The 55279-nt window shown below is 62.7% G+C and carries 54 protein-coding genes and 2 pseudogenes (2 of these 56 cut by a window edge); 21 read left to right on the top strand and 35 right to left on the bottom strand.

Translation table 11 applies throughout. From position 1 onward, the window contains the following. The 4 genes in view from AAFG50_RS08025 to AAFG50_RS08010 are tightly spaced (at most 32 nt apart) and all read right to left on the bottom strand, a layout consistent with a single transcriptional unit that may run on beyond the window. A protein-coding gene (locus AAFG50_RS08025; RefSeq protein WP_028172972.1) for an amino acid ABC transporter ATP-binding protein crosses the window boundary here: on the bottom strand, positions 1–559 show its 5' portion. It extends 206 nt beyond the left edge of the window; only the first 559 of its 765 coding nucleotides appear in the window; its start codon is at positions 557–559; its stop codon lies beyond the left edge, outside the window. After that, a complete protein-coding gene (locus AAFG50_RS08020) occupies positions 556–1413 on the bottom strand; it encodes an amino acid ABC transporter permease (protein ID WP_028172971.1) in 858 nt (285 codons plus the stop codon). The genes AAFG50_RS08025 and AAFG50_RS08020 overlap by 4 nt, the downstream gene beginning before the upstream one ends. Then, on the bottom strand, positions 1410–2237 hold the full coding sequence (locus tag AAFG50_RS08015; RefSeq protein ID WP_028172970.1) for an ABC transporter substrate-binding protein: 828 nt from the start codon (positions 2235–2237) through the stop codon (positions 1410–1412). The genes AAFG50_RS08020 and AAFG50_RS08015 overlap by 4 nt, the downstream gene beginning before the upstream one ends. Before the next feature lie 32 nt (positions 2238–2269). After that, complete coding sequence (locus AAFG50_RS08010) at positions 2270–3193, bottom strand: N-carbamoyl-D-amino-acid hydrolase (protein ID WP_011089942.1); 924 nt, start codon at positions 3191–3193, stop codon at positions 2270–2272. A 184-nt stretch (positions 3194–3377) separates the two neighbouring features. Here AAFG50_RS08010 and AAFG50_RS08005 point away from each other — a divergent pair, with 184 nt between their 5' ends. Next, positions 3378–4304: a LysR family transcriptional regulator gene (locus AAFG50_RS08005; protein WP_028172969.1), complete on the top strand. Its 927-nt coding sequence runs from the start codon at positions 3378–3380 to the stop codon at positions 4302–4304. A gap of 44 nt (positions 4305–4348) precedes the next feature. Next, the gene (locus tag AAFG50_RS08000; RefSeq protein WP_028172968.1) at positions 4349–5053 is read left to right on the top strand and encodes a type 1 glutamine amidotransferase; all 705 of its coding nucleotides are present in this window, start codon (positions 4349–4351) and stop codon (positions 5051–5053) included. Between the two features lie 184 nt (positions 5054–5237). Here AAFG50_RS08000 and AAFG50_RS07995 read toward each other — a convergent pair whose 3' ends face one another. From AAFG50_RS07995 to AAFG50_RS07975, 5 genes are all read right to left on the bottom strand, one after another. Further along, positions 5238–5705 (bottom strand): nuclear transport factor 2 family protein, encoded by a 468-nt coding sequence (locus tag AAFG50_RS07995; protein ID WP_011089945.1) that lies wholly within the window; start codon positions 5703–5705, stop codon positions 5238–5240. Between the two features lie 79 nt (positions 5706–5784). Further along, entirely contained in the window at positions 5785–6189 is a 405-nt protein-coding gene (locus AAFG50_RS07990) for a YbgC/FadM family acyl-CoA thioesterase (RefSeq protein ID WP_028172967.1), read from the bottom strand. 53 nt (positions 6190–6242) lie between these two features. Further along, on the bottom strand, positions 6243–6686 hold the full coding sequence (gene ybgC, locus AAFG50_RS07985) for a tol-pal system-associated acyl-CoA thioesterase (protein ID WP_011089947.1): 444 nt from the start codon (positions 6684–6686) through the stop codon (positions 6243–6245). 222 nt (positions 6687–6908) lie between these two features. Continuing rightward, a complete protein-coding gene (locus tag AAFG50_RS07980) occupies positions 6909–7094 on the bottom strand; it encodes a hypothetical protein (RefSeq protein WP_018641664.1) in 186 nt (61 codons plus the stop codon). 672 nt (positions 7095–7766) lie between these two features. Further along, the gene (locus AAFG50_RS07975) at positions 7767–8213 is read right to left on the bottom strand and encodes a type II toxin-antitoxin system antitoxin SocA domain-containing protein (RefSeq protein WP_035665968.1); all 447 of its coding nucleotides are present in this window, start codon (positions 8211–8213) and stop codon (positions 7767–7769) included. 590 nt (positions 8214–8803) lie between these two features. On the opposite strand from AAFG50_RS07975, the pseudogene AAFG50_RS07970 reads away from it, so the two are divergent. Beyond that, positions 8804–10133, top strand: a pseudogene (locus tag AAFG50_RS07970) (IS5 family transposase). 576 nt (positions 10134–10709) lie between these two features. Here the strand turns inward: AAFG50_RS07970 and AAFG50_RS07965 are convergent. After that, positions 10710–11438: a hypothetical protein gene (locus tag AAFG50_RS07965; protein ID WP_131234201.1), complete on the bottom strand. Its 729-nt coding sequence runs from the start codon at positions 11436–11438 to the stop codon at positions 10710–10712. 16 nt (positions 11439–11454) lie between these two features. After that, a complete protein-coding gene (locus AAFG50_RS07960) occupies positions 11455–11967 on the bottom strand; it encodes a DUF488 domain-containing protein (RefSeq protein ID WP_018641667.1) in 513 nt (170 codons plus the stop codon). 564 nt (positions 11968–12531) lie between these two features. On the opposite strand from AAFG50_RS07960, the gene AAFG50_RS07955 reads away from it, so the two are divergent. Next, positions 12532–14112, top strand: coding sequence for an alpha/beta fold hydrolase (locus tag AAFG50_RS07955; RefSeq protein WP_049826435.1), 1581 nt, complete (start codon positions 12532–12534; stop codon positions 14110–14112). A 13-nt stretch (positions 14113–14125) separates the two neighbouring features. Beyond that, positions 14126–15319 carry a hypothetical protein gene (locus AAFG50_RS07950; RefSeq protein WP_028159538.1) on the top strand — a complete coding sequence of 398 codons (1194 nt, stop codon included), beginning with the start codon at positions 14126–14128 and terminating at the stop codon, positions 15317–15319. On the opposite strand, the gene AAFG50_RS07945 is transcribed toward AAFG50_RS07950, so the two are convergent. The 6 genes from AAFG50_RS07945 to AAFG50_RS07920 form a co-directional block, all read right to left on the bottom strand. Next, positions 15316–17124, bottom strand: coding sequence for a DUF2326 domain-containing protein (locus AAFG50_RS07945; RefSeq protein ID WP_018641670.1), 1809 nt, complete (start codon positions 17122–17124; stop codon positions 15316–15318). The two genes, AAFG50_RS07950 and AAFG50_RS07945, sit on opposite strands and share 4 nt — an antisense overlap. A 1-nt stretch (position 17125) precedes the next feature. Then, complete coding sequence (locus AAFG50_RS07940; protein ID WP_131234200.1) at positions 17126–17326, bottom strand: ABC-three component system middle component 8; 201 nt, start codon at positions 17324–17326, stop codon at positions 17126–17128. A 25-nt stretch (positions 17327–17351) separates the two neighbouring features. Next, positions 17352–18323: an ABC-three component system protein gene (locus AAFG50_RS07935; protein ID WP_018641672.1), complete on the bottom strand. Its 972-nt coding sequence runs from the start codon at positions 18321–18323 to the stop codon at positions 17352–17354. Positions 18324–18593: 270 nt separating this feature from the next. Then, positions 18594–18740 (bottom strand): hypothetical protein, encoded by a 147-nt coding sequence (locus AAFG50_RS07930; protein ID WP_018641673.1) that lies wholly within the window; start codon positions 18738–18740, stop codon positions 18594–18596. Positions 18741–18770: 30 nt separating this feature from the next. After that, the gene (locus AAFG50_RS07925) at positions 18771–19496 is read right to left on the bottom strand and encodes an integrase (protein ID WP_011089949.1); all 726 of its coding nucleotides are present in this window, start codon (positions 19494–19496) and stop codon (positions 18771–18773) included. Further along, a complete protein-coding gene (locus tag AAFG50_RS07920) occupies positions 19459–19830 on the bottom strand; it encodes a hypothetical protein (RefSeq protein WP_074077759.1) in 372 nt (123 codons plus the stop codon). The genes AAFG50_RS07925 and AAFG50_RS07920 overlap by 38 nt, the downstream gene beginning before the upstream one ends. A gap of 317 nt (positions 19831–20147) precedes the next feature. Here AAFG50_RS07920 and AAFG50_RS07915 point away from each other — a divergent pair, with 317 nt between their 5' ends. Continuing rightward, entirely contained in the window at positions 20148–20513 is a 366-nt protein-coding gene (locus tag AAFG50_RS07915; RefSeq protein WP_014492324.1) for a hypothetical protein, read from the top strand. Here the strand turns inward: AAFG50_RS07915 and AAFG50_RS07910 are convergent. The 5 genes from AAFG50_RS07910 to AAFG50_RS07890 form a co-directional block, all read right to left on the bottom strand. Continuing rightward, positions 20458–21789, bottom strand: a complete 1332-nt coding sequence (locus AAFG50_RS07910) for an integrase arm-type DNA-binding domain-containing protein (RefSeq protein WP_014492323.1) — start codon at positions 21787–21789, stop codon at positions 20458–20460. The two genes, AAFG50_RS07915 and AAFG50_RS07910, sit on opposite strands and share 56 nt — an antisense overlap. A gap of 630 nt (positions 21790–22419) precedes the next feature. Then, the gene (locus AAFG50_RS07905; RefSeq protein WP_028172966.1) at positions 22420–23097 is read right to left on the bottom strand and encodes a hypothetical protein; all 678 of its coding nucleotides are present in this window, start codon (positions 23095–23097) and stop codon (positions 22420–22422) included. 46 nt (positions 23098–23143) lie between these two features. After that, complete coding sequence (greA, locus tag AAFG50_RS07900; protein WP_028172965.1) at positions 23144–23632, bottom strand: transcription elongation factor GreA; 489 nt, start codon at positions 23630–23632, stop codon at positions 23144–23146. 97 nt (positions 23633–23729) lie between these two features. Beyond that, on the bottom strand, positions 23730–24215 hold the full coding sequence (locus AAFG50_RS07895) for a hypothetical protein (RefSeq protein ID WP_028172964.1): 486 nt from the start codon (positions 24213–24215) through the stop codon (positions 23730–23732). Between the two features lie 145 nt (positions 24216–24360). Further along, positions 24361–24699, bottom strand: a complete 339-nt coding sequence (locus AAFG50_RS07890; RefSeq protein WP_028172963.1) for a hypothetical protein — start codon at positions 24697–24699, stop codon at positions 24361–24363. Between the two features lie 268 nt (positions 24700–24967). On the opposite strand from AAFG50_RS07890, the gene AAFG50_RS07885 reads away from it, so the two are divergent. Beyond that, entirely contained in the window at positions 24968–25201 is a 234-nt protein-coding gene (locus tag AAFG50_RS07885; RefSeq protein ID WP_028172962.1) for a DUF3551 domain-containing protein, read from the top strand. Here the strand turns inward: AAFG50_RS07885 and AAFG50_RS07880 are convergent. Further along, positions 25195–25419, bottom strand: a complete 225-nt coding sequence (locus AAFG50_RS07880) for a hypothetical protein (RefSeq protein WP_131234199.1) — start codon at positions 25417–25419, stop codon at positions 25195–25197. The genes AAFG50_RS07885 and AAFG50_RS07880 overlap by 7 nt on opposite strands. A gap of 110 nt (positions 25420–25529) precedes the next feature. Between AAFG50_RS07880 and AAFG50_RS07875 the strand changes: the two genes are divergently transcribed. Next, positions 25530–27065 carry a heme peroxidase family protein gene (locus tag AAFG50_RS07875; RefSeq protein ID WP_028172961.1) on the top strand — a complete coding sequence of 512 codons (1536 nt, stop codon included), beginning with the start codon at positions 25530–25532 and terminating at the stop codon, positions 27063–27065. 384 nt (positions 27066–27449) lie between these two features. Then, complete coding sequence (locus AAFG50_RS07870) at positions 27450–27887, top strand: PaaI family thioesterase (RefSeq protein ID WP_028172960.1); 438 nt, start codon at positions 27450–27452, stop codon at positions 27885–27887. A 424-nt stretch (positions 27888–28311) separates the two neighbouring features. On the opposite strand, the gene AAFG50_RS07865 is transcribed toward AAFG50_RS07870, so the two are convergent. The 4 genes from AAFG50_RS07865 to AAFG50_RS07850 all read right to left on the bottom strand — a co-directional run bounded on the left by AAFG50_RS07865 (position 28312) and on the right by AAFG50_RS07850 (position 33554). Further along, on the bottom strand, positions 28312–30126 hold the full coding sequence (locus AAFG50_RS07865) for a caspase family protein (protein WP_028172959.1): 1815 nt from the start codon (positions 30124–30126) through the stop codon (positions 28312–28314). Positions 30127–30353: 227 nt separating this feature from the next. Further along, a complete protein-coding gene (locus AAFG50_RS07860; protein ID WP_028172958.1) occupies positions 30354–31220 on the bottom strand; it encodes a L,D-transpeptidase in 867 nt (288 codons plus the stop codon). A 230-nt stretch (positions 31221–31450) separates the two neighbouring features. Beyond that, positions 31451–31969 (bottom strand): hypothetical protein, encoded by a 519-nt coding sequence (locus AAFG50_RS07855; protein ID WP_028172957.1) that lies wholly within the window; start codon positions 31967–31969, stop codon positions 31451–31453. A gap of 37 nt (positions 31970–32006) precedes the next feature. Beyond that, a complete protein-coding gene (locus AAFG50_RS07850; protein ID WP_028172956.1) occupies positions 32007–33554 on the bottom strand; it encodes an acetolactate synthase large subunit in 1548 nt (515 codons plus the stop codon). A 284-nt stretch (positions 33555–33838) separates the two neighbouring features. On the opposite strand from AAFG50_RS07850, the gene AAFG50_RS07845 reads away from it, so the two are divergent. Together AAFG50_RS07845 and AAFG50_RS07840 are read left to right on the top strand one after the other, a co-directional pair. Then, on the top strand, positions 33839–34417 hold the full coding sequence (locus tag AAFG50_RS07845; protein ID WP_028172955.1) for a L,D-transpeptidase: 579 nt from the start codon (positions 33839–33841) through the stop codon (positions 34415–34417). A gap of 284 nt (positions 34418–34701) precedes the next feature. Beyond that, the gene (locus AAFG50_RS07840; RefSeq protein WP_028172954.1) at positions 34702–35517 is read left to right on the top strand and encodes a DUF2927 domain-containing protein; all 816 of its coding nucleotides are present in this window, start codon (positions 34702–34704) and stop codon (positions 35515–35517) included. A 22-nt stretch (positions 35518–35539) separates the two neighbouring features. Here the strand turns inward: AAFG50_RS07840 and AAFG50_RS07835 are convergent, their stop codons facing one another. From AAFG50_RS07835 to AAFG50_RS07825, 3 genes are all read right to left on the bottom strand, one after another. Next, positions 35540–36346, bottom strand: a complete 807-nt coding sequence (locus AAFG50_RS07835) for a class I SAM-dependent methyltransferase (RefSeq protein ID WP_028172953.1) — start codon at positions 36344–36346, stop codon at positions 35540–35542. A 110-nt stretch (positions 36347–36456) separates the two neighbouring features. Beyond that, positions 36457–37116 carry a PAS domain-containing protein gene (locus AAFG50_RS07830; RefSeq protein WP_011089970.1) on the bottom strand — a complete coding sequence of 220 codons (660 nt, stop codon included), beginning with the start codon at positions 37114–37116 and terminating at the stop codon, positions 36457–36459. A gap of 9 nt (positions 37117–37125) precedes the next feature. Further along, positions 37126–38253, bottom strand: a complete 1128-nt coding sequence (locus tag AAFG50_RS07825) for a threonine synthase (protein WP_028172952.1) — start codon at positions 38251–38253, stop codon at positions 37126–37128. A 374-nt stretch (positions 38254–38627) separates the two neighbouring features. On the opposite strand from AAFG50_RS07825, the gene AAFG50_RS07820 reads away from it, so the two are divergent. The 3 genes from AAFG50_RS07820 to upp all read left to right on the top strand — a co-directional run bounded on the left by AAFG50_RS07820 (position 38628) and on the right by upp (position 41961). Beyond that, positions 38628–39884: a GTP cyclohydrolase II gene (locus tag AAFG50_RS07820; protein WP_028172951.1), complete on the top strand. Its 1257-nt coding sequence runs from the start codon at positions 38628–38630 to the stop codon at positions 39882–39884. A 7-nt stretch (positions 39885–39891) separates the two neighbouring features. Beyond that, positions 39892–41130: a URC4/urg3 family protein gene (locus tag AAFG50_RS07815; protein WP_028172950.1), complete on the top strand. Its 1239-nt coding sequence runs from the start codon at positions 39892–39894 to the stop codon at positions 41128–41130. Between the two features lie 201 nt (positions 41131–41331). Further along, entirely contained in the window at positions 41332–41961 is a 630-nt protein-coding gene (upp, locus tag AAFG50_RS07810; protein WP_011089974.1) for a uracil phosphoribosyltransferase, read from the top strand. Positions 41962–41975: 14 nt separating this feature from the next. Here upp and AAFG50_RS07805 read toward each other — a convergent pair whose 3' ends face one another. Beyond that, positions 41976–43085: a M48 family metallopeptidase gene (locus AAFG50_RS07805; RefSeq protein ID WP_028172949.1), complete on the bottom strand. Its 1110-nt coding sequence runs from the start codon at positions 43083–43085 to the stop codon at positions 41976–41978. A gap of 3 nt (positions 43086–43088) precedes the next feature. Then, positions 43089–44234: a YjgN family protein gene (locus AAFG50_RS07800; RefSeq protein ID WP_028172948.1), complete on the bottom strand. Its 1146-nt coding sequence runs from the start codon at positions 44232–44234 to the stop codon at positions 43089–43091. Positions 44235–44545: 311 nt separating this feature from the next. On the opposite strand from AAFG50_RS07800, the gene AAFG50_RS07795 reads away from it, so the two are divergent. Together AAFG50_RS07795 and AAFG50_RS07790 are read left to right on the top strand one after the other, a co-directional pair. Then, complete coding sequence (locus AAFG50_RS07795; RefSeq protein WP_028172947.1) at positions 44546–45811, top strand: cytochrome P450; 1266 nt, start codon at positions 44546–44548, stop codon at positions 45809–45811. A gap of 241 nt (positions 45812–46052) precedes the next feature. Further along, on the top strand, positions 46053–47327 hold the full coding sequence (locus tag AAFG50_RS07790) for a cytochrome P450 (RefSeq protein WP_028172946.1): 1275 nt from the start codon (positions 46053–46055) through the stop codon (positions 47325–47327). A 235-nt stretch (positions 47328–47562) separates the two neighbouring features. Here the strand turns inward: AAFG50_RS07790 and AAFG50_RS07785 are convergent, their stop codons facing one another. Next, entirely contained in the window at positions 47563–48483 is a 921-nt protein-coding gene (locus tag AAFG50_RS07785; RefSeq protein ID WP_028172945.1) for a LysR substrate-binding domain-containing protein, read from the bottom strand. A 125-nt stretch (positions 48484–48608) separates the two neighbouring features. Between AAFG50_RS07785 and AAFG50_RS07780 the strand changes: the two genes are divergently transcribed. From AAFG50_RS07780 to mdlC, 4 genes are all read left to right on the top strand, one after another. Further along, entirely contained in the window at positions 48609–49778 is a 1170-nt protein-coding gene (locus tag AAFG50_RS07780; RefSeq protein WP_028172944.1) for an acyl-CoA dehydrogenase family protein, read from the top strand. A gap of 10 nt (positions 49779–49788) precedes the next feature. Beyond that, positions 49789–50889, top strand: coding sequence for a CaiB/BaiF CoA-transferase family protein (locus tag AAFG50_RS07775; protein WP_028172943.1), 1101 nt, complete (start codon positions 49789–49791; stop codon positions 50887–50889). Between the two features lie 15 nt (positions 50890–50904). Then, positions 50905–51756, top strand: coding sequence for a MaoC family dehydratase N-terminal domain-containing protein (locus AAFG50_RS07770; RefSeq protein ID WP_028172942.1), 852 nt, complete (start codon positions 50905–50907; stop codon positions 51754–51756). Between the two features lie 138 nt (positions 51757–51894). Continuing rightward, positions 51895–53517: a benzoylformate decarboxylase gene (gene mdlC, locus AAFG50_RS07765; protein ID WP_028172941.1), complete on the top strand. Its 1623-nt coding sequence runs from the start codon at positions 51895–51897 to the stop codon at positions 53515–53517. Between the two features lie 173 nt (positions 53518–53690). Here the strand turns inward: mdlC and AAFG50_RS07760 are convergent. After that, positions 53691–54466 (bottom strand): annotated as a pseudogene (locus tag AAFG50_RS07760) (glucose 1-dehydrogenase). A 75-nt stretch (positions 54467–54541) separates the two neighbouring features. Here AAFG50_RS07760 and AAFG50_RS07755 point away from each other — a divergent pair. Continuing rightward, entirely contained in the window at positions 54542–55003 is a 462-nt protein-coding gene (locus tag AAFG50_RS07755) for a MarR family winged helix-turn-helix transcriptional regulator (protein WP_162185893.1), read from the top strand. 186 nt (positions 55004–55189) lie between these two features. On the opposite strand, the gene AAFG50_RS07750 is transcribed toward AAFG50_RS07755, so the two are convergent. Then, on the bottom strand, positions 55190–55279 hold the 3' end of the coding sequence (locus AAFG50_RS07750; protein WP_011089986.1) for an SDR family oxidoreductase. It continues 705 nt past the right edge of the window; 90 of the gene's 795 nt are visible here — the last part of the coding sequence; the start codon falls outside the window, past its right edge; its stop codon occupies positions 55190–55192.

The following is a 55279-nucleotide window of genomic DNA, read 5'->3' as shown; positions in this document are numbered from 1 at the left end:
CGACGAGTTCGGGATCGAGCGCGCTGGTCGGCTCGTCGAACAGCATCAGCATCGGCTTCATGGCGAGCGCCCGCGCAATCGCCACGCGCTGCTGCTGGCCGCCGGAGAGCTGCGCGGGATAGGCGTCCGCCTTGGCCGCAAGTCCGACACGACGGAGCAGCTCGAGCGCCTCGGCGCGCACCTCATCTAGTTCGCGGCCCTGCACCTGGAGCGGACCTTCGGTGATGTTCTCGAGCGCGGTCTTGTGCGGAAACAGGTTGAAGCGCTGGAACACCATGCCGGTCTTCAGCCGCTGCCGCCCGATCTCCCGTTCGGTGAGCCGATGGAGCCGCCCGCCCTGCTCGCGCACACCCAAAAGCTCGCCGTCGAGCCAGATGCCGCCGGCATCGATCGCGGCCAGCTGGTTGATGCAGCGGAGCAGCGTGGTCTTGCCCGAGCCTGAGGCGCCGATCAAGCACATCACCTCGCCGGGCCAGACGTCGAGCGAGACGTTTCTGAGAGCCTGGAACTCTCCAAAGTTCTTGCTGACGGAGCGGATCGCGACGAGGGGTTTTGTCATCGCGCCAGCCGCAATGTGCCGCGTGCAAAACGGCGTTCGAGCAGCATCTGAAGCGGGGTCAGGATCGAGACCACGAGCAGGTACCAGAGCCCGGCGACGATCAAGAGCTCGATGACGCGGGAATTCGCGTAGTAGATGTTCTCGGCGTTATGCAGCAGCTCCGGATACTGGATGACGCTCGCGAGCGAGGTCGCCTTCACCATGCCGATGAACTCGTTGCCGAGCGGCGGGATCACCACGCGCATCGCCTGCGGCAGCACGATCCGCCGCAGCGCGCGCAGCCGTCCCATGCCGATCGCCTGCGCTGCCTCATATTGTCCGATGTCGACCGACAGCATGCCGGCGCGCATCACTTCGGAGGTGTAGGCGCCCTGGTTGATGCCGAGCCCGAGCAGCGCGGCGAGAAACGGCGTCATGACGTCGACGGCGCGCGCGCTCCACAAGCCGGGAATGCCGATGGTCGGAAACACCAGTGCGAGGTTGAACCAGAGCAGCAGTTGCAGGATCAGCGGCGTGCCGCGAAACAGCCAGGTGTAGCCGGCGGCCACCGTCTTCAGCACCGGGTTGGGCGACAGCCGCATGATCGCCACGACGATGCCGAGAAAGATGCCGAGCATCATCGCCAGCACCGCCATCACCATGGTGTTGACGATGCCTTCGAGGATAACCTTCACGGTCAGGAAGCGGCTGACATAGGACCATTCGATCTGACCGTTCGCAAACGCGCGCACGATCGCCGCCAGCACGAGGACGATCAGGGCCGCGCTGAGCCAGCGGAACCAGTGCGGCTCGCGCGCGATCCGCATCCCCGACAAATCAGGGAAACCCTCCGCGAGTGCCGGCGCCGGCTTCATTGCGGCGCCGCGTTCAGCATGGGCTGGGCGACTGCGTTCGCGCCAAGGCCCCATTTGTCGAGAACGGCCTTGTAGGCGCCGTCGGAGATCATCGCCGTGAGCTTCTCGGTCACCACCTCGCGCAGGGCCGCATCGTCCTTGCGGAACATGATGCCCTGGTAGCCCTTGGCGAAGGCCTCACCGACAACGCGGTATTTGCCGGGCTCCTGCGTCTGCGCATAAGGCAGCGTCTCGCTGCCCTGCACGGCGGCGTCGATGCGGCCCTGCTTGAGCTGGTTGCGGACGTCGATCGAGTTCTCGCCCGGCACGTACTGGATCGCCGGCTTGCCGGCCGCCTCGCAATTCTGCTTGCTCCACTTCTCGATCTCGACCGGGAAGCTGGTGCTGCGGGTGGTGCCGACCTTCTTGCCGCAGAGATCGGTCGCCGCCTTCGCCTCGCTGTCCGCCATCACGAAGAACTGCGGGCCGGTCTGGAGGTAATCGACGAAATCGGCGGTCTCGCGCCGCGAGGCGCGGTCCGAGATGCCGGAGATGATGAAATCGGCGCGCTTGGTCTGGAGCGATGGGATCAACTCGGCGAACGGCGTCTCGCTCCAGACGATCTTGAGGCCGCCGAGCCGCTTGGCGAGCTCGTTCGCAAGATCGATGTCGAGCCCGACCAGCTCGTTGGTCGCAGGGTCGCGATATTCCATCGGCGCGTAGGTGGAGTTGACCGTGAGCTTCAACGCGCCCGCCTGCTTGATCTCCGCCGGAAGCTCGGCCGCCTGCGCCGACGTCACGGCAGCCAAGGCTGCTAGGCTGAGAAAATGCGAGAGGCGTGTCATGTCAGCTCCTTTGCTAACGCCGTGCCATTTGGTCAGTCCGCATCGAGAACGGCCGGCTCGATGACGCCGGCGCGTTCGGTGATCACCCTGTATTGCTCCGGCCGCCGGTGGGCGGCGAAATTGAACATCTTGTCCTTGCCCTGGCGGCAGAGGTCGAGATCGATGTCGGCGACGACCACCTCGTCCGCCAGCGTCTGGGCCTGCGCGACGATGCGACCATTGGGATCGACGATGCAGGAGCCGCCGATCAGCCCGGAGCCGTCCTCCTCGCCCGCCTTCGCCACCGAGATCGCCCAGGTCGCGTTCATGTAGGCATTGGCCTGCGTCACCAGCGTCGAATGGAAGGTGCGCAAGGCACCGTCTTCGGTGGCGCCACCATTCGGATCGTAGGCAGCGGAATTGTAGCCGATGCAGACGAGCTCGACGCCCTGCAGGCCGAGCACGCGCCAGGATTCCGGCCAGCGGCGATCGTTGCAGATCATCATGCCCATGATGGCGTGGGCCCAGGCCGAACCGGCCCGGAAGGCGGGAAAACCGAGATCGCCATATTCGAAATAGCGCTTCTCCAGCTGCTGGTAGCGCGCACCCGGCCGCGGCTCGACCGAGCCCGGCAGATGCACCTTGCGATAGCGGCCGAGAATCTCGCCGTCACGATCGACCAGGATGGCGCAATTGTAGCGGCGGCCGTCCGGCGTCAGCTCGGCATAGCCGACATAAAAACCGACACGGAGCGCACGTGCGCGGTCGAACAGCTTGGCCACCGCCGGGTTGGGCATGCCGCGCTCGAAATATTGGTCGAGCGCCTCGCCCTCCAGCAGCCAGCGCGGAAAGAACGTGGTGAAGGCAAGCTCCGGGAACACCACGAGGCTGGCGCCGCGGCCGGCGGCCTCCTCCAGCAGCGCGAGCATGCGCGAGAGCGTATGCTCACGCGAGTCTGCTTTCTGCGTCGGGCCCATCTGGGCGGCGGCGGCGCGAAGGACACGAACCAAGATTGCCTCCAATCTGTGCGCAGTGCCGCCTCAATGGGCGAATGAACCCCTTGATGCGACGTGCAAATCCGCCGCCATTACGCGGAAGCGGGGCTGCAAAATCAATTCGTTCTGCTATGATGTTTTGGCCCTGAGTATAATCGGCAGTGATATGAACCTGCGTCAGCTCGAGATCCTGCGCGCCGTCATCCGCCACCGCACCACCGTGGCGGCGGCGGACGAGCTGGCTCTGTCGCAGCCCGCGGTCAGCAACGCGCTGAAGACCATGGAGGCGCAGGCGGGTTTCGCGCTGTTCGAGCGCGTCAACAACCGGCTGTTTCCGACCGCCGAAGCGATGGCGCTCTACAAGGAGAGCGAGGCGATCTTCGCGCTGCACGCAAAACTCGAGAACCGCGTGCGCGATCTGCGCGAGAACCGGTCCGGGCATCTCGCCATCGTGGCGACGCCGCCGCTTGCCTACAGCATCATCCCGTCCGCGCTGTCGGGCTTCCTGCGCCGCCGCCCGGAGACGCGCGTCTTCTTCGACGTGCGGCGCTACGAGGGCATCATCGAGGGCGTGCTCAGCCGTGTCGCCGAGCTCGGCTTCGCGCTCGGGCTGACGCATCATCCCGGCATCGCACACGAGGTGGTGCACACTGGCGAGATGGTCTGCGTGCTGCCGCCGCAGCATCCGCTCGCCGACAGGCCCGTGATCTCGGCCGCCGATCTGTCCGGCCTGCCCTTCATCGGGCTCGAACGCGGCACGCGCCTCGGCGAGGCCGTGCGCGACAGTTTTGCGCGGGCCGGCGCGCCATTCCGGCCGACCGTCGAGGTGCGCTACTGCAACACCGCCTGCGTGCTCGCCGCCGCCGGCGTCGGCGCCGCGGTGGTCGATCCGTTCTCGCCGCGGCAGAACGGCGGCAGTGGCCTCGTCGTCCGGCCGTTCACGCCGACCACCCATGCGGTCGCCTACATGCTCTGGTCGGAAGCCGAGCCGCTGTCACGCCTCGCCAAGGCCTTTCTGAGCGAGGTGCGGAAGCAGAGCGCGCTGCTGGAGGGCCCAGCGCCACACCAGCAACATGGGGCAGAAAGCGACTGAGTATCGCAACCTTTTGACCTTGTCCTTTTGACCTTGGGGGGCACATGGCACGCATCACCATCATCGAGACCGGGCAGGTCCCGCAAGAATATCGCGAGCAGCACGGCTCGTTTCCCGACATGTTCGCGCGCATGGTCCGCGCCGAGGATCCGACGGCCACGGTCGACGTGGTCAGCATCCCGAATGGCGATGCACTTCCCGATCCAGGCAAGCTCGAAGCCGTGCTGATCACCGGCGCGGCCGCCGGCGTCTATGACGGGCTCGACTGGATCGCGTCGCTGGAAGATTTCGTGCGTACGGCTTACGCCAACAAGACGCCGATGGTCGGCGTGTGCTTCGGCCATCAATTGATCGCGCAGGCCCTGGGCGGCACCGTGCGCAAGTCGGAGAAAGGCTGGGGCATCGGCCGGCACGTCTATCAGGTGCTGCCCGAGAACGGCGTCGTCGAAGGCGAAGCGGTCGCGATCGCCGCCTCACATCAGGACCAGGTGATCGAGCCGCCGGCCGACGCGCTGACGATCCTCTCGTCCGAGTTCACCCCGCATGCCGGCCTGCTCTACGCCAACGGCGCGACGCTGACCGTGCAGCCGCATCCGGAGTTCGACGTGGAGTTCGCGCAAGTGTGCTGCGAGCTGCGCGACGGCAAGGCGCCGGATGACGTCGTCGCCACGGCGCGCGCGTCGCTGGCGCAGCCGCTGGACAACGCGAAGCTCGGTGGGGCGATTACGCGGTTTCTGGCGAGGCGGTGAGACTTCACCTCGCCCCGCTTGCGGGGAGAGGTCGGATTGCATCGAAGATGCAATCCGGGTGAGGGGGACTCTCCGCGAGTCCGTCTGCCATCGAATTTGCTGAAGCAGCCCCTCACCCCGACCCTCTCAGCGCGAGCGAATCTCGTCGCGGCCCCGTAAGAACGGGGAGAGGAGAGGAAGCGCTTCAGAACGGATCCGTCCCCAACCCCGCCACATCCGCCGGCCGCGGCCCCGGCGCGGGCCAATGAAACCGGCGGTCCTTCTCTGCAATCATGATGTCGTTGATCGACGCCTCGCGCCGCTTCATCAGGCCGTGCTCGTCGAACTCCCATTGCTCGTTGCCGTAGGAGCGATACCACTGGCCGCTCGCGTCGTGCCATTCGTACTGGAAGCGCACCGCGATGCGGTTGCCGTCGAAGGCCCAGAGGTCCTTGATCAGGCGGTAGTCGTGCTCCTTCTCCCATTTGCGGGTGAGGAAGGCGACGATGGCCTCGCGGCCCTGGAACACCTCGGAGCGGTTACGCCAGCGGCTGTCCTCGGTATAGGCGAGCGAGACACGTACCGGATCGCGCGAATTCCAGGCGTCCTCGGCCATGCGGGCCTTTTGCGCAGCGGTCTCGCGGGTAAAGGGGGGAAGCGGCGGACGCGACATGGTGGCCTCATCGGTTGGTCGGGACCGCAAATCTATCGCCGCAGCCGGCGGAGTCGAGTGGCCATCACCAATCGGGCGATCACGAAATCAGATCAGCCTTCATCAGCGTGCGGATCGACTTCGGGATCGGCTGGGCACGGCCGCCGCTGATGAAGGCGACGCGCACTTCGGCCTTGACCAGCACGTCCTCGCCGCGCCGGACCTCCTGTGCGAGCATGATGGAGGCGCCTTTCACCGCGATCGGCCAGGTCACGACGTCGAGCACGTCGTCCATCCGCGCGGGCTTGAGGAAATCCAGGTGCATCGAGCGCACCACGAAGGCGAAGCCGGAATCCTCCGTTTCGGGCTGCTCGAACAGCGCCTGCTGCTCGGCGCCCATCAGCCGCAGATGATTGGTGCGCCCACGCTCCATGAAGCGCAGATAATTGGCGTGATAGACGATGCCGGAAAACTCTGACTTGACGATATCGCAACAAAAGGCCAACGCATTGATTTCATTGGGTCGCTGGAGCGTTAAAGCGTGAACGAAAGGCAGATTTATCTGTGCTCTTCCATAGCAAGCCTCAGAGCCTTTGGGATGCGCTGCGCTTTTCCGCCTGAGATAAACGCGACCCGTACACGCGCCGAGACCAAGAGATCACCCCCGCGCCTGCACTCCTGCAGCAAGGCAATCGACGCGCCTCTCACCTCTTGCGGGACCGTGACAATGTCAAGCAGGTCGTCCAAGACTGCCGGTTTTAGAAAATCGATTGTCATCGAACGGACAACGAAGGCGAAGCCCGGCGCATCGTTCCGCGTTTCCTCGAGCAGCGCTTGCTGATTGGTGCCGAGCAGGCGCAAGTAATTCGTTCTGCCACGTTCCATGAAACGCAAAAAATTCGCGTGATAAACAATCTGGCCGGAATCGGTATCTTCGAAATAGACGCGGACCTGCATGTAATGCCGTCCGTCTCGAATTTCGCCGTCAAGAGAGAGTGTCACAGCGCGGTTTCCTCTTATTGCGCGTACAGGGACCCATGGTCTTGCACAGAGGCGGTTTTCTGAGCAATCGTCTTGAGCTTGGCTCCTGCTGCCGGAAGCTGAGGCAACCGCCTGAATGCGGCAGGCGTCGCGCTGCTGCCATCGACTTCGGATGAATATGTCGGAGATCTATCGTCAACGCGTACCCGGCTTGAGGACGACGTTCATGAATGCGCCTCCGGCTCATGAACCTAGGCGAGCCAGTCCTTCGCCGCAATCGCTGAACGAAAAATCGCCGAGGCCGGCGAGGCCGTAAATGGCCTTGCCCTTGGCGATGGCCTCGTGCTCGCTGCTGGCGAGCACGAGGGTTTCGTATGTCATCCAGCTTTTGAAGCCGACGTCGTAGCCCCGCGTGGCGGCTGGGCTCATTGCCCCGCCTCCGCGTCGGCCTTGGGTTCGCGAACCACGAGGCGGCCGTTCAATGGCAGGCAGCTCAACTGGATGTTGAAGCCCTTGCCGTCCTGTTGCCAGGCCGCGCGCCGATCTTGGTCCAGAAGGGTCTACAAGGCGACAAAAGCAGAAGAGCGCCTCAACTCGTCTCAAGTTCATTTCGAGCTCTGGACCAGCGGCGGCTTCACAGATGCCGCAATCGCTGTTCTTGAAGCTGCTCGATCCACGACCAAGCGTTACAACATAGGCTGGAAATCCGGCAAGGAGGTCCGCGCCGAGCTCGCTCGCACAAGCTCAAGAGTACTTTGCCGCTACGGCGATCAAGGAGGCCGATCTCACGTTGAGCGAAGTAAAGCTCGGGCCGGCCAGCTACGGGATGGGAGACCTTATCCTGAGCGGGACTGTAGCGAACGACCAACGACGCCTTGGCCACCATCTTTTTCCAAGTAATCCTCACGGACTGTCGGGAAGCCACTTGTCGCGTTGTCGGTCAGAAGGACGCCTCGGCATCAGTTTCAGTCCCGCCCAAGCAGTTACGTTCCTTCAGCTCGTATGCGATACGCTTTGAAAATCTCCCCCCTGTCTCCGCGGCGAAGCGCTCCTGGACGTATCGGATCACTGGCCTGCGGGCCGGGTAACTCCGACTCTATGTCAGGCTATCGATCGTTGCTTCAAGGAGCTCACCCAAGTCGCTGATGACGCCGAGACTCCAGCACGGGCCTCGATCCACGGCTCTTCTCGGTGTGTCATTTCCTCGAGTTGGTCGCCGGAAAGCGGGGCGTAGACCTCGAGCACGGAGTTGATAAAGGCGCGGTCAGCCTCAGTCAGGCCCATCGGATCAAAACCTTGCCGGACATCAGGAAGCCCGACCGACGAATACATCGCCTTCGTCTGAACGAACCGGTCATAGACGGCGCGGCTTAGGGGCCCATGAACCCAGGCCTGAAAACTGTTTTGAGGAAACAGCGGACCACGACCAAAGGCCAGGCTCCAAGCCTGGCAGTAGTAAAGCAATTTGTGCAACTTCAGGACGTTCAGAAATCCGCCGTCCTCCGTAAGCCTCACAATGATGTAGTCGCAAGCATCCTGAATGTTCATCTTGGCCTCTATGACGAAGACCATATCATATCGCGACTCGGCGGTCACGGAATCTAAAGTCGTGCTTTGTCAAGACGTTCAATTGGAGCTGCGGCACGGCAACGCAAAGACTGATTCGCGGCCGCCTCAAGTCGGGGGGCCGGCGCCGGGGCGCGTTAACCTTTTGGTAGATGTTTCATTTTCTGGCCTATTTGAGCGAAACTAGCTCTGACGCCAATTCCGCGCGTAGGCTTCTCAGGCATTGCCGGGGAGAGGGCATCGCTAGAAATCCGACTGACCTCGCCGGCTGCTCACGATCCGCAGGAGGTGGCTGGCGATTATCAACATCTCGGCCGCCCTTTCGGATTCGACAAGTCAACGTTCCTATGGCTTCTTGGGTTCTTAAAGACGCTGACTGCGACCCCGCTGGCCGGATTAGTCGCCCGTGAAGAATTCGGAAGCGATTGATCTGTCGCAGTGATTTGACGCGAGCAAGTATTCGATTTTGCAAGAAAGCCGTGGGTAGGTCCTGGTTTTCTTGCGTTTTTGGATTCCGGATTGGGCGGCTTCGTGATTCCTTTGACGGCGAGATTCGCTGTTGGGGAGAACCCATGAGCCATCCGCGCGACGATCGTCAGGACGATCTGTTTCGTCCATCTCTGGAGAAGATCATCAACCTTCGCCATCCGTTGGTGCGTCTGGCGGCGGAGATCGATTGGGACTTCCTGGCGGGACGCTTCAGTTCGGTCTGTCGCCTCGGTCCGGGGCAGCCACCGTTGCCGACACGATTGGTAGCCGGACTATTCATCCTCAAGCACATGCACAATCTCTCTGACGAGGCGCTGTGCGGGGGTCGAGAACCCGTATTTTCAGTATTTCTGCGGCGAGGTGGTGTTCCGGCACGACTTGCCATTCGATCGCTCGTCGCTGCCCCGCTGGCGCCAGCGGCTGGGTGAGGAGCAGATCGCCGCGCTGTTGCAAGAAAGCCTCTCGGTGGCGCATCGAACTGGGGCAATCGAGACCAAAGATCTCGAGCGGCTCGTTGTGGATACCACCGTACAGGAGAAGTCGATCGCGCATCCGAGCGATGGGCGGCTCATGCACCGGGCGATCGAGAAGCTGGTCGGTTTGGCCAAACGCGAGAGCGTCGAACTGCGCCAAAGCTATCTGCGCGTGGCCAGGCGCGCCGCCATCATGGTGGGACGCTACACGCATGCCCACCAGTTCAAGCGTGCCCGGCGAGAGCTCAAATTCCTGCGCACCCGGCTTGGCCGCATCATCCGTGACATCAGACGCAAGATCGAGGGCGACCCTGCGCTTGAGGATCGCTTTGGTCCGCTGCTCGATCTCGCCCACCGGGTTCGCCATCAAGAGCAGCGTCAGCGCGGTCCCAAGGTCTACTCGTTGCACGCCCCCGAGGTGGAGTGCATCGGCAAAGGCAAGGCCCGGGCACCTTACGAATTTGGCTGCAAAGTCTCGATTGCCACGCCTGCCACCGCGCCCAAAGGCGGGCAGTTCGTACTGCATGCCAAGGCCCTGCACGGCAATCCCTATGACGGCCACACGCTCGGTCCCGTCATCGCCGACCTCGAAAAGCTCACTGGTGTTGCAGCGCGCCGCATCCACGGCGACAAGGGCTACCGCGGCCACAACTATCCTGACCGATTCAAGGTCTGGATCAGCGGCCAGGTTCGCCGTGTCACCAAAGCCATCCGCCGCGAGATGCGGCGTCGCGCCGCCGTCGAGCCTGTGATCGGCCATCTCAAGGACGACCACCGAATGCGCCGTAACCATCTCAAGGGTCGCGACGGCGACCGCACCAACGCCGTGCTCGCCGCCGCCGGCTACAACTTCAGCCTGCTCCGCCGCTGGCTCACCGAACTTTTATGCGGCCTGTTATGGATACTCTGTCGCCACCTATCGCAACCACACCTTGCGTAAAACGGTGCTCAGGGACGTTCTTCACGAACGACGGATTAGCTGTCAAAGTCACCGACGGCTTTTTCCTCGTCGGACTGTCAAACGTCGATGCCGACCGCTCCCGGAACTACAGCTGCTGAACGACCGCTCTTGGTTCGACATGCCGCTCCAATACAAGACGCAGCGCCGTGCCATTTTAGCGATCGAGAAGGGACCGTCAGGCGCGGACGTCTTTGCATCCGCCTTTTCGGCATGGGGTCAACCGGTAACCCCTGTCGAGAGCAAGCCGCCGGCCGCACCCCCGGTCAGCCCACAAACGTTCCGCTCACCGGTCGTCTTCCCAAAGGACGTTTCGCCCAGCTACTCGTCGGAGGAACCCGGACAAGCTCGAATGCTGACTTGTCGCGATCAGTATGTGGCCAACAAGGCTACCGGTTCGAATGGAGGCATGCTGTGGATCCAAGACAACGGTGGCTACTACGCGGAATGCAATAAACGCTAGAAGGGTTGCCCCCTCAGTAGCGTGGCGTGCGTGTGCCGAAGGTGCCATTGGCCATACAACCATGAGGTCAGGCCGATGTCGAATCCAAGAGTGAGTTAAAACATTGAACCTTGGTCAATATCGTCTTGGCGCACCACTCCGTTGATGAGCCATGTGTCTTGATGGAGTGAGTGGGTACCCATCGCCAAGAGCATTCCTTTCTCCGGATACTCTTTCCCGAACACTCGCTCCATGTCGGAAAGCGCTCGCTGATCACCATAGTCGCGCGACCAATTATGATACGTGGCCTCGATTTCCCAATCCTGACACGTACCTTCGCGAATACCGTCGTCAGTTCGGTAGCGATATTTGAAATTATACGGACAGGGATTGTAGTTGTTGGTCACTTGCTTCGCGAAAAGGTCATCTTGCGCGCGGATTGAATCGAATAGCTCTTTTTCCACTTTGACTTCTGCTGCATCCTTTTTTTCGATCTTGAATGCAATGATCTCGGGCCTGAGAAGCGCAAAGCTTCTGCCGGCCTCGCGTTCCCGCGCCAAGCTTGTCACGACGGCCTTTGCAAGAAACGCCGCTCGCTCCGATTTCTTCAGCTTGCCGACAATCTCGATTGACTGCTGATCCACTCGGCGGCTCTCGACCCGCCTATCATCGTTAGGCAGTCGCCAGTTGAACCTTATTCGATCCCAGCGGCCAAATTTTTTCGACTGCTCGAGCGTTCGAAAGGACACCGGATACAATCTGAGCCAATTGCCGTATAGATCGATCCCAGCACAGCAGACCGTTTCACCATGACGTCGGCCGACCTGCGGCGCCGCCTTCACCATCACTATTGCCTCGGTGCTACCCCATGTGGGCGGGTGTCCTGTCATCGGAGGAAATTCGGCCCCTCGGCACTTTGTGACCGGCTAACGGTGCTGCGCTCAAATGAACAAGCTTAAACTTACCGCGCCTCACCATCGAATCAGCGACGATGCAGCGGTGGCAATTGGTGTGATCCTGTTCAAAGCAAAGCAAACATGCAACGGATTTCGAGGCGGCCGAGAGAGCATCAGTTAAAGCTTGCTGCGCCGCAGTAGTCATCATGTGTGCCGCGAATATTCGGCGGAAATCAGAAAACCGGCCCTCCCGGGCGGCCGTCCGCCCGGGCTTCGGATCGCCAAGCCCCTTAAGGTGCAGATATTGGATACCGGCTTTATCCAATCCCTGCGCAAGGGCAGTTTTCGAGAAGCCCGGTTTGCGCGAAATCGGCACGTCTCGGACGTCGATCAGCAGCTTGACGCCATTTTTCTGAAGGCTCGCGAACAGGTCGGATGGCTTGCAACCTTCGTATCCAACGGTGAAAAGTGTCGTCATGTGCGTGCTCTCCTACAGTGCTTCCACCATGTTCGCCAAAGGTTGACAACCCGTGAGGATGATTGCCGCATGCCCATAGATGCCATGCTGGTCGACATCAATGCAGGGACGGCCCTTCGGCGGCTCGGCAGTGCTGCTCCTGCCATTCTTCGACAGTGAGAGGGTGGCGCCTCCCGCCATCGTAGAGCACCGCGTGCCCTCTAAATGCGACATGCGCGAGGCCGTCCCTCAACCAACCCTGGACGGTTTCCGCGGTCGGTGGCTGTTCGCTCCCTGGTATGGGGCAGGTGGCTACAATGACGTGGGGAGTACCGGGGCGGACGTGCTCACCCTCGAGCTGCTGGAGAGGAGCAACAGTATAGCGGCGCCGAAGGCGGGATGCGGGGCCGAGTGCCGTCCGCAAGGAACATCTCGCAATCGCAGAAAACGCTTGGGAGAGATATAGCCAGGAAAAAGATTGTTTATAGAGAGATATACAACCGGTCTCCCATAGAGCAAAATTGGCCTCACTCGCATTGATCGTCCGGGAATTCCGGGTCTCTCAAAAATCGCTTCGAGGCCATCATGATCAAGTGCCGTATTCCGGTTTTAGCCGTATTGAGTTTTTTTTACCTCGTGTGTTCACCGGCATGGCCGCAGGCGCCCGCGCCTCTGGCCCTTGCGACCCAAGGAAGTCAAAGTCCCGACTTGGGTGCAGCAGATCCTGTGCAGGTTGCAACGGATATCTTCTTGGCCTTTGGATCCAATGACTTAACTGCTTTCAGGCCGGTTCTTGAGTCAAAGATATTCGAGCATCTGTCGGTGAATGGCGACAAGCTTTCCGAACAAGTCCAAGACTTGTCCTTGCCCCGAAAAGCCTCAGTCATTGCCAGCGGGTACGTGAAACCAAGGTACTTTTTTGAAGTAGAGCTGACTCATGACCTGCTGCGCGGTGATCCGGGCGCAGTTGTCGCCGCTGGAGGCCAACGGAGCTATTATCTCATCGGCTACAATACGGAGGTCGGCCTGATAGACGCCTTCGCTTTCCGAATCGACTTTCGAATCTTCGAAAGTAACCGACCAAATCTCGCATTTGGGAGTAATCTGCGGGAAGAGCCAATGGTTAGTGCAGGTGCCGCGTTAGCGACAGGCCCAGATCCTGATCCGCGCACGATCGACTTTTTGTTTGCGACGACGAGAGCACGTGAGCAGAAGTCGTTTAGCGAAAAGCGAGGCACAACCATCACATTCGGCGGTCTTCGTGTTAGGATTCCGGACGACCACAAGATGGGGAACGTACGGGTCCCGAAAATCCGCGAGGCACTCATCGGAACTTATGAAGAGAAACTCGATCCTGGAAAGCACTTTGTAATTTCTAGGCAAGGCGTTATCGGAAAGCCTACGTGGTCTGATACGGCTAAGGCGGCGCGCACTACCGAAGCGCTCGTGTTTGTACACGGCTTCAACAACACTTTTGACGATGCCGTATATAGAGCCGCTCAGGTCTTCTGGGATCTCCAGTACAAGGGCTTGCCTGTTTTGTACTCGTGGCCTTCTTGGGGTAACGCGAGAAACCCGCTCGATTTGGCGCGGTCTTATCTCTACGATCGAGATAGCGCCCTGACTGACAGCGATAGCTTTCTAGAGCTTCTCCGATTGCTTCGTGATGAGCTTGGGATAAGGCGGGTAAATATTGTGGCCCACAGTATGGGCAACTATCTTGTGCTGAATGCGCTTCGAGGCCAAGCGTCCTCTCAGGACAGTAAGAAGTTCGGTGAATGGATTCTGGCCGCGCCGGACGTCGATAAGGACCAGTTTATGCGGTTCGTTCCAGGCGTTCAGGGGCTGCTCACTGGTGTGACGTTGTATGCATCGGCTTCAGACAAGACACTTCTGGCATCTATGAAGGCGGCAAGAAACGTGCCGCGAGCGGGATATGTGTATGGTAAGCCGCTAACGTTGCCGGGAATTGATTCAATCGACGTCACCAGAATGGGCGACGAGTTGTTTGGACTGAACCATGACACGTTCGCCACCAACAGGTCATTGATCGATGACATGGGATTGCTGCTCGATGGTGTACGGCCACCAAACAAGCGGCTTCGGCAGATCATACCGGTACCGGCCAACCCGCCGCCGCCCAAATACTGGGAGTTCGCTCCGTAGTGGGAAAGCGGCCATGCGCATATTCTCGTGGAATCTGCTTCGTGGCTTCGTTGTTGGTAGTCTGCTGATCACGTCCGCGGTGGTCAGAGCCGCGACAATAGACGTCACATTTCCGGATCGAGCGCCCGACGCAGTGGGCGCGATCACCATCTCTTTGACCGGCTTTATCGAGACGGAAGATGGAGACATCTTCCTGAAAAAACTGGCAGCGGCAAAAAAAGCCCTGTTCGAGAAAGACAATCCGGATCTTATTTACGAGATATCAGGTCCCAGCTATTTGCAGATTCGGCTCGAATTGGACAGCAAGAACGGAGGCGAACTCTCTGCGGCCTTAAAGATCGCCGCGGCTGTTAGAGAGGATGGGATAGCGACGGTGGTCAAGAAGGGAAGCTCCTGTGTGTCCGCATGCGCGTTTATCTTCCTGGCAGGCGAGAGCCGCGTTCCATATTCGGACGTGACCAACCACCGAATTCTGCAGCCTGGAGGATTTGTCTTTTTTCATTCTCCGCATCCCCAACGGCGGCGACCGGGAACGTTTGCCGAAGGCAGAAAAGCAGTTCGAGAAATGCTGCGTGTTCTTGGTCCTCGGCTTCCGCCTCACCTTGCCGTTGAGATCCTCCTGAAAGAGCCCCATGAGTTCCTATCAATCGATACCGTTGCGGACGCAATCAAATGGAACGTCGATCTCGAAAAGATTCGCGTTCCCTGGCCGCGGCGATCCGGCTTTCTTCAAGCCTGCAGAAATTATCTTGTGTTCAAGAAAGGCAGACCGATCGACGATCTGACTGTCGGGGTCAAGGAGCCAGAGAAGCCGTCAACACCAGACTTCGGCCTTCAAGATGACAGGCCGCTTCGCGCTGATGACAGAGATCCCCTGACGAAGCTGGAAGCCTCCTTGTTACCAGAGGAGAGTCCTGAGCTTCAGCAGGCCAGGATTGAATTCCGGGCTCCAATGTTGATGCGCATGGTTTATATCGGAGAAGGAGAAATGGCTTCGCAGTTTGTCTTCGACGCGGGAGATATAAGGGGCGCCATTCCATGCACCATATGGAGCGGAAACTATGATCTCCATGTGAGTGAAAGACTTGTTCCGCTAACTAAAGAAAGTCTTGAACAAGAGATGGGGGATGGTCGATCAGCTCCCATACCCTACTGGTACCAATATCCACCGGACACGGAGCTTAGCTCTATAGCGGGAGATTACTAGAACTCGGCCATCTTGAACAAGCGCCCATCGGCCCCATCGTCGTGTAAGCGGAGCACGACCTCGTCCTCTGCGAACGTCGGTGGGGATTTCTCATCAATACGCGGGAGGTCCGAAGCGATCAGCGTCATTATATACTGGATCTTCATCGTACTAGTTTGCTCGCGTACGACCTCCAACAGTGCGAGTTTTTTTCGATCATCAAGAGCTTCAAAGATACCGTCATGGTACACGAAGTGGAAGAAACCAACGTCCTCATAAACCTTTAGCAGCGCCAAGTCGAAAAGTGCGCAAACCAGCTTTTTGTAGCTGGTCCCCTCTCCCTGGCTGGACGTCTTCCCGGTTTGCCCTGGGGTCCCGAGACCGATGGTGTAATCGAAATTACCGTTTGAGTTTACATGGAAGTAGAAAATGCCCTCGTGACTAAGCACTCGCTGACAGTAAGCGTTGAAGACGCGGCTGAAGTTTTCATAGATCGGCGTCGGCCTAGCAACCATCGCCTTGATTTCATCGACTACTCTGCCCCGCTCCCGCTCGCTCTCACGCACCTGCAGCGCGGTGGCCGCCACCACTTCAAGCTTCTTGCGTTGCTCATCGAGATAGACAAGTTGCGCTTTCTGCTCGGAGAGTTCGCGCTGCAAGGTTTTGAACTTATCAAACGTGTCTGTGCTGCGCAGAACTCGAAGTTGCTGCTCGCGCCGTTGATCCAAGCTGGTCTTGCGAGACTCTAGCTCCACCCGCTCCTTGTCGAGCGTTGTCCTGCGGGTTCTCAAGGCGGCGTTTCGTTCGCGAGTGACCTTCTTATTGAAGTCCACCAGGTCTTCGTATTGCTTCTTCACCTGACCGGCGAACAAAATATTGGATTCGGAGAATATGGTTGCGACCTCGTCCAGATCGAACCGGTCCTTATGCTCCATCGCCACATCAATCTGCCTAACATCGTAGTTGATGTTGTAGAGGCGCTCGTTGATATCTGAGATTTCACCCTCAACCTCATCGACGAGGTTTTTCATGATACGGCGCTCTTCAGCGTCGAACTCAAAGGCGTCAAGCTGAGCCTCAAGTTCTTCCACCTGCTGCCGCAAGACAGAGATTTGCGCCTGGAGCTTTGGAAGGTCCTCTTCCCGGTACTGGACTTCTGCCGCCTGTTCAGCCTGGCGCTGCTTCAGCGCGCCGATGGAGTCGTCAAGCTCGTACTTGCGCTGCACCGGCGATTCACTAAAGCCGAAGAGGTGAGCAACGAACGGCTTCCAGTGTGCGTCCTTACCCATTTGGAACTTCTGTAACTGAAGCTCATCGCTGAAATCACCTTGGGCCCTCAAGAAATACGTGATGGCCATTCGGTAGTCGTATGGCTTTAGGACCTTCAAGTCGAGCCAGCCGTCCAGCAGCTTGACGGCCTCCTCGCGACTCAGCTCGGCGTGATCCCATTGGTCGTCAGGCAGGTCAACCAACCGCCTGCCGCTCTCGGCGTGCTTTGTCAGAGCAACTTTGTTGGGGTTGTCCGCACCCCGTCGAATGGTAGCAAACTCACCTGAGTTTAGGGCTACCTCGATAAAAAACTGATAGCCAGCAAAGCGGTCTTGATGCTTGACCAGAAACTGCTCCGGAGCGGTGCCCTTGAGCATTAGAAATTCGATAAGATGAAGAAGGGTGGTCTTGCCGAGGTTGTGGGAGTCGCGCTTCTTGTCCTTAGGCTTCTTAACATCGCCAAAAATGACATTGAGACGATCAGCATGCTTGCCGAAATTGAAATCTATCGGATGAAAGAGGTCATCCTTATTGGAGTAAATGCGACTGATCTGCATGTCAGTTCGCCCTGTACTCTATGACGTCGTTTTTTGCGTGATATTCAATCTTGCCCATCAGGTATAGGAAGCTTAGTGCAGGCAAAAATGTGATTTCTCCATCCCCGCCGACGCGCCTGATGACAATGCCCCGCAGACGCTCGAACTCCATCACGCCGCGCTTCTTAAGCTCACGGAGCATGATGGCCGCGATTCGCAGCACGGAGACATCCAAGTTGAGGTGTTTTCTAGGCGTGAGCATTGTCGGTCATCGGTGTTGTTGGAAGTTTTTTCGATCCGATGTCGCAGTTGGCATACATGTAGTGAAGCATCACGCTGATCATACGCCGCTTGCCCTTCAAAGCGACACGTTTCTTTTGAATCTCCTCAATTAGAAAAGCAAAGACGCTATCAAAGGTTTCAAACTGCGGGCGCGCGGCCAAAATCTTTTGCTTCAGCTCGTCAGCGCTATCGTGATAGAGAGCGGCAATCTCCGTATTCCGTGGATTGCTCAAGAAATGGTCTATCCGCGAAAAGTGCGGGAATGAGTTATTCACGATGACCTGGTTATAGTAGTCATCTGAAAGTCCGTTGATCTTGTTTTTCTCTTCTCGCAGCTTGAGCTTCTCAAAGTCGCGCGCGCTGTTGAAGGCGCTCATCACCGAGCCATCAGCATAGTCGTGAACGGCACCGATAACCTCAATGAGGTCGTCAGGCTCAAACCGGAATGGGATTGTGTCCTTCCTGTTCGGCAGCCACTCTCGGAGTTGCTGCATATCATCCAGCGCAGTATTCAAGCGTTCGATCCCGATGATATGAGCACTCTTCACGCCAAGCGCCATAAGACCAGCTATCAGCTTCTCGTCGGCGCCGCCGGTATAGCGGCGGTTGGTGAAGACCATGTAGTGGTCACACAATCCTTTCTTCCCCAGCCGTTTGATTTTGGCATGCTCCTTTTTCAGGAGCCGCTCAAAGTCCTTATCCGAGCACGACTTGTCGAATACGGCGACGTGCTTCGCCTGGAGTACGACATCCCCCTCCAAAGGCTGCGTGGTACTGGGAAAGCACTCAGCCTTGCCATTGAATTTTCCGTCACGACCTCCGTCGCGGCCTGGCGCGAACGGTGTGACGCCTTCCCCGAGCCACTTCACGCAGATCTTGACGACAAGCTCTTCAAATTCGCTCTCGCTAAGTTCGTAAAGGCGGTAATCGCGGCGCATATATAACCTTGTTCCAAATAGAATTGAGTGACCAGCAACGTGACGCGAATTTGGGCTCCAGTGCTGCCCACGCGTACCAGTAGGGAATCAATGTGGATAACGCAGTGGTTGCAATACTGACGTAATATCGCCTTCAAGATCAAGGGGAGAGCGCCTGCGCGCCAAAGGCGAACCGCTAAACGGGTTCGTAAGAAAGATCGGGCCCTTCGGCCCAGTAAGAATTTAGAGCCTCCACCAGCGGTTTCGGCGCTTCTTTATGTTGATTTAGGTTCAGACAAAATCCTGCGCCTCAGGATCAACCGGCGCTTGGTAGACCTCACTCAACTGCCTGCGAGGAGCGGGCTTGGCCTGACGCACATTGATGGCGGAAGCATCGAGCCTGTTCTTGATGTGCGCCGCATAGAACTTCTCGATCATCTCCACTGAGGTTCGGCAGTTCTTCGCTATCTAGTAGCTGTCCGCCCCTTCCATCAGGCGCATGCAGATGTAGGTATGCCGCAGGCTGTATGCGGTCCGCCGATTGCCATCCCGATCCAGCTTCAACTCGCTCCTATCAAGCAGGGCATTGAACATCTTGATGTGATTGCCCGGAAACACGTGGTCGGTCGGCTTGGGCAACTGCGGCGGCTCGTTAGAGGGCGGCAGCTTCGCCCGCACCCGCGCTCTGCCCTGCTTCACGTATTTCGCGCGGCCTAGCAGCCGCTCATAGGGTCGCACCGCGCTCGGCATGCTCTTGCAGTAGCCGACGCCCCGCTTGCCGCGCACCTCGATTTCCAGGATGCGCTCGCCGCTACGTTCGTCCTCAACAATGGTCACGTCGCGATGCTGGAGGTTCTTGGCCTCATCCGGCCGCAAGCCGGTGTTGGCCAAGAACAGGACGTAATCATGCAATTGCTCGGCACTCCAACGGTGGTGGATCTGGCTGGCCTTCGCGTGCGCCCGCGTGGTTTCGTAGAGCTGCTTGTATTCCTCGGGGCTGAACCACGGCCGATGCACCACCTTCCCCGAAGTCTTATAAGGAGGAGAGAAGTCCGGCAGGTGCGCGAGCCATTCATGGCGAATGGCAGTCTTCAACACCTGCCGCAACGTCACGACCTCGTCGTGGATAGTGCTGCGCGCGGGCGCCTTGCCGGTCTTAGACGTTGCGATCCGGTGCAGGCGATATTCCTGCACCTTGCCTGAAGAACGGCAACAGGTGCAGGCGAAGCCTGATCTCGTAACCCTGGACCCAGCGCTCGCTGCGCTGGCCCTCGGTGATCACCTCATACTCTTTCAGGAATTGGTCAGCGGCTTGGCGAAAGGTCTTCTCATTCACCAACAGCCCCGCCCGCGCCTTCCCACGAAGACCGATAAACGAGTCCTCCGCAAACTGCTTGGCGAGGGAGAGATCTTCCTCTCCGGTCGTGCTGCGGTGTTGGCGGCCGTCGATGGAGGCCGAACAGTGCCAATACCGGCCGTTTCGCCGGTATACCTGAATCAGACCACCTAGAAGCTCGTGCCTGGCCATCATGCACCTCCACGTGCATTTTAGCGCAGGCAACCAAAAAGTCGAATTTTGTGCTAGGCGCGTGCTAGGCCATTTACGAAAAATTAAAGGGTTAGGCTTTCGCCAACCCGTTGTATTACATCAGAAATTTGGTTGCGGGGATAGATTTGAACCTATGACCTTCAGGTTATGAGGCCGAAGGTCTGCCGGGCTGGAACCGGTTCGTCCTATTTGTACGCCACAGCTACCCAGCAACCATACCTGCGCACTTGGTTTCTTTCTTGCCGGAGCAGCCTACGATCTTATTGCCCAGACCGATCATGGTTCGGGGCGGAGGCATGCGCGGCAAAGACGAAAAGATTGGGATCGAGGCATTTGGGTCGGCAGGTTCCAGCAAAATACCGCGGGCGAATCGCCGTCGCAAGAACCGTGGCATGCCGCCGCCCGCGACGTTCGATATCGATACGCTGCCGGGCAGCTCTAATTTGACGGCATTTGAGGCGGCCGCGGTCATCCGGCGTACGCCCGGCGCGTTGGAGCAGTGGCGGCGCAATCCGAGCCACCCGCTGAAATGGCGCTACGTCGATGGCCGCCCCCTCTATCGTGTCGATGCGGTACGCGACTATCTGGCCAAGTGCGATAAGACCACTAAGATGCCTCAGCCGCATAATGCTCACGGAGACGGCCGAGGAGCTCGGCCTTGATCGGGTCAAGCGGATTCGTCCGCTGCAGGCGCACGATTTTGCCGACCCGTTTCGCGCCGACCAACTCCGCAATGTAGTCGTGAGCCGCTTCGAACGCCATTTTGCGGATGATCCACTGTTCGTCGTGATTGTAGACCTGATCGATTCCGCTTGGCCTTTGCCCGACACACAGCCGCTGGATTTCGTTGTCGTAGCCGCAGCGAGACATGACGGTTCGTAAGCTGCGCCTTAGGTCATGCATGGTAAACTTGGCAACACCCGCTTCCTTGACCAGGCGGTTGACCATCTTGGTGAACCCGGACATCTGGCCGCCGGTCTTTGGTGACGGGAAGACATAGTCGGACGTTGCGCGCTGGAAGTGTTTGGCGGCCGCGAGCACCTCGTTTGCGAGGTGGGTGCGCGGCACGTCGTGGTGCAGGCCCATCTTGGTCCACGCCGCATCGAAGGTGATACGGTCATCCATGATGTGCTTTCGCCACTCGATCATGGTAGGCTCGCTGCGGCGCGGGCCACCGAGCAGGCACATGCGAGCCAGGAGACCAAAAGCCCCGAGCTTGCCGGATGCATCCCAGACTTTGATGATTTCCTCATCGGTCAGCGCGCGGCCCTTCGTTCGGCGTCCGACCCTTTGCGCGCGGGTTTCCTTGGGCGCGCGATAGCCGGCGAGCACGTTGTGCTCGACATAGCCCTCACCGACGCACCATTCGAGCAAAGTATGCACGTGCTTGCGCAAGTCCTTGGCTGCACCACGCTTGCCGGTCTTGGCAATCTTATCGACCGCAGCCATGATCTGCCGTCGCGTCAGGTCCCCCACGCCGCTCTCGGCGTGATCCTTGAGCCCGCGCCGCAGCGCCGACATTGCTGGCTTCCAGTTGACGACTTGACGTTCGGTCATAGACGTCTGGTAAGGACCATCTTCAACAATGAGGGTCGCGAGCGTGGTGCGCTGCTTCTCGGCTGCCTGTTGCCGCCTCGCCTCGCGCTTCGCGTCGTTCGGGTCCAAGCCCTTGACGACTTCGCCTGCGGCGATGGTGGCGGCCTTGCGGGCGGCCTTCTCATTATATTTGGGCCACGCGCCGAGGGTCTTGCGCTGGGTCCCCCTCACCCCCGGCTTGGTGAAGAGGTAGACCCAGGTCCGGCCGCCGGTGGCGCGCATGCGCAAGGCGAGGCCGGGCAGCTTGTCGTCGTGGAGATAATGCTGCGCCTTACCCGGCGGCAGCGTTGCGTTGCGGATCACCGCATCGGTGAGTGTCAGCTGGTTGGCCGGCTCCGTCATGATTCCTTCCCTCTCTCTGTGCCCCAGTGTGCCCCGCAAGAAGGGCGGTGAGCCTCGAACAGAACCGGGTCTCAGACCTCCCCCGTTTGTGTGCCCCAAGGGAATATCCGCGGCGGGCACAACGGGGGCATACAAAATGTAGTAAGGTCAGGTATGGGCTCTTATAGCCGCAGTAGGCCATAACTCTCATTAATTTAAGGAGTTTTTACACCTCAACTATGGCCGGATTTGGTTAGCTCGGGTCTACGGATTGTGGTTCACACGGGAGAGGTCCAAGGTTCGATCCCTTGTGCGCCCACCATCCATCCTCCTGAACCCTGCCGTTGCTGACGATCCTCGACGCTTGGCGGCTATCGTCCCCCGCCCAAATCAAAAATGTCGAAAACAACCCCATGCACAGTAGCCGACCTCAGTCGGATCAATGGTTTACGCGTTTTCCGAATTCGATTGCTCCGTCGGGCAAGACAGGGGCATGATGGCAGCATTCGAGGAGAGAGTTCCTGAGCCCGTCATTGCGAGCGCAGCGAAGCAATCCAATATCCCTCCGCGGAAAGACTCTGGATTGCGTCGCTGCGCTCGCAATGACGGAGCAAGCGATGAGACCGCGCCGGGTTCACGCGCACGCAAGCTTCAGGCGGCCCGAGCCGGCCGCAAGGCCGCGTAGAGGCCGACGAGGGTCCCGATGGCGACCAGCGCTGCCGCCAGCAGCAGCTGCAATTCGCCATCATCGGTGGCGCCTACCGACGATACAAGTCTGGTCACGACGACGAACAGAACGCCCACGGAGGCCGCTGCACCCACGCAAAGATGGACGATCTCTCGCGTCAGGTTACGGCCGAGCAGTCCGAGTGCCGTGAAATACATCGCGCACGCGTTGGGGTGAACGAACAAGGCAACGCGCGCGTAGGGACCGTAGGCGTCGAGCAGGGACTCACACCGGCGCAGTGCCGCTTTTGAGGCAACCCGCTGCAACAGCGGTCTGAAAAAACGAGCCTGTCCGTAACTCAGGACGGCACCCACGATGATGGCCAGCCACGCCACGATAAAGACGGAGACATCCGCAGGCTTCGGATTGAGCGCCACGGACATCAGGATGAGGGCGGTCCCGGGAAAATAGCCAAAATACGGGAAGACCGACTCCAGCAGCACGCAGACGAACATGAAGACCGGAAACCACGGTGACCCGGTCGCATCCTGGACAATGGCGTTCAAGTCGAAGAGATCAGTCTTGTACAGGACGAGGTACATGCACATGGCTAGTCCAGCCAGCGCGTAGAACGGCAACGCTCCCGACAGAAACCGTCTCATCCAACCATCGGGCTTTGTTGCGCGGGCACAGCACAGACCATCGATATCAGCACGATCCGATCGACAGAATCTCGATCTCCTGCGTGCCCGCTCCCACGACGTCTCCCACCGCCTTCCCGATCAGCGACCTCGCGACCGGCGAGACGAACGAGATCGAGCCGGCCTTCGGATCGGCTTCGTCCTCGCCGACGATGCGATAGGTCTGTACGCGGCCATCAGGGCGGCTGAAGGTGACCGTGCTGCCGAAGGCGACGGTGTCGGTCGAGGCCGGGGTGGGAATGACCTGCGCGGTGCGCAGCCGTTCCGTCAGATAGCGCGCGTCGCGCAGGGGGACCGCGGACTGCCGGCGCTTCTCGTTGACGTCGTCGATGGCTTGCGCGGCCTCATAGGCCTCGCGCGCCTCTTGAAGCTGCGTCTGCAAGGCCTGCAAGCCCGCTTCGGTCACGAAGTTCGGATGAGGCGAGATCGGCCGATCCGGCAACAGCGTCTCGGACGCGGTTTCGGCGCTTTCTTCCTTGGTAAAGGCGACGCTCAATTCGTAAATCCTGTCGTACTGCTTTGGCTAACGGCGGTGCGTTCGCGCCGCAATCCCCGGGGATCGCGCGTCCGCACCTCACGGGCGATTGCCCGGACTATATCTCAAGCTGGACGAAACGGCGCAGCTTGAAGACGAGGTCCGGCATGGCCTGGCGGAACCGCGTCGCGTTCTGGAACGTGGTCGAGAATGGCGCGAAGGTGATCATCGCGTTCCAATGCCGGTAGCCGTAGACCGTGACCGAGACGCCGGATGCGGGAAAGTCGTCCAGCTTGCGCAGCTCGCCGAGCACGAGATCGGCAATCGCTTCCGCGGGCAGCAATCGCTTGCCATCCGGCGTCGTGGCGACCTTCGCGGGCGGTTCGGCCGGCTTGGCGCCCGCAGGCTCGGCATTGGACGCATTGTCGGGCTTGGCCGGTGCCGCTTCGGGGATGGACGCCTCGACCGGCTCAAATCCATTCGTCGGCGCTGTCGGTGGACCCTCGGTGAGCGGCGGCGGTGCGACGACGTCTGCGCGCTTGTTGCCTCCCAGGATGCTGCTGATCATGGCCACAAGGCCAGCATCCTTCACGTCGTCACTCATTACGTCCCCCGGCTTTGGCCTACTCTAGCACTGCTCCGGCAGATCGCCACAACGTATGTGTGGTCCGCCTCCCGCTCGCCAGGGCCGCCTCCGTGTTGCCCCGGCGGCGCGCGCGTCCAATTGCGCCGCGCCGCCGTGCGATCCATCACTGCTTCTCGAACGGAATATATTGCTGGTACTGCCTGGGCACCGAGCTGCGATAGCGCGCGGGCACCGTGCCGGTGTCGACCGAATGATCGATCTCCTGCTGCCGCGTCATCCTCTTCTTCGCCGGCTTCTTCGATGCGCTCTTCTTGGAGTCGGACGGCTGGCCTGACGTGTCGGTGGTCGCGCTCGGCGTTGTCGTCGTCGCGGCCGGAGCGGCGGTCGTCGCCGCAGGCGCCGCGGTCCCGCCGGCGGCCGGAGCGCTCTGCGCCAGCGCGAGCGGTGTTTGCATGAGAAGCGCCAGCGCTGCTGTCGCAGCCAGCAAATATGACCTTTGCATCAGAACCTCCAAAATAACTGACCCGAATGAGGCAAAGCGTAGGCCTCCGGGAGCAACGTGGGCACGTCCGCCGACGGTAGGCCGAAACCCGGCCGCGAACTGTGGCCGAGATCACATTACTCGCCGCGGCTTGCCTCATCATAGACGCACGTCGAACGCAGCGCCCACTGCGGACACCAAGACAAGCACGACAAAGTGTCGGGCAAGTCCCGGAACACGCGGTTCGAGCTGGTGTTCCACATCCAACCGTTCCCAAAGGGAGACTGAAATGCGTCGCACCATCCTCACTCTCGCATCGTTCGCGGCCTTGATTGCCGCGACATTCCCGGCGGCCCAGGCCCACGCCGCCAACGACAGATATTGCCTGCAAGGCCGCATCTGGGGCTATCCCGGCAACTGCCAGTTCGCGACCTATCAGCAGTGCCAGGCCACCGCCTCCGGCACGTCGGCCTATTGCGGCGTCAACCCGCGCTACGCGTTCTCGCAGCAGCGCTATTACTGACGAATTTGCGGCGTGCGCGCATGACGCGCGCGCCGCCACAATTTTACGAGAAGACGGTCCACTGCGCCGATGGCCCGGCGAACCGACGCTGCGCCAAGCAGCTTGCGCCCGTCGATGACGAGAATGTTATCCGTCATCGTTTTGGGAAAAATTTGCAAAGCCCTGCCGCAGCTTGTCCGCAACGCTCCCTCCCCCCAGAAATCGTCGATGCCTGACAATTGTGATCTATCTCGCTTTCGGCGGGCGTGGTCTAGCCTAGCCTGCATATTCCAGCGCGAACAACTTCAGCTCGATCTGTTTCCATCGCGATTTTCCAGGGAGGTCATTTATGAGCAGCCGCCACAGCATCACTCCGCGCGGCCTGAACGCAACGCGTTCGTCGCTTTCGCAAGGCCGCTTCGGCCGCATGTTCCGCAAGCTCGCCCCGGCGAAATTCGGCCACAACGACGCCGACAATGTCGCGAACCTTTCGGCGCTGGCCGACAAGATGGTCGCCGATTTCGATGGGCCGAAGGACGGACCGGACGCGGAGGAGAGCGGCATTCCCGCGCTCTACACCTATTTCGGCCAGTTCATCGACCACGACATCACGTTCGATCCCGTCAGTTCGCTGACCAAGCAGCAGGATCCCGACGGGCTCGTCGACTTCCGCACGCCGGCGCTCGATCTGGACAATCTCTACGGCCGCGGTCCGAACGACCAGCCCTACATGTACGACGGCATCAAGTTCCGCCTCGGCGAGAAGCTGACCGGCGCGGGCGTGCCCGATGCCAGCGACCTGCCGCGCTTCAAGGGCCGCGCGCTGATCGGCGATCCCCGCAACGACGAGAACAGCATCGTCTCGCAGTTCCAGGCGCTGATGCTGCGCTTTCACAACCGCATGGTCGACGACAATGACAGCCTGTCGTTCGAAGAGGTGCAGCAGCGCGTCCGCTTCCACTATCAGTACGTCGTGCTGAACGACTTCCTGCCGCGCATCGTCAAGGCCGACGTGCTGGATGAGCTGAAGACCGCGGGCCAATACGACCGCAGCAAGCTCGCCCACTATCACTGGAAGACCTATCCGTTCATGCCGGTCGAGTTCTCGGTTGCGGCCTACCGTCTCGGCCACTCCATGATCCGCCCAGGCTATCGGCTGAACGATGCGGGCAATATGCTGTTGCAGATCTTCCCCGACCCCCACAATCCCGACAAGAATGCGCTGACCGGCTTCCGCGCCATGGGCCCGGGCCGCGCCATGGACTGGGGCCGCTTCATCGATCTGGACACGCGCCCCTATGGCGTCGAGGACGACGACACCAATCCCGACAACAAGAAGCGACTTCAGTTCGCCTATCGCATCGATGCCTCGCTGGTGGATCCGCTGCGCAAATTGCCGCCGGAAGTCGCGTCCAATCCGTCGTCGCTGGCGCTGCGCAATCTCGAACGCAGCTGGCGGCTCGGCCTGCCCTCGGGCCAGGCGGTCGCCAGGGCGATGAATTTGACGCCGCTGACGGACGATCAGATCATCATCGGCAAGGCCGTGGACGAGCCCGGCGCAGGCGATCCACAAACCGGGATCGCAACGATCGCGAACGGCGTGTTCGCCGACAACTGTCCGCTCTGGACCTACATCCTGGCCGAGGCGCGGCAGTCCCCAGCCGACGTCCCGATCCCCGTCACGGGCGGCCCCGGCACCGTCAAGACGCCACAGCTCGGTCCCGTCGGCGGCCGCATCGTCGCCGAGGTCTTCCTGGGCATGATGTTCGGCGACAATTCCTCCGTGCTGTCGCAGGACCCGCAATGGACGCCGGTGACCGGCTCCGGCTTCGCGCTGAAGGACCTCGTGGCCTACGCACTCGGCCAGGGCGATCCGCTGCACTGAGCCTACGCGGACGATGACGCGAGGGCCGCCCGCATCACGCGAGCGGCCTTTTGTCATCGCACGCGACGGGGAGAAGCGACCGGATTCCTAACGCGCATAGAGTGAGCTGAAGATCAGTCAGCTCTCGGGCGTGTCCTCATAAACTCGTCACGTCCGGTTTGCTCTCAGAAGGCGACATCGAGACCGACACGCCACCAGTTCGGCCTTGGGCCAATTCCGGACTTATGCACCGCAGCGAGCTACGCTTTGTTTGATCACCTCGTCGGCAGTGGAAACCACCTTTCTTGGGCGGCACTTGGATGCCGAACCACGGGTACGATTGTTTCTTGCGGATCGTCAGCGAATGGCACAGGTTTTCGCCAAGAAAGGAGCTCGCGCATGACCATGAACAGCACCGGTATCCCCGAAGGTTTCGAACCGCACTTCCGTAAGAGCCCTTTCACCGATCCTTGGGAACCGCTCTATTCGAAGCAGACGGACAAAGCCGTGATCATCGGATTACGGCTGGCCAAGCCGCACACCAATGCACGTGGCAACGTTCATGGCGGGCTGATCTCCGCGCTAGCTGACAACGCGATGGGCTATAGCTGCGCGCAGGCGATTGGCTGGGCATCGTCGCTGGCGACGATCACTCTTGTGGTCGACTTCACCGGCATCGCGCAGATCGGGCAATGGCTCACCGTGGACAGTGAGGTGATCAAAACCGGCAGAACGATCTGCTTCGCGCAAAGTCTAATCAAGGCCGACGACAGTGTAATCGCTCGGGCGAACGCCACGTTTCGCGCAGTGCCGAAGCATAAGGGTGACACTCATCCCCGTTAGCCGTTAATGCTCGCACCACACAACCGGCCTGAAAGAGCTTTCAGATCGATCTAGGTCCGCAACGGGTCAAAAGCAGCGGGGGACGCCAAGTAAGATCGGCGTCCGGTTTGCCCCCGACATCCGACATGACACGCGCTCAATCGACCTTCGGCTAAGGGCCAATAGCTGACATTCCGCTTATTCCATCGCTTCGTCGGCCCCGAGAGAGGTGCGCAGCGGAACAGTGATGTCTGCTCAGCGCTCGTTTACACCGAGAGGGTCGGCGGTTCGAATCCGTGACCGCCCACCATCACGCCCATTGCAGCCCAAAATCATAATGTGATCAGAGTATCCAGAGCCTTGCGGAAGGCAAGCCGCCGATCTGTCACAGGGATCACTCCTAAGCAAGGCGTTTGCATGCCGACGAACGCGGCCGGCGCGATGGTCAGTCGCACACCTCGCGTTGAATGAGGATACCCGATCCGTTGCCTGGGCTGTATCCACTCGCTATCCGACAGCCTTTGCCCACGGGCCTGCATCCCGCACCATTGCAAATCATCTGACCAGACGCTTGTGGCTTGGCTGGCGCTGTTTCTGTCCGCTTCCGCTGCTCATCACGCTTGATTGCCTCATCCCGCGTCGCGACCGGCTTCTTGTCCTGCAGCTTCTCGCATTCATTGTCGTCATTGACGCGATAGCCCGCGCGGCAGGTGATCTTCACGCAGGCATCGCCGTCGGCCCTGAAACCGTGGTCGCAGACCAGCGGGCAGACGCGACCCGGCTTCGCCTTGATTGCATCCAGCGCATCGAAGCTCGCGAGCTTGGCGTCGAACTTGGTGCCGGCGTATTTGTTGAACAGCGTCAGCGAGCGTTGTGACGCCGCATTCCAGTCGCCGTCCGCCGAGCTTGTCAGACAACCGACGCGGCGGAGTTCTGACTGCACCAGCTTCGTCGTTTCCTGGGGCGACATCGCCGGCGGGGTCGAAGAGGGCACTACGGCCGCGACCTTTTGCTCGGTGTTGGCGGCGATTTGTTTCTCGCCAGCCTGCTTGGCGGTTGCCTCGGCCGCCGCCTTGTCGGCCGCTTGCTTCTCGGCGAGCGCTTTGGCAACGGCGGCCTCGGCCTCCTTTCTTCGCTGCTCAGCGGCGGCGGCTTTTGCCTCCTCGATCTGCTTAGCCCTCTCAGCGCCCAGACGGGCATCCTCGGCGGCCTTGGCGGCTACCGCTGCCTTTTCCTGCTCGACCTTTTTGGCACGGTCGGCCGCGAGCCGGGTTTTCTCCTCTTCGGCCTGTCGAGCCTTGTCGGCGGCCGCAGCGCGTGTTTCCTCGGCGGCAATTTTCTTGAGCTGCACCTTTGCCAAGTCGGCATAAAAGCCGTTCGGGAAGGCCCTGAGAAACGCCTCCCATGCGTCAAGGTCGCCCGCCTGAAGTGCGAGTTCGTAGCCCCTGCGGATTGCATCATCAGGGCTCGCCTGCGGTCCTGTGGCCGCCGGCTTCGCAGGCACGAGGGAAACGTCGTCACCACCCAGCGAGCCATAGACATACGGCTCCTGCTTGTAGCCGGTGTTCTTGAGGACGTCGTCGCGGACGAAGCCGAAAGCTTTACGCAGGTCGAGCCCCGGCGTTGGGAGGCGCTCGACCAGGGCTGCCGCAAATGGGCTGTTTCTGGAGTCCCCGTCTGAGGCCGTCGAGCCGGCTTTCGCCGCGAAGGCGATCATGGTGTTCGGGCTGGTCGGCTCGACCTTGGCAAGGCCGCGGCCGATGGCGCGCGCGGCAATCGTCCGCTTCATGGTTTTGGCGAACGGGTTATCGCGGCAGGCATCGAGGATGACCAGGCGGAGCTGCTTGGCCGGCTCGACCGCGAACAGAGCGCGGTCCAGCGGCAGCGTCTCGTCGAGGACATCGCTGTCCGTCTCGAGCGTGGCATCGGTGGGGATCAGATAATTGGTGCCGTCGAGCTCGATGCCATGACCGGCATAATAGACGACGGCCACATCGGTCTCACGCGCCCTGCCGCCGAAGTCGCGGAGCGCGCGGCGCATCTCGGCGGCATTGAGATCGAGCTTGATGTCGACCTGGTCGAATCCGGCCTTCTTGAACATGCCACCGATCAGCGTGGCATCATTAACCGGGTTCGTAAGCCTCGGCACGCTCTTGTAGGCCGAATTGCCAATAACGAGCGCGACCCGACGCTCGGCGTGCGCCGAACCGCAGGTTAGCCAAACGACAAATAGCAATGAAAACCAGCGAAATGCGCCCATCACAGCCCCGAACATCACGTGCGCAGCGTATGCGGAGCCTGCCGAAAGGCAAGTATTGGATCTGTGATGCTGATCACTCAGGACTTCGGCATGTCGCCTATGGGTCAAAAGCGGCCGTCGGGGCCGAGTGCTGCAAAGCGTCCGCTATCGGTCCAGAAGCTGACTAAAAAGCGGCGACTTGAATTGCCTCCCTGTCTTCAGTTGCAGACCGAGGACGGAGGACTGAGTTACTGAGCTTCGGCGATCTTCGGTCCGGATGACAGCATCTGCGCGTTGGCTGCCGAGGGCCGGTTCGACGGCGATGCCGGGTCCGGCGATCGGGAAGCGGCGTCGGGCGACGCTCCCTGCGATGGCCGACGGGCAGCGGTTGCCGGAAGCACGATCACTTTCGCTCCGACTTTCACCCGCTCATAGAGGTCCACGACGTCCTCGTTGGTCAGCCGGATACAGCCGGACGAAACCCGCTTCCCGATCGTATCGGGCTTGTTGGTGCCGTGAATTCGATACTCCGTCTCGCCCAGATACATCGCCCGGGCGCCGAGTGGGTTGCCGGGACCGCCGGCCATGAACCGCGGCAGATAAGGCTGACGCGAGACCATCTCCGCAGGCGGGTGCCAATCCGGCCATTCTGCTTTGCGAGCCACCGTCTGCTCACCGGACCATGCGAAACCTTCGCGGCCAACACCGATGCCGTAGCGCATCGCCTGCCTGTCGTTCAGAACGAAATAGAGGAATGTGTTTTGGGTATCGATGATCACAGTGCCCGGTGTCTGGTGGCTGGCGTAGTCAACCACCTGCCGGACAAGTGCGCCGGGACCGTCAGCGGCTTTTGGCGGTTCGACCAGCGGCGCCGGGGCCGGGGCCGGAATCGGAGCCGGAGCTGGCGCCGATGCATGAACCGGAGTTGCCACGTAAACCGGGGATGACGATGCCATGGCTTGGGGTGCGGACGGCTTCCCTATCGGTTGCACGCTCGCCGGGCGAGACAGCAAACCGTACCCTAACGCGGCGACGGCCACGACGCCAACTGCAACTCTCGCGGCCATCGGTAGTGCGAACGTCTTCGCCTTTCCACGTTTGGCCCGCTTGCTCATATCTTTCCCCAGGTCACCATGCCCAAGAGAGGTACCCGGCAACATTTAAGAAACTTCGAAGCGATCTCTCTCAGACTGGAACCCGTTGACGGTGGTTAACGCCGGACTCTTGCTCGGCGGAGCGCACACGCCCCGCGCTTTCGTTAACGGCGGCTTCGGGTCAGTCGCTGCTGGCCAAGCGGAGCGACTTCCGCTCTGTCCGCGACATCTGACGTTTAGAAGTCCACGCCCTAACGCGCGGCTCCGAGGCCGAGCTCCGCGAGGCGCGTTGCGAACCAGCGCGACAGCGGCTCATCGACGAGGCCGCCGACATAGACCTCCGACATCGTCACATGGTGCTTGTCCAGCACCAGCAGCACGCCGATCCAACAGGCGAACCAGACATGCGGATCGGTCAGCGCCCGCAGCTTGTGCTGGTCGTGCGTCACCGACGTGTGATTACTCGCCTTGCGGATCTCGACGCTAAGCAAATTGTTCGGGATCTCGCGCTGATGCACGACGACATCGGGATAGATCGACTTGTCCAGATGGTCGTCGGTCGAGACGATGGTGCCGTGCGGCAGATGCAGCGTGCGTTCGCCGAGCCGGTCGTAGTTGCAATCGACTGACCAGCCGGCGAACTGCTTCTCCAGATGCACGGCGAAGCGATGCGTGATCGCGCGCTCGCCGATGTCCTTTTCGAACAGGAATCCTTCGTGGGCGTAGAAGTCCCGGAGCGCCGCGATCACCTTGTTCAGCTCGGTCTGCATCGTGCCCCCCGGCCCTCGGCGCTCCCTATGATGCGCCCTACATCTGAACTTCGATCAGCCGCGGCCCAGGCTCGGCGACGGCTTCGGCCAGTGCCTTGTTGAACTCGTCGGCATTGGTGACGGCGCGGCCGGGCACGCCCATGCCCTTGGCCAGCGCCACGAAATCCAGCGTCGGACGGTCGAGCCGCAGCATGTCGTTGGCGCGCTGGCCGGGCTCGCCGGCGCCGACATTGTCGAACTCGCCGCGCAGGATCTGGTAGATGCGGTTGGCGAACACGATGGTGACGATGTTGAGGTTCTCGCGCGCCTGGGTCCACAGCGACTGGATCGTGTACATCGCGCTGCCGTCGCCGACCATGGTGATCACCTTGCGGTCCGGGCAGGCGATCGCGGCGCCGATCGAGAGCGGCGTCGAGAAGCCGATCGAGCCGCCCATGTTCTGCAGCCAGTCGTGCGGCGCGGCGGCGGCCGTCGGCGGGAAGAAGGCGCGGCCGGTGGTCAGCGACTCATCGACCAGGATCGCGTTCTCGGGGATCGCATAGGCGATCGACTGCGCGATGGACGCGTGGGTCAGCGCGCCGGTCGGCTTGACCAGCTCCTGCACTGCCTGCGGCTTGACGTCCTTGGCACTGGCCTTCACCGCGCCGGCGAGCGCTTCCAGCGCCGCGACCGAATTCTCGCCCCAGGAGGTCATGCGATGGACGTCGCAGCCTTCGGGCCTCAGCACGCTCGGCTTGTTCGGATAGGCGAAGAACGCCACGGGATCGTCGGACTCGACCAGCACGATATGGCGGAACTTCGCCAGCATCGGCAGCGCGTTCTCGATCACGTAGTGGATGCGGTCGATCGAGAAGCGGCCGCGGCCGCGCGCCATCTTGGGACGGAAGGTCGGGCCCATCACGGTGCAGCCGGTCTTGGCCGCGATGCGCTCGGCCAGCGCGAGGCCCTGCTCGCTCAGCGCGCTGCCGGTCATCAGCAGCAGCGTGCCCTCGCCGTCGCCGTGCAGGATTTTTGCGGCCTGCTCGACCGCCTGCGGCGAATAGCTCGCGCGCTGCTGCTCGGCCGGGACCTCGGCGATGCCGTCGGCCTCGTTCCAGGCGGTGTCGGCGGGCAGGATCAGGGTCGCGATCTGCGGCGGCGCGCTTTTGGCGGCGGCAATCGCCGCGGCGCCGTCAGCGGCAACCGATTTGGAATCCGGCGAGGTGCGGACCCAGGACGACATCGGCCGGGCGAGGCCCTCGATGTCGGAGGTCAGCGGCGCGTTGTAGCCGATATGGTAGACCGCGTGCTGGCCGACGATGTTGACGATGCCGGAATTCGCCTTCTTGGCGTTGTGCAGATTGGCAAGGCCGTTGGCGAGGCCCGGGCCGAGATGCAGCAGGGTCGAGGCCGGGGTGCCCTTCATGCGGAAATAGCCGTCGGCAGCGCCCGTCACCACGCCTTCGAACAGGCCGAGCACGCAGCGCATGCCCGGCACGCGGTCGAGCGCTGCGACAAAATGCATCTCGGAGGTGCCCGGGTTGGTGAAGCAGACGTCGACCCCACCCTTGACCATCGTCCGCACCAGGCTTTCCGCACCGTTCATTCTTTTTGCTCCCACAACCGGCGATTTCGAGTGATCCATCTGACCAATCATTGTTCGCGGCATCCGTCAAAGCAATAGGGGGCATCGCGGCCCTGCCCCGCGCCGCGACGCGCTGGTTTGGCTAACGCTTTTTGACAAACTGGCCCGGTTGCCGATTTGGTAACGCCATTCGTTAATGGTTGGCTTGTTCGGAAAGGACTTGCCTCACGGGGCCGTGGCTTGCGAAATGCCGGCAAATATGGCCTGTGGCCTTCGTTGAATCGATTTTTTTGCTGGGGGAAACAATGATCCGGTTTTTTGCCGCGCCGATTGCCGCCATTGCACTGCTGACGGCCACCGCCGGCGGCGCCTTTGCCGAAGAGTTCGACTCGCGCGACATCATGGGCGGCGGCCCGAACTTCTTCCGCGGCGGCTCGAGCCCGATCCCCCGCACCACCGTCAACTACTCCGGCAACTATGCCCCCGGCACGATCGTGGTGAACACCTCCGAGCGGCGGCTCTATCTGGTGCTCCAGAACGGCCAGGCGCTGCGCTACGGCATCGGCGTCGGCCGCGACGGCTTCCGCTGGGGCGGGGTGCACAGGATCACCGCCAAGAAGGAGTGGCCGGACTGGACGCCGCCGTCGCAGATGCTGGCCCGCCGACCCGACCTGCCGCGCCACATGAAGGGCGGCATCGAGAACCCGCTCGGCGCGCGCGCGATGTATCTCGGCTCGACGCTGTACCGCATCCACGGCTCCAACGAGCCGGAGACGATCGGCCAGGCGGTCTCCTCGGGCTGCTTCCGCATGACCAATGATGACGTCAGCGACCTCTATAGCCGCGTCTCGGTCGGCACCACCGTGGTCGTGCTGAACAACTGAAGCGCAATTGCCTCCACGCACGTGGTGTGCTCCCTCTCCCGCTTGCGGGAGAGGGTTGGGGAGAGGGTCTCACCGCAACGGGACAATCCTCCAGAGGAGAGAGCCCTCACCCGCCGCTACGCGGCGACCTCTCCCGCAAGCGGGAGAGGTCGAGGGAGCCGCGGCTTCGGCTGAATCACACGAAGTCTGTCACGCTTTTGCTACAGATGATTGGCGGGAACCCGCAGGGCGCGTGAATTTGCGGTCTTGTGCGCGCGACGCGAATACGGCAGCGTCGGGTGACGATGAGCGCATTGAATCCGCCCTCGCTTTCCCTCCGCATCGCCCTCCTGGCGCTCGCAGCGCTCACCGGTGTGCCTGACACCGCTACCATGGCCGCCGCGGGCGAATTGCCCGCGATCGCCTCGCGCCAGCGCGCCGAGAAGAAGAGCTTTACCGACAGCGAGATCGTCGAGGGTTTTCTCAAGACGGCTTTCGGCGCCGAATACCACCTCGCCGGCCGCGTCGACCGCATCCGCAAGTTCGACGGGCCGGTGCGCGTGTTCGCCGAGAGCGACCGCGCCGACCGCAAGACCCAGCTCGCCAAGGTCGTCGCCGACATCGGCACGCGCGTGCAGCATCTCGACATCGCCATGGCCGGCAGCAGCGAGGCGGCGAACGTGCGGGTGAAGCTCGTGCGCGACCGCGATCTGTTCCGCACCATCTCGAGCTTCTACGGCGCGGAGAAGGCGCGCGAGATCCGCACCTCGCTCGATCCGCAATGCCTGTCCGGCTTCCGCAAGAACGACAATTTCGAGATCGAGCATTCCGACGTCATCCTCACCGTCGACAACGGCGATTTCACCTTCCTCGACTGCGCCTATGAGGAGCTGCTGCAGTCGCTCGGTCCGATCAACGACACCACGAGCGTGCCCTGGACCATGTTCAACGACAACGTCTCGATGGGCTATTTCGACGTCTACGACCAATACATCCTCAACCTGCTCTACGACCCCCGCATCAAGCCCGGCATGACCGTGCTGGAGGTCAAGGCGGTGCTGCCCGCCGTGCTCACCGACGTGCGCGCCTGGGTGAGGCGGGTGAACGATCTGAAGGAGTGAGGGATTCTTACCTCTCGCCGCCTCACACCTTCCTTGCCTTCGTCATCAGGAACTGCTGGCGCATCACGTTGTGGCCGGCGTCGAAATACTCCGAAATCAGCGCCTCGAACTCGGCACGGAAGCTCTTGAGCTTGTCCGGCTCGTCCTTGTACTGGGCGACGAGCTTGATCAAGGGCCCGATCGTCGATTCCATGGTGCGGCGGAAATGCTGCGGGCTGAGTGCCGACGGCGTCATCATGTCCATCTCGAAAGAGAGATCCTTCGCTTTCCCTGCAAGACGCTCGGCGACGATCTTCGGATCGCCCCACAACACCGGTGATGCCACGCCCTCGGGCGGCGGCAGATGGCGGCCGATCATCGCGAACATCCGTCCGACATACAGATGCGGCGGCCAGGTGGAGAACGCGATGGTGCCGCCAGGCTTCAGCACGCGCAGCATCTCGCCGATGGCAACGTCCGGGCGCGGCGCGAACATGTGGCCGAACTGGCTGAGCACCACGTCGAACTCGTTGTCGCCATAGGGCAGGCTTTCCGCGTCGCCGTCGACGAAGTCGACATCGAGGTTCACCAGTTGCGCATGCTCGCGGGCGCGCTCGATCAGAACCGGCGACAGGTCGAGACCCCTCACCTTTGCCCCGCGACGCGCCGCCGTGATCGCGACGACGCCGGTGCCGCATCCGACGTCGAGCAGCCTTTGACCGGCGGCAACGCCGGCAAAACCGACGAGCTTGGCGGCGGTCGGTGTCGTGAAAACCTCCATCGGCGTGAACAGCGACCAGGCTTCCTTCTGGACAGCCTTGAAACTTGCAAACGGATCCTGCGCGGTCATGGAACTCTCCCATCGCTCGAGGTCGATCCCCATGAGGCGGGCGACGGGCGCGGAAGGTTCAACGCGGGCTGATGGTCGCAACGGCACTGCGTTCCGGCTGGCGGACCGCCTCACCTCGCATCGGCATACACCGTGGCGCGCGACACGCCGAGATGGGCGGCGATGATGTCGGAGGCGCGGCGCACCTGCATGCTGCCGGCATCGCGCAATTCGCGCAGCAGGGTGCGGCGGTCTTCCGTGGAAAGCGCGCGGGGCGTGGTGGCGCGGCGCGCGGCGAACCGGTCGATATGGGCGCGGATGGCGTCGGCGCCGACGGGGTTGAGGGATTCGCGCGGATTGTTTTGCGCATCGACGCTGACGAACTGGCCGATCGCGCTCTGCAAACCCTGGAACAGCGTCAAGTCGACGTTGAGGCAGAGGGCGGCGACGTATGAACCGTCCGCGCCCTTGATGCCGATCGAGGTGCTCTTGGCCTGCCGACCGTCGGCGAAGCTGTTGGCGTAGTTCGAGATCACCTGCGCGTAGTTGGGATCGGCGATGCGGGCGAGGCCAAGCTCGGTCGCGCCCTGGCCGACCTTGCGGCCCGACAGGTTGTTGTGAATGGCGACGATCGCGTTCGTGGGATCGGTGAGATCGTGCAGCACGACCTCGCAGAACGGCGCAAAGGTCTCCCCCAGCCCCTGCGCGATCTGCTGCAACTGGTCGAACAGCAGCTTTCGTTCGGCCGTGGCCCTGCCCGATGCGGCGGACGCGGATTTGCTGCGGCTCATCGCACGGCCCTACTGCACGAGATCGGCGACGATTGTGGCGGCCTTCAGCCCCGTGCCGGTGAGCACCGCGACCGTGGTCTCGTTCGCCTTGATGGCGCCAGCGGCGGAGAGCTTGTCCAGCGCGGCGGCTGCGCTGGCGCTGGTCGGCTCGGCGAACAGGCCTTGCCGTGCAAGTCGTCGCAGGGCGGCGACGATCTCGTCCTCGGCGAGCGCAACGGTGCCGCCGCCGCTCTCGCGCAAGGCGGCGATGATCTCGCGCAGACGCAGGGGATTCTTGATCGCGGTGCCCTCGGCGATGGTCTTGCTTACCTCGCGCGCGACCGGCGTATCGACGCCGGCCTTGAAGCTCGCATCGATCGGCGAGCAGTTTTGCGGCTGCGCCGCGAACAGGCGCGGCAGCTTCGCGATCTGGCCGGCTTTCAGCAGTTCGCGGAAGCCGAAGGCGCAACCGAGCAGGCTGCTGCCGGCGCCGACGGGGACGATGACGTTGTCGGGGGCGCGGAAGCCGAGGTCTTCCCAGATTTCATAGGCAAGCGATTTGGTGCCCTCGAGAAAGAACGGCTGCCAGTTGTGGCTGGCGTAAAAAGTCTGGCTCGACTGGCGGATCGCCTCGGCCTCCGATTCCTCGCGTGGCCCTTCGACGAGCTGCACCGCCGCGCCATAGGCGCGCACCTGCGCGATCTTGGCCGGCGACGTCGAGGCCGGCGCCAGGATCTTCACGCGCATGCCGCCGGCGGCACCCAGCCCCGCCATCGACGAGCCGCCATTGCCGGAAGAGTCCTCCAGAATGGCGTCGACGCCGATCTGCCGCAGAAAGGACAGCATCACGGAGGAGCCGCGGTCCTTGAAGCTGCCGGTCGGGTTGAACCATTCGAGCTTGAACAATGGGCGCAGGTCGCCCCATTCCTGCGCGACCAGCGGCGTGCAGCCCTCGCCGAGCGTGATCGGATTCCTGATCTCGACCGGCAGCGCGGCCCGGTAGCGCCACAGCGACCGTGTGCGCGGCTCGATCTCCTCGCGCGAGATCCCGGCCCCCGGTGTCACCAGCAGCGGCGTGCGCTGGTCCGAGCACCAGCGCGGCTGGTCGAGCGGATAGAGCTTTCCGGTGCGGGGGTCGATGTAGCTGGCGGCGGGCATGGCAGACTCCATCGCAGAGATGATCTACACGATTTGTCTGATTATATACGTTCTGTCCAGTCGCAGGCAATCGCCACAACACCTCTTGAAAACAGGAAAACCAAAACTATTTCAAATCCTTAATCCTATCGCACGGATCGAACGGCAGGGTTCGACCGGAGCGAGGGCGCGGGATTCACGCGGACCGGGCTGGTTCGCCGACGATGGAATTTGGCGATGAACGCTTGCCGGGCGCTGCACCATTAACTTGTCTGTCGCGCTCGGCCGCTACAATATGTTGGATTGTGCTTGCGCCGCCGGTGCTCAGCATCGGCAACGCAAAGTGAGCCAGGCCCGTCCGAGCGGCGGGCCGTTGGCTTTTTGGGAGCCTGGACATGAGCCGCGCGAACCGTACCGATCACATCCGCCTGACCTCCCATCCGGAGCCGGGCAGGAAGGCCGCTTTTCCGATCCATTGGGGCGCAGCCGATGCGCGCACCCGCGGGCCGATCATCGGCACGGTGTCGCGCGCTGGGGATCGCAACGTGATCGGCAGCCATGGCGGCTCCTACGCGATGTACCGCGCGCTCGCCGTCTCCGCCGGGGCGCTCGATCCCATCAGGCGTCCCGACCTCACCAACACGTTTCCGGCAGCCACCATCGGGCCGTTTCCGCAATGGAACGATCCGGCCAAGATCGTCGCGCTCGACCCCTGGGGGCATCTCGTCGCCGAGAATTTTGGCAAGGAGATCGCCGAGGGCTCCGACATCCGGCCGAGCATCGCGGTGACGCGCGCCCGGCTCGACCTGCCCGAGATCCGCGAGGCGCTGGCCGCAAAACGGCTGCGCGCCGACGGCGAGGTCGTGCATGCCAATGGCAGCGTGTCGGTGGTGAAGATCGCGATCGATCCGGTCTGGTATCTGCCGGGTCTCGCCGCGCGCTTCGGCACCGGCGAGACCGAGCTGCGCCGCACGCTGTTCGAGCAGACCGCCGGCATGTTCCCCGAGCTGGTGACGCGGCCGGACATGAAGGTGTTCCTGCCGCCGATCGGCGGCACCACGGTCTACATGTTCGGCGACGTCAGCAAGCTGCCCGACCATCGCACCAAGATCACCTGCCGCGTCCATGACGAGTGCAACGGCTCCGACGTGTTCGGCTCCGACATCTGCACCTGCCGGCCCTATCTCATCCACGGCATCGAGGAATCCGCGCGCGGCGCGCAGGAGGGCGGGCTCGGGCTCGTCGTCTACAACCGCAAGGAAGGCCGCGCGCTCGGCGAGGTCACGAAATTCCTGGTCTACAACGCCCGCAAGCGCCAGGAGGACGGCGATGCCGCCGCCGCCTATTTCGAGCGGACCGAATGCGTCGCCGGCGTGCAGGACGCGCGCTTCCAGCAATTGATGCCGGATACCATCCACTGGCTGGGGCTGAAGCGCATCGACCGCTTCCTGTCGATGAGCGACATGAAGCACGACGCGCTGACCTCGCAGGGCATCGACATCGTCGAGCGCGTGCCGATCCCGCCGGAGCTGATTCCAGCCGACGCCTATGTCGAGATCGCGGCCAAGAAGGCTGCCGGCTACTACTCGACCGACATCGCGCCGGAGAAGGACGTGAACGGCGTGGTCGGGCGTTCGCTGGAAAAATACTGATCGATTGATGGCGGACACCAGAGAACAACGGGCCCGCGCGCTGCTCACCGCAACAGCGGTTCGCGCTCGCGCCGGGCAGATGCTCGAGCTTGGCCTCAAGGGCGGGCTCAGCCACTTCACGATCGATCTCGACCGCATGGACGGCGTTGCGGACGCGGTGCTCGCGGTCACGCGAAAAGCCTATCCGACGCTGGACGTTCCGTTCCACGCCCGCTGGCGGCATTTTGTGCTCGGCGGCGCCGATCGCTGGGCGCGCCTTGCCGACGCCGCATCGTGGCCGGGCCGCGCCGCGCGGGCGCGCGCGGAGTTCGACCTTGCCATCGTCAGCGTGCTGCTCGATGCCGGCGCCGGCGCTGCCTGGCGCTATCGTGACGCGGTGACGGGCGAAAGCATCGGCCGGTCCGAGGGGCTTGCGATCGCGAGCCTCGACATGTTCGCAAGCGGGCTCTTCTCCAGCGATGCCAGCGCGCCGTTCCGGGTCGATGCGAACGTACTCGCGCAATTGCCCCTCGCCGCCCTCACCTCTGCGTTTCAGGTCAGCGACGCCAATCCGCTGCTCGGCCTCGACGGACGCACGGATCTGCTGCGGCGTCTGGGCAAGCAGGTGGCGGAACGCGCCGAGGTTTTCGGCCTGCACGATACGCCGCGGCCCGGCGGATTGTTCGACCACATCGCGGCGCAGGCTGTGGGCGGCGCCATCGCCGCGCCGGCGATCCTGTCCGCGGTGCTGAACCAGCTCGGGCCGATCTGGCCATCGCGGCTCGAGCTTGCCGGGATTCCGCTCGGCGATTGCTGGCGCCATCCGGCGATCAAGGCGGATGATGCGACCACGGGCCTCGTGCCGCTGCACAAGCTGTCGCAATGGCTGAGCTATTCGCTGATCGAGCCGCTCCAGCGCGCCGGCTTCGCGATCACCGACATCGACGGCCTGACCGGACTTGCCGAATACCGCAATGGCGGCCTGTTCGTCGATCACGACGTGCTGCGCCTGCGCGATGCCGCTGATGCCGGGCGCGCGCATGCGGTGGATTCCCTGCTCGTCGTGGAATGGCGCGCGCTGACCGTCGCGTTGCTGGATCGTCTTGCCGAACTGGTTCGCACCAAGCTCGGCCGCACGCCTGAGACCTTGCCGCTCGCCAGCATCCTGGAAGGCGGCACCTGGGCCGCGGGCCGCGCCATCGCCTTCGCACGCCGTCCCGACGGTTCGCCGCCGCTCAAGGTGATCAGCGACGGCACAGTTTTCTGACCCTCTCCCCCTGTGGGAGAGGGTGGCTTCGCGAGAGCGAAGCCGGGTGAGGGGTATGTCTCTGCGGGCACATCTCTCACCGGAGTTTGCTGAAACAGACCCCTCATCCGGCGCTTCGCGCCACCTTCTCCCACAAGGGGAGAAGGAAGAAGCGCCGGCTGGTTGCATTTCAATCAACGCGCATTTCGTTAGGAGCGTTACATGGAAGGCGTCACCATCGTCGATCATCCGCTGGTGCAGCACAAGCTGACGCTGGTGCGAGACAAATCCATCTCGACAAAGTCGTTTCGCGAGCTGATCAAGGAGATCGGCATGCTCCTGTGCTACGAGGTGACGCGCGACCTGCCGCTCGCCGATACCGTCATCGAGACGCCGCTGGCGACGATGCACTCGGCCAAGATCGCCGGCAAGAAGCTGGTGTTCGTACCGATGCTGCGCGCCGGCACCACCTTCGTCGACGGCATGATGGACCTGGTGCCGACCGCCCGCGTCGCGCATATCGGACTCTACCGCGAGCCGCACAGCTTTGCCGCGGTCGAATATTTCTTCAAATCGCCGTCCGATCTCGGCGAGCGGCTTGCGATCGTGGTGACACCGGTGGTCGCCACCGCCAACACGGCCGTGGCCGCCATCGACCGGCTCAAGGAGCGCGGCGCCAAGGACATTCGCCTCGCCTGCCTGATCGCCGCGCCGGAAGGGTTGGAGCGGCTGCGCGGATTGCATCCGGACGTGCCGATCTGGACGGCCGCGGTGGACGAAGGTCTCGACGAGAACGGCTTTATTTTGCCGGGCCTCGGCGATGCCGGCGACCGCGCCTACGGGACGAGATAAGAGCGAAGCCTAATTTAGATCTTCCCGCTGCCGCAAATGCCCTTCAGCGCCCGCCACTCCGCATCTGTCAGCAGCGGCGGGCCGCTGACGGGACGATCTTCCTTGGTCATGCGGGCGAGACGGTCCTCGGTCAGCGGGTGGCTCGACAGGATCGTGAAACCGCTGCCGCCTTCCTTGCCGGTGATGCGGAACATCAGCTCGGCCGAGGGCTTCGGCGAGCGGCCGAGCGCGTGCATGATGTCGATGGCGAAGGTGTCGGCGCCGGTCTCGGCCTCGCGCGAATAGGAGGCCTCGACCACGCTGCGCGAGGCGAAGATCACGGCGGATGAGCCGGTGACGTCGCCGAACAGCAGGCCGATCAGGAACGAGGTGCCGCCGTTGTAGATCAGGCCGCGCATGTTGTCGTGATGCTTGAGATGGCCGAGCTCGTGGGCGAGGATGCCGGCAAGCTCGTCGGGGCTTTCGGCCCTGTCGAGCAGGCCCTGCAGCAAGAACACCTTGCCGCCGGGCAGCGCGAACGCGTTCGGCACCGGGGTCGGCAGCACGCCCGCGGTCATGGAATCGTCGTCGAGGCCGGCGGCATCGCGCAAGCGGTTGACCAGTTTTGTGAACGCGGCCTTGCCCGCGGGGTCTTCGCACGTGCGGCCGCCGAAGATGGTCTTCACCTGGACCTCGGACGCATCGCCAATGCGGCGCTCGATCGGCTTCGGCACCAGCGGCGCGAGGCGATCGGCAGCGAGCGGCACGCCGAACAGCACGACACAGACGATCGAGACGGCGGCGGCCACCGACCAGCCGACGATTTTCGCGATACCGCGGCGCGTGGTCTGGTGCTCGTCGAGACGCATGCAGCGGACGGTCACGTCTGCCGCGAGTGCAGTATCGCGAATCTCCAGCCGTGCCAGCGGCGGCGCGGACGTCGAGGCCAGACGCAGGACACCGGCCGGACTGTCGGCACGCCGAATGTCGGCATAGGCCCAGCGAACGGGCGTCGCGCCCTCTTCAACGATCTCGAGCGCATCACCGAGCGTCAGCGTCACCTGCCGCCTGCGGCTCGACACGCCGTCGAAGTAGATCGTCGGCTTTGCGGACTGCGCCGGAGCCTCGGTGGACAACTCACTCACAGGTCAGAATCCCGCGACATCGAGCCCATCGGCAAAGCCTTCGCCGAGCGCGCTGGCGAGCTCGCCGCCGCCGCGCACGTCCGCCGCGGCTCCGATGTTATGCACCTCGACGGTTTCCAGCACCTTGGCCCAGAGATCGCGCTGAAGATAGACCCGCATGATGATGTTGATCGCAAGCGCAAGGGCGAAATAACCGATGACCATCATCACCAGCATCGGAATGCTCTTGGCGGTATTGTCCGGGCCGAACAGCTGCTCGACCGGAAGGCCGCTCAGCTTGACGACGAGCATGGTGGCACCGCCGAGATAGGCGGCGAAAATGATCGAGAGCAGCATCCACCAGCCGATCACCTTCCAGTACAGGCCGTAGAATGCGTTATGCGGCAGCTCCGAGGACAGGCTGACGCCGCCGATGCGGATGCCGTCCAGCCACCAGCGCCATTCGCGCGCCTTGAACTCGGCATAGAAGAACGGGGCGAGCGGGAAGATGACCAGCGCGATCGGGCTGAGCAGCCAGAGCCACCAGCCGCGCTTGAAGAACGTCCAGCCATCGCCTTCGAAATCGCCGGAGAGATCACCGTAATGGGTGTGCTGCATCTTGTAGCGTTCGAGCGAAGCCTCGCGCCAGGGCAGCGCCAGGCCGAGCGTCAGGAACACCAGCAGGCCCCACAGCATGGCCCGGAACGAATAGGCCCAGCCCGAGCCGTCCATCCAGAACCGTACGCCGCGCCAGACCGTGCGGGTCAGGCGATAGCGCCGCGCGCGAAAAATCGCGAACTGGCCGAAGGCATAAAAGCTGATGAAGAGCGGCGTCGAGGCAAAGCCCTGCCAGCGCTCGAACTCGATACCGATGAGGAAATAGGCGAGATAGATCGGCACGAGGATCGCCAGCGCGAACAGGAAGCCGATCAACAGCTCCTTGCCCCGGCCGGTATATTCGGCGGCGTCGCCGTCGATCGACGTGTTCGACCACAAGTGACGGCGGATGTCGGTGACGAGCCAGAACCGGTAGAAGCCGAAAGTGACCAGCTCCAGCATGGCACCTTTGGTGACCATTTTGCGGAACACGGAGCGGTCGCCGGCGAAGTCGACGCGCGTGGGCGGCAGTGGCGGCGGGACGGGCTCGGAGCCGATGGGGGCCCATTGCATGTCGTTCACGGCGGCAACCTCGGGATGTTGGCCTGTTGCGGTCAAACTATAGATCAGGGATTGGTCGATCCCCAAGACGGGTGGGTTCGATTTGCCTCGATTCCAGTCGATTTCTGGCACGTTTCCCGGTTCAACGGCGTGCGGGAGATCACGTTGACACATCTGCGTGACGGGCCCCGGATGCTCACGCAAAGGTTGGATGTGGCAAAACTCGCCCTTGCCCCGACGCAGACAACCGGCTGTAATTGCAAATCAAATACCGCAGCGCAGAATTCAACGAGAACGCGCGGTTCACGTCAGGGAGAGCGGTCATGCACGGGACCATCGAAAGCACAGCAAAGCTCGATGCATTGCGCGAGCGCGCCACGTCACTGCCGCTGGAGCAATTCGATCCGGGCGACCCTGAATTGTTCAGGACCGATACGTTCTGGCCCTATTTCGACCGCCTGCGCCGTGAAGACCCCGTGCACTACTGCAAGGACTCGATGTTCGGGCCGTACTGGTCGGTGACGCGCTACAACGACATCATGGAGATCGAGACCAACCATTCGGTGTTCTCCTCGGCCTCCGCGCTCGGCGGCATCACCATCCGCGACATCGATCCCGACCTGCGCCGCGAGAGCTTCATCTCGATGGACCCGCCGCGCCATGCGGCACAGCGCAAGACCGTGGCGCCGATGTTCACGCCGACGCATCTGGACAATCTCGCGCTCAACATCCGCGCCCGCTCGGCCGAGTGCCTCGACAATCTGCCGCGCGGCGAGGTGTTCGACTGGGTCGACCGCGTCTCGATCGAGCTCACCACGCAGATGCTGGCGGTGCTGTTCGACTTCCCCTGGGAGGACCGCCGCAAGCTGACGCGCTGGTCGGATATCGCCACCACCATTCCGGGCCCCGACGGCCTCGTCGCCACCGAAGACGAGCGGCAGGCCGAGCTGACCGAATGCGCCGGCTATTTCGCGCGCCTGTGGAAGGAGCGCATCGAACAGCCGCCGAAGAGCGACCTGCTTTCCATGATGGCGCATGGCGCGGCGACGCGCGACATGGACGCGAAGAACTTCCTCGGCAATCTCGTCCTTTTGATCGTCGGCGGCAACGACACCACCCGCAACACCATGTCGGGCTCGATCTACGCGCTGAGCCAGCATCCGGAGCAATATCGCAAGCTGCGCGAGAATCCGGCGCTGCTCGACAGCTTCGTGCCGGAAGTGATCCGCTGGCAGACGCCGCTGGCGCATATGCGGCGCACCGCACTCTCCGACTTCGAGTTCCGCGGCAAGCAGATCAAGAAAGGTGACAAGGTCGTGATGTGGTACGTCTCGGGCAACCGCGACGAGGAGGCGATCGAGAAGCCCTACGATTTCATCATCGACCGCGCCCGCCCGCGCACGCATCTGTCCTTCGGCTTCGGCATCCACCGCTGCGTCGGCTTGCGGCTTGCCGAACTCCAGCTCAAGATTATCTGGGAAGAGATCCTCAAGCGCTTCGATCATATCGACGTGGTCGGCGAACCCAAGCGGGTCTATTCGAGTTTCGTAAAGGGACTTGAAACCTTGCCGGTGAAGATTGCGGCGTAGATTCGCAGTAAGATGAGCGTGAACGACATCCACAAGGAAGCTGCGCCCCCTCTCCCGCTTGCGGGGGAGGGCTGGGGTGGGGGTGTTTCCGCGGGCGAGACCCCCAAGAGGAAAGAGCCCTCACCCGGCGCTACGCCATAGCCGAGGCTGCGCCTCGGCGTTCTAAGTGGACGGCCGCCGAAGGCGGCCTATGCCTCTCCCGCAAGCGGGAGAGGTTAGAAAAACAACTGGAGCCACGACCATGAACATCCAGACGCCGGTTAAAGTGGACAAGGCCGAACGCATGCGCAGGGCGCGCGAGGAAGCCTACGCGACCCCGCTCGCGCAGTTCCACCCCGGCGCCCCCAGGCTGTTCCAGGACGACACGCTGTGGCCGTGGTTCGAGCGGCTGCGCAAGGAAGAGCCGGTGCATTACTGCACCAACGCGCCGATCGAGCCGTACTGGTCGGTGGTGAAATACAACGACATCATGCATGTCGACACCAATCACGGCATCTTCTCCTCCGACTCGACGCTCGGCGGCATCTCGATCCGCGACGTGCCGGAAGGCTACGACTATCCGAGCTTCATCGCGATGGACCAGCCCCGGCATTCGGCGCAGCGCAAGACGGTGTCGCCGATGTTCACGCCGACGCATCTGGACGAGCTGGCAAAGTTGATCCGCCAGCGCTCGCAGACCGTGCTCGACAACCTGCCGCGCAACGAGACCTTCAACTTCGTCGAGCGCGTCTCGATCGAATTGACGACGCAGATGCTGGCGACGCTGTTCGACTTCCCCTGGGAGGAACGGCGCAAGCTGACCCGCTGGTCCGACGTCTCGACCGCGCTGCCCAAGAGCGGCATCGTCGCCTCGGCCGAAGAGCGCCGCCGCGAGATGGACGAATGCTACGCCTACATGTCCAAGCTGTGGAACGAGCGCGTCAACTCCGCCCCGCGCAACGATCTGTTGTCCCTGATGGCCCATAACGACGCCACGCGCTTCATGGACCCCGACAACCTCATGGGCAACATCATCCTGCTCATCGTCGGCGGCAACGACACCACGCGCAACACCATGACCGGCTCGGTGCTGGCGCTGAACGAGAACCCCGAGCAATACGACAAGCTGCGCGCCAACCCTGCGCTGATCGAATCCATGGTGCCGGAGGTGATCCGCTGGCAGACCCCGCTCGCCCATATGCGGCGCACCGCGCTGCAGGATACCGAGATTGGCGGCAAGCAGATCAAGAAGGGCGACCGCGTCGTGATGTGGTACGTCTCCGGCAACCGCGACGAGGAGGCGATCGACCGCCCGAACGAGTTCATCATCGACCGCCCGCGGCCGCGCACCCACCTCTCCTTCGGCTTCGGCATCCACCGCTGCGTCGGCATGCGCCTCGCCGAACTCCAGCTCAAGATCGTCTGGGAGGAGATGCTGAAGCGCTTCGACCGCATCGAGGTGGTCGGCGAGCCCAAGCGGATCTATTCGAGCTTCATCAAGGGGTATGAGTCGCTGCCGGTGAGGATTCCGGGGTAGCGATTACGCCGTCCTTGCGGCGCATTCGACTTTATCCCCTCACCCTGAGGAGCGCGCTCTTTCGCGCGCGTCTCGAAGGGCGAGGCCGAGAGCCGGGCCTGCATCCTTCGAGACGCGCGAAGACGCGCTCCTCAGGATGAGGATCGGGCCCCTGGCCCAGCTATAAAATTTCGGCATGACAGGTCGCGCCAGATACGAAGGCAAGATGGCGCGCGGCTGTTCTACGACACGGCATCTAACTCAACTTGATGTCCCACAGGCCTTCCTTGCGGCAGGCGGCGACCTCCTCGCGCAGGAGCGCGGTGATGGCCAGCGAGGCCGTCGAGGCCGGGCGGTCGATCGGAGAAGCGAAAATGAGCTCGCGCGTCATCGGCCTGGACACGACAGCGGTTTCCAGCCGCCCGTCCGCGACCTCGCCGTGGACCGACGAGGGCGGCAGCAGCGCGAAACCGAGCCCCTCCTCCACGAGGCTCGTCAGCACCCGAAACGAATCCGCCTCGAGCTGGACGTTGAGCTTGATCTTGCGCTGGGCGGCCGCGTGCTCGATCAACGCACGGAGGCCGTGGGAATGACTCGGCAGCACCAGCCGCTGCCGGAGCAGCCAGCCGATCTCGACGCTTTTCTTGCGCGCAAGGCCGCAGCCGCGCGGGCCGACCGCGACGATGTTGTCGCGGCCGAGGCTCTGCACGTTGAGATGCAGATCGGCCGAGCGGCCGTAGAGGATAGCGAGATCCATCTCGCCGCGGTGCAGCCATTCGACCAGGTGGCCGCTGTAGCTCTCGACAATGCGCAGCGAAATGCCGGGAAATTTCTCGACGCAGCGCCGCGCGAAGCGCGCCGACAGCACGCAGCTCACGGTCGGAACCAGGCCAAGCACGACCTGGCCGGACGGCGGCCCCTTGGCCGACTGGATGTCGTCGCGGATCTGGTCGATCTGCCGCACGATGCCGGAGGTGCGTGCGAGCAGAAGCCGCCCGGCCTCGGTCAGCACCATGCCGCGGCCGTTGCGCGTGAACAGCTCGATGCGCAGCTCGTGTTCCAGAAGCTTGATCTGGCGGCTGAGCGCCGGCTGCGCCACGCGCAGCGTGTCGGACGCCTTGGAGAGGCTGCCGAGCTCCGCCACGCAACTGAAGGTCCTGAGCTGCCGGAAATCCATGCTTGCCAATCCTCGAAGGCTACTCCATACGCTATAGCAAATGAGCATAGGGGGCGGGCGTTGTTTTCACAACGCCAGAGGATCGGCCGGCGTTATCTTAACTGCCGCTACAATTGGGAAACGCCATGAGTGAAGACCACCACAGCGAAGATCACGCCGACATCCGCGAAGCCGTCGCAAAGCTCTGCGCGCAGTTTCCCGGCGAATACTGGCGCAAGCTCGATCGCGAGATGGCCTATCCGAAGGCCTTCGTCGACGCGCTGACCGAGGCCGGGTATCTCTCGGTGCTGATCCCCGAGGAATATGGCGGCGCGGGCCTGAAGCTTTCCGCGGCGGCCGCGATCCTCGAAGAGATCCAGCGCGCAGGCTGCAATGGCGGCGGCTGCCATGCCCAGATGTACACGATGGGCACGGTGCTGCGGCACGGCAATGCCGAGCAGAAGGCAAAATATCTGCCGAAGATCGCGAGCGGCGAATTGCGCCTGCAGGCCTTCGGCGTCACCGAGCCGACCAGCGGCACCGACACCTCCTCGCTGAAGACCTTTGCGCGCAAGGAAGGCAACGACAGCTACATCGTCAACGGCCAGAAGATCTGGACCAGCCGCGCCGAGCATTCCGACCTGATGGTGCTGCTGGCGCGCACCACGCCGAAGGAGCAGGTCAAGAAGCGCACCGACGGCCTTTCGGTGTTCATCGTCGACATGCGCGAGGCCAAGAACAACGGCCTCGAGATCCGCCCGATCCGCACCATGATGAACCACGCCACCACCGAAGTGTTCTTTACCGACATGAAGGTGCCGGCGGAGAATCTGATCGGCGAGGAAGGCAAGGGCTTTCGCTACATCCTCTCCGGCATGAATGCCGAGCGCATCCTGATCGCGGCCGAATGCGTCGGCGACGCCAAATGGTTCATCGCCAAGGCCACGAACTATGCCAAGGAGCGCAGCGTTTTCGGCCGGCCGATCGGCCAGAACCAGGGCATCCAGTTTCCGATCGCGAAAGCCTACGCCTCGATGCGCGCGGCCGAGCTGATGGTGAAGGAAGCCACCCGCAAATACGAGGCCGGGCTCGACTGCGGCGCGGAAGCCAACATGGCGAAGATGCTGGCGGCGGATGCGTCCTGGGAAGCGGCCAATGCCTGCATCCAGACCTATGGCGGCTTCGGCTTTGCCGAGGAATACGACGTCGAGCGCAAATTCCGCGAGACGCGGCTCTACCAGGTGGCGCCGATCTCGACCAATCTGGTGCTGTCCTTTGTCGCCGAGCATGTGCTCGGCATGCCCCGCTCGTACTGAGGCGGCGATCATGGGAGCACTTGACGGGATCAGGGTGATTGCGGTCGAGCAGGCGGTGGCGGCGCCGTTCTGCTCCTCGCGCCTGGCGGATGCCGGCGCGGAGGTGATCAAGATCGAGCGGCCGGAAGGCGACTTCGCCCGCGGCTATGACGCGGCAGCCAAGGGCCAGAGCAGCTATTTCGTCTGGCTCAACCGCGGCAAGCAGTCGGCGGTGGTCGATCTCGCCACCAAGGAAGGCTGCGCCGAACTGGAGAAGCTGATCGCGAGCGCCGACGTGCTGATCCAGAACCTCAAGCCGGGCTCGATGGACAAGCTCGGCTTCTCGCGCGAGCGGCTCTTGAAGGACTATCCGAAGCTGATCTCGTGCACGATCACCGGCTATGGCGACGAGGGTCCCTACGCGCACCGCAAGGCCTATGACCTCTTGATCCAGGCCGAGAGCGGGCTTGCCTCGATCACCGGCAACCCTGATGGCGCCTCGCGCGTCGGCATGTCCATTGTCGACGTCGCGACCGGCGCCACCGCGCATGCGGCGATCCTGGAGGCGCTGATCGCGCGCGGGCGCACCGGCAAGGGCGCAGACATTCGCATCTCCATGTTCGACGTCATGGCCGACTGGTGCACCGTGCCGCTGCTCAACTCGGAGGCCGGCAATCCGCCGAAGCGCATGGGGCTGCGTCATCCCTCGATCGCACCCTATGGCGTGTTCACCTCGAAGGACGGCAAGGACATCCTGATCTCGATCCAGAGCGAGCGCGAGTGGAAGACGCTCTGCGTGAAGGTGCTTGACCAGCCCGACCTGCCGGCCGATCCGCGCGTCGCCAACATGGTGGAGCGCGTGCGCAACCGCGATTTCACCGACAAGACGGTGGCCGATGCCTTCGGCAAGATGACGCGCGACGAACTGCTGAAGCGGCTGTCGGATGCCGACATCGCCTTTGCCGAGGTCAACACCATGGCCGACCTCACCAACCACCCGCATCTGCGCCGCATCGAGGTGGACACGCCGAACGGCCGCGTCAGCTATCCCGCACCGGCGCCGATCATCGTCGGCGAAACGCGCAGCTATGGTGCCGTGCCTGGCATCGGCGAACGTCCACCCAGGAAATAACAAGAGCGAGGCATCATGACCGGGAAGCTCGACATCGATCACTTGCGGCAATGGATCGGCCGCAGCACGGAGGCCACCGACATCGTCACCGCGCAGCTCGTCATGGGCTTGCGCGCGACGCTGTTCCAGGAGGTCGGCGAGCCCAAAAAGGGCGATGCCGCACCGTTCACGGTGCACTGGTGCCTGGCGCAGCCGGTGTTTCCGATGTCGATGCTCGGCCCCGACGGCCACCCCACCCGCGGCGGCTTCCTGCCGCCGGTGCCGCTGCCGCGCCGGATGTGGGCCGGCGGCGAGATCGAATTTTTGCAGCCGCTCTGCGTCGGCGATGAATCGACGCGGACCTCGCGCATCGCCGACGTCACGGTGAAGACCGGCTCGACCGGCACGCTGTGCTTCGTCGCAGTCGAGCACACCGTGACCTCGCCGCGCGGCATTGCCATCCGCGAGCGGCAGGACATCGTCTATCGCGAGATGACGAGCGGCGCGCCCGCTGGCGCCAAGGCCCCGCCTCCGCCACCGAAGGCGCAGCATCGCGAGACCCACGTCTCCGATCCCGTGCTGCTGTTCCGCTATTCCGCGCTGACCTTCAACGGCCACCGTATCCATTACGACCGCGACTACGTCACCAAGGTCGAGGGCTATCCGGGCCTGATCTTCCATGGGCCGCTGCAGGCGGCGCTCATCATCGAGATGGCGGCCAAGCTTCGCGCCGGCAAGGCGCCTCGGAAGTTTACCTATCGCGGGCTTCAGCCGCTGTTCGAGGGCACCGAGTTCTCCGTCAACGCCAATGACGGCGGCGAGAGCATGGAGCTGTGGACCGCGAACGCGGAGGGGCAGCCGACGATGAAGGGCACGGCGGTGTGGTGATAGATACACCGTCATTCCGGGGCGGTCCGCAGGACCGAACTATGGTGCGCAATTACGCACCTGAGAATCTCGTCATTCCGGGTTCGCTTCGCGCCCCGGAATGACGAGCCAAACAATAAGCATTCAGGGACGGAAACCATGGCAAAGAACGGCAAGGCCGGCAGCAAGGCCGTCACCGTCAAGCAGGCCACGATCGACCTGCTGCGCTCCTTCGGCATCGACAGGGTGTTCGGCAATCCCGGCTCGACCGAACTGCCGTTCCTCAGTGACTGGCCCGACGACATCGACTACGTGCTGGCGCTCCAGGAAGCCTCCGCGGTCGGCATGGCCGACGGCTACGCGCAGGCGACGCGCAATGCCGGCTTCGTCAATCTGCATTCGGCGGCTGGCGTCGGCAACGCGCTCGGCAACATCTATACCGCGCATCGCAACCAGACCCCGCTGGTGATCACCGCGGGCCAGCAGGCGCGCTCGATCCTCCCCTTGCAGGCGTTCCTCTATGCCGAGCGCGCGTCGGAGTTTCCGCGGCCATACGTGAAGTACAGCGTCGAGCCGGCGCGGCCCGAGGACGTGCCGGCCGCAATCGCGCGCGCCTATTACACCGCGATGCAGCCGCCCTGCGGGCCGACCTTCGTCTCGATCCCGATCGACGACTGGACGCATGCCACGGCGCCGGTCGAGGCGCGCAAGGTCAGCCGCGAGATCGGACCCGAGCCGGAGGCGATGAAGGCGCTGGTCTCGGCGTTCGGTTCAGCAAAACACCCTGCCCTCGTCATCGGCCCCGGCGTCGACCGCGCCGGCGCGGTCGATCTGATGGTACGCGTCGCCGAGAGAGCCAAGGCGAGCGTCTGGGTCAGCCCGTTCTCGGCGCGATGCTCGTTCCCCGAGCGTCATCCGCAGTTCGCGGGCTTCCTCCATGCCTCGCCGGCACAACTCTCCGACGCGCTGCGTGAGCACGATCTCGTCGTCGTGGTCGGCGCCCCCGTGTTCACCTTCCATGTCGAAGGGCATGCCGCAATCTTCGACGGCGGCGCGACAATCTTCCAGATCACGGACGATCCCGATGCGGCGGCGGTTACGCCGGTCGGCACCAGCATCGTCGCCACGATGAAGCCGGCGCTGAGCCTGCTGCTCGACCTGCTGCCGGAGAGCAAACGGGCGACGCCCAAAGGCCGCACGCTGCCGCCGGCGCCGCAGGCCGCCGATCCGCTGCCGGTCGAATTCCTGCTGCACTCTCTGTCGCAGGCGATGCCCGACGGCGCATCGCTGGTCGAGGAAGTACCCTCGCACCGGCCGGCGATGCAGAAGTTCATGCCGATGCGCGGCCAGGACAGTTTTTACACCATGGCGAGCGGCGGCCTCGGCTACTCGCTGCCGGCGGCGGTCGGCATGGCGCTCGGCAAGCCGAAGAGCCGCACCGTGTGCCTGATCGGCGACGGCTCGGCGATGTATTCGATCCAGGCGCTGTGGACCGCCGCGCAACGCAAGCTGCCGCTGACCGTCGTCGTCATCAACAATTCCGGCTACGGCGCGATGCGCTCGTTCAGCCAGGTGATGCAGGTGGGGAACGTGCCCGGGCTGGAATTGCCGGGGATCGATTTCGTACGGCTTGCGGAGGGCATGGGCTGCCACGCGGTGCGGGTGAGCAAGGCGGCAGAGCTCGGCGAGGCGCTGAAGCGCGGGATGGCGCACGAGGGCACATGCCTCGTCGAGGTCATCGTGGATTCGGCGGTGCCGGTGCTGTACGGGCAGAAGCATTAGGGACGCGCTGTATCTCCTCATCGTCGTCCCGGCGAAGGCCGGGACCCATAACCCCAGGGGGTAGTTGTGGCGCGAAGGTGCCCACTACCAGTCTTCGTCAAACTCCTCCCTGTGGGTATGGGTCCCGGCCTTCGCCGGGACGACACCAAATTTGTCGCGCCACCACCGCAAAGCTACGACGCCAAGAATCCTCCGTCGGCGGCCAGCACGTGCCCGACCACGTAGGACGACGCATCCGACGACAGCCACACCACGGCCTCCGCGACTTCCTCCGGGCTCCCCATCCGCCGCAACGGCAGGCCTGCGGCTACCGTCGCGACGTCGCCGACGCCGGCACGCAGCATCATGTCGGTGACGACGCGGCCGGGGGCGATGGCGTTGATGCGGATGCCGCGCGGGGCGTTCTCCATGGCGGCTGAGCGCGTCAGCGAGATCGCCGCGGCTTTCGAGGCCGAATAGAGCGAGAAGCCGGGATTGGGATTGCGCACGCCGCTGACGGAGGCATTGACGACGATGCTGCCGCGGCCTTGCGCCAGCATCGCCGGCAATTGATGGCGCAGGCACAGGAACAGCGCGCGGACATTGGTGTCGAACACGCTGTCGTAGATCTCCGTGCCCTGCTCTTCCAGCGGCGCGCGGCGCTCCTGGAAGCCGGCATTGTTGAAGGCAACATCGAGCCGGCCGCAACGCTCGCGGCGGTTCCGACGAGGCGCGCGACGTCGTCCTCGCGCGTGATGTCGGTCTTGAGCGCGATCGCGGCCGCGCCGATCTCGCGGCACGCAGCGGCGGTCGCCTCGATCTCGGCTTCGCGCCGGCCCGCAATGATGAGCGCTTCCGCGCCTTCGGACGCCATCCGTAGCGCGGTGGCGCGGCCGATGCCGCTGCCGCCGCCCGTCACCAGACAGACCTTGCCCCTCATCCGCTGACCAGCCGGCAAAATTCCGCTCATGGGCCACTCCAAAAGGCTTGCGGGCGCCGCTGCACGCATATAGTTGTATGATACAACTATATGCCGGGAGTCAAGATGGCCGGGCTTTCGCTGATCGACGACATCCGCGCCGCCTCGCGCCTGATGGTGCGCGAGCTCGGCTTCATGGATGCGACGGTGGCGGCGTCGGACTATCCGCCCTCAGCCGTGCATACCATTCTGGAGATCGGCATCCGCGGGCCGATGACCTCGGGCGAGCTCGGCGATTTCCTGCGGCTGGAAAAATCCAGCGTCAGCCGCCTGGTGCGCAAGCTGATCGATTGCGGGGAACTGAAGGAGACGCCTGACGAGCTAGACGCACGCAGCAAGCTGCTGTCGCTGACGGCCAAGGGCCGGCGCACGCTGGAGGCGCTGCATGAATTCGGACGGCAGCAGGTGCGCGGCGCACTGGCGGCATTGACGGAGGCCGAGCAGCGCACGGTGCGCGAGGGCATGATGCTCTATGCCCGGGCGTTGCGGCAGAGCCGGATGGAGGACGAGGCGGAGTCGGCGGCGTGAGGTCCGTAGCCCGGATGAAGCGGAGCGCAATCCGGGGCTTCTCACAACGCGGAAAGACTGTCCCGGATTACGCTTCGCTCCATCCGGGCTACGACACTGTCATTCCGGGGCGGTGCGAAGCATCGAACCCGGAATCTCGAGATCCCGGGTTCGGTCCTACGGACCGCCCCGGGATGACCTAACGGGTCACTTCCCGAACTCTTCCCGCATCTTCGCCTGGATCTTCGCCATGCCGCCGATCCAGCGGTCGTAGTTCTCGGTCTTCTTTCGCATGTA

Source organism: Bradyrhizobium sp. B039, assembly GCF_038965675.1.
GTDB classification, from domain to species: Bacteria; Pseudomonadota; Alphaproteobacteria; order Rhizobiales; family Xanthobacteraceae; genus Bradyrhizobium; species Bradyrhizobium diazoefficiens.
The sequence above is the reverse complement of the archived record's forward strand: the minus strand, read 5'-3'. Positions and strand labels throughout refer to the sequence as shown.

Excerpts from the sequence above, each read along its gene's own strand:
- AAFG50_RS07955 (WP_049826435.1), top strand. The coding sequence starts at position 12,532 with ATGATCAAGTGCCGTATTCCGGTTTTAGCCGTATTGAGTTTTTTTTAC.
- AAFG50_RS07910 (WP_014492323.1), bottom strand. The coding sequence starts at position 21,789 with ATGACGGAGCCGGCCAACCAGCTGACACTCACCGATGCGGTGATCCGC.
- AAFG50_RS07875 (WP_028172961.1), top strand. The coding sequence starts at position 25,530 with ATGAGCAGCCGCCACAGCATCACTCCGCGCGGCCTGAACGCAACGCGT.
- AAFG50_RS07815 (WP_028172950.1), top strand. The coding sequence starts at position 39,892 with ATGGCGGACACCAGAGAACAACGGGCCCGCGCGCTGCTCACCGCAACA.
- AAFG50_RS08015 (WP_028172970.1), bottom strand. The coding sequence starts at position 2,237 with ATGACACGCCTCTCGCATTTTCTCAGCCTAGCAGCCTTGGCTGCCGTG.
- AAFG50_RS07870 (WP_028172960.1), top strand. The coding sequence starts at position 27,450 with ATGAACAGCACCGGTATCCCCGAAGGTTTCGAACCGCACTTCCGTAAG.
- AAFG50_RS07860 (WP_028172958.1), bottom strand. The coding sequence starts at position 31,220 with ATGAGCAAGCGGGCCAAACGTGGAAAGGCGAAGACGTTCGCACTACCG.
- AAFG50_RS07845 (WP_028172955.1), top strand. The coding sequence starts at position 33,839 with ATGATCCGGTTTTTTGCCGCGCCGATTGCCGCCATTGCACTGCTGACG.
- AAFG50_RS07920 (WP_074077759.1), bottom strand. The coding sequence starts at position 19,830 with ATGGCCAGGCACGAGCTTCTAGGTGGTCTGATTCAGGTATACCGGCGA.
- mdlC (WP_028172941.1), top strand. The coding sequence starts at position 51,895 with ATGGCAAAGAACGGCAAGGCCGGCAGCAAGGCCGTCACCGTCAAGCAG.
- AAFG50_RS07785 (WP_028172945.1), bottom strand. The coding sequence starts at position 48,483 with ATGGATTTCCGGCAGCTCAGGACCTTCAGTTGCGTGGCGGAGCTCGGC.
- AAFG50_RS07930 (WP_018641673.1), bottom strand. The coding sequence starts at position 18,740 with ATGATCGAGAAGTTCTATGCGGCGCACATCAAGAACAGGCTCGATGCT.
- AAFG50_RS07885 (WP_028172962.1), top strand. The coding sequence starts at position 24,968 with ATGCGTCGCACCATCCTCACTCTCGCATCGTTCGCGGCCTTGATTGCC.
- AAFG50_RS07830 (WP_011089970.1), bottom strand. The coding sequence starts at position 37,116 with ATGAGCCGCAGCAAATCCGCGTCCGCCGCATCGGGCAGGGCCACGGCC.
- AAFG50_RS07835 (WP_028172953.1), bottom strand. The coding sequence starts at position 36,346 with ATGACCGCGCAGGATCCGTTTGCAAGTTTCAAGGCTGTCCAGAAGGAA.
- AAFG50_RS07905 (WP_028172966.1), bottom strand. The coding sequence starts at position 23,097 with ATGAGACGGTTTCTGTCGGGAGCGTTGCCGTTCTACGCGCTGGCTGGA.
- AAFG50_RS07855 (WP_028172957.1), bottom strand. The coding sequence starts at position 31,969 with ATGCAGACCGAGCTGAACAAGGTGATCGCGGCGCTCCGGGACTTCTAC.
- AAFG50_RS07820 (WP_028172951.1), top strand. The coding sequence starts at position 38,628 with ATGAGCCGCGCGAACCGTACCGATCACATCCGCCTGACCTCCCATCCG.
- AAFG50_RS07895 (WP_028172964.1), bottom strand. The coding sequence starts at position 24,215 with ATGAGTGACGACGTGAAGGATGCTGGCCTTGTGGCCATGATCAGCAGC.
- AAFG50_RS07935 (WP_018641672.1), bottom strand. The coding sequence starts at position 18,323 with ATGCGCCGCGATTACCGCCTTTACGAACTTAGCGAGAGCGAATTTGAA.
- AAFG50_RS08010 (WP_011089942.1), bottom strand. The coding sequence starts at position 3,193 with ATGGGCCCGACGCAGAAAGCAGACTCGCGTGAGCATACGCTCTCGCGC.
- AAFG50_RS07850 (WP_028172956.1), bottom strand. The coding sequence starts at position 33,554 with ATGAACGGTGCGGAAAGCCTGGTGCGGACGATGGTCAAGGGTGGGGTC.
- AAFG50_RS08005 (WP_028172969.1), top strand. The coding sequence starts at position 3,378 with ATGAACCTGCGTCAGCTCGAGATCCTGCGCGCCGTCATCCGCCACCGC.
- AAFG50_RS07950 (WP_028159538.1), top strand. The coding sequence starts at position 14,126 with ATGCGCATATTCTCGTGGAATCTGCTTCGTGGCTTCGTTGTTGGTAGT.
- AAFG50_RS07840 (WP_028172954.1), top strand. The coding sequence starts at position 34,702 with ATGAGCGCATTGAATCCGCCCTCGCTTTCCCTCCGCATCGCCCTCCTG.
- AAFG50_RS07775 (WP_028172943.1), top strand. The coding sequence starts at position 49,789 with ATGGGAGCACTTGACGGGATCAGGGTGATTGCGGTCGAGCAGGCGGTG.
- AAFG50_RS07755 (WP_162185893.1), top strand. The coding sequence starts at position 54,542 with ATGGCCGGGCTTTCGCTGATCGACGACATCCGCGCCGCCTCGCGCCTG.
- AAFG50_RS08020 (WP_028172971.1), bottom strand. The coding sequence starts at position 1,413 with ATGAAGCCGGCGCCGGCACTCGCGGAGGGTTTCCCTGATTTGTCGGGG.
- AAFG50_RS07795 (WP_028172947.1), top strand. The coding sequence starts at position 44,546 with ATGCACGGGACCATCGAAAGCACAGCAAAGCTCGATGCATTGCGCGAG.
- AAFG50_RS07780 (WP_028172944.1), top strand. The coding sequence starts at position 48,609 with ATGAGTGAAGACCACCACAGCGAAGATCACGCCGACATCCGCGAAGCC.
- AAFG50_RS07790 (WP_028172946.1), top strand. The coding sequence starts at position 46,053 with ATGAACATCCAGACGCCGGTTAAAGTGGACAAGGCCGAACGCATGCGC.
- AAFG50_RS07995 (WP_011089945.1), bottom strand. The coding sequence starts at position 5,705 with ATGTCGCGTCCGCCGCTTCCCCCCTTTACCCGCGAGACCGCTGCGCAA.
- AAFG50_RS07915 (WP_014492324.1), top strand. The coding sequence starts at position 20,148 with ATGCGCGGCAAAGACGAAAAGATTGGGATCGAGGCATTTGGGTCGGCA.
- AAFG50_RS07890 (WP_028172963.1), bottom strand. The coding sequence starts at position 24,699 with ATGCAAAGGTCATATTTGCTGGCTGCGACAGCAGCGCTGGCGCTTCTC.
- AAFG50_RS07975 (WP_035665968.1), bottom strand. The coding sequence starts at position 8,213 with ATGAACATTCAGGATGCTTGCGACTACATCATTGTGAGGCTTACGGAG.
- AAFG50_RS07980 (WP_018641664.1), bottom strand. The coding sequence starts at position 7,094 with ATGAGCCCAGCCGCCACGCGGGGCTACGACGTCGGCTTCAAAAGCTGG.
- AAFG50_RS07965 (WP_131234201.1), bottom strand. The coding sequence starts at position 11,438 with ATGGTGAAGGCGGCGCCGCAGGTCGGCCGACGTCATGGTGAAACGGTC.
- AAFG50_RS08000 (WP_028172968.1), top strand. The coding sequence starts at position 4,349 with ATGGCACGCATCACCATCATCGAGACCGGGCAGGTCCCGCAAGAATAT.
- AAFG50_RS07960 (WP_018641667.1), bottom strand. The coding sequence starts at position 11,967 with ATGACGACACTTTTCACCGTTGGATACGAAGGTTGCAAGCCATCCGAC.
- AAFG50_RS07825 (WP_028172952.1), bottom strand. The coding sequence starts at position 38,253 with ATGCCCGCCGCCAGCTACATCGACCCCCGCACCGGAAAGCTCTATCCG.
- upp (WP_011089974.1), top strand. The coding sequence starts at position 41,332 with ATGGAAGGCGTCACCATCGTCGATCATCCGCTGGTGCAGCACAAGCTG.
- AAFG50_RS07770 (WP_028172942.1), top strand. The coding sequence starts at position 50,905 with ATGACCGGGAAGCTCGACATCGATCACTTGCGGCAATGGATCGGCCGC.
- AAFG50_RS07945 (WP_018641670.1), bottom strand. The coding sequence starts at position 17,124 with ATGCAGATCAGTCGCATTTACTCCAATAAGGATGACCTCTTTCATCCG.
- AAFG50_RS07800 (WP_028172948.1), bottom strand. The coding sequence starts at position 44,234 with ATGCAATGGGCCCCCATCGGCTCCGAGCCCGTCCCGCCGCCACTGCCG.
- AAFG50_RS07865 (WP_028172959.1), bottom strand. The coding sequence starts at position 30,126 with ATGGGCGCATTTCGCTGGTTTTCATTGCTATTTGTCGTTTGGCTAACC.